General features: G+C 70.1%; 46 protein-coding genes (2 of these 46 only partly in view). 22 read left to right on the forward strand and 24 right to left on the reverse strand.

Translation table 11 applies throughout. The annotated features are described in order from the left end of the window. Positions 1–162: the end of a hypothetical protein gene (locus AB3X07_RS15110; protein WP_369939410.1), read on the forward strand. It extends 543 nt beyond the left edge of the window; only the last 162 of its 705 coding nucleotides appear in the window; the start codon falls outside the window, past its left edge; the stop codon is at positions 160–162. 153 nt (positions 163–315) lie between these two features. Here AB3X07_RS15110 and nudK read toward each other — a convergent pair whose 3' ends face one another. Continuing rightward, positions 316–915: a GDP-mannose pyrophosphatase NudK gene (nudK, locus tag AB3X07_RS15115; RefSeq protein WP_369939411.1), complete on the reverse strand. Its 600-nt coding sequence runs from the start codon at positions 913–915 to the stop codon at positions 316–318. 470 nt (positions 916–1,385) lie between these two features. Here nudK and AB3X07_RS15120 point away from each other — a divergent pair, with 470 nt between their 5' ends. Beyond that, positions 1,386–2,663 (forward strand): hypothetical protein, encoded by a 1,278-nt coding sequence (locus AB3X07_RS15120; RefSeq protein ID WP_369939412.1) that lies wholly within the window; start codon positions 1,386–1,388, stop codon positions 2,661–2,663. 40 nt (positions 2,664–2,703) lie between these two features. Here AB3X07_RS15120 and AB3X07_RS15125 read toward each other — a convergent pair whose 3' ends face one another. Further along, positions 2,704–4,158, reverse strand: coding sequence for a rhomboid family intramembrane serine protease (locus AB3X07_RS15125; protein ID WP_369939413.1), 1,455 nt, complete (start codon positions 4,156–4,158; stop codon positions 2,704–2,706). Between the two features lie 107 nt (positions 4,159–4,265). Between AB3X07_RS15125 and greB the strand changes: the two genes are divergently transcribed. From greB to AB3X07_RS15145, 4 genes are all read left to right on the forward strand, one after another. Then, positions 4,266–4,772: a transcription elongation factor GreB gene (gene greB / locus AB3X07_RS15130; RefSeq protein WP_369939414.1), complete on the forward strand. Its 507-nt coding sequence runs from the start codon at positions 4,266–4,268 to the stop codon at positions 4,770–4,772. A gap of 257 nt (positions 4,773–5,029) precedes the next feature. Further along, entirely contained in the window at positions 5,030–5,692 is a 663-nt protein-coding gene (locus AB3X07_RS15135) for a dienelactone hydrolase family protein (protein ID WP_369939415.1), read from the forward strand. Between the two features lie 9 nt (positions 5,693–5,701). Further along, the gene (locus AB3X07_RS15140) at positions 5,702–6,109 is read left to right on the forward strand and encodes an HIT domain-containing protein (protein ID WP_369939416.1); all 408 of its coding nucleotides are present in this window, start codon (positions 5,702–5,704) and stop codon (positions 6,107–6,109) included. A gap of 28 nt (positions 6,110–6,137) precedes the next feature. Beyond that, complete coding sequence (locus tag AB3X07_RS15145; RefSeq protein WP_003467495.1) at positions 6,138–6,305, forward strand: LiaI-LiaF-like domain-containing protein; 168 nt, start codon at positions 6,138–6,140, stop codon at positions 6,303–6,305. Positions 6,306–6,441: 136 nt separating this feature from the next. On the opposite strand, the gene AB3X07_RS15150 is transcribed toward AB3X07_RS15145, so the two are convergent. From AB3X07_RS15150 to apbC, 3 genes are all read right to left on the reverse strand, one after another. Next, positions 6,442–6,969, reverse strand: a complete 528-nt coding sequence (locus AB3X07_RS15150; RefSeq protein ID WP_369939417.1) for an RDD family protein — start codon at positions 6,967–6,969, stop codon at positions 6,442–6,444. 28 nt (positions 6,970–6,997) lie between these two features. After that, positions 6,998–7,570, reverse strand: a complete 573-nt coding sequence (dcd, locus tag AB3X07_RS15155) for a dCTP deaminase (RefSeq protein ID WP_369939418.1) — start codon at positions 7,568–7,570, stop codon at positions 6,998–7,000. A gap of 128 nt (positions 7,571–7,698) precedes the next feature. Next, a complete protein-coding gene (gene apbC, locus AB3X07_RS15160; RefSeq protein WP_369939419.1) occupies positions 7,699–8,550 on the reverse strand; it encodes an iron-sulfur cluster carrier protein ApbC in 852 nt (283 codons plus the stop codon). A gap of 642 nt (positions 8,551–9,192) precedes the next feature. On the opposite strand from apbC, the gene AB3X07_RS15165 reads away from it, so the two are divergent. After that, complete coding sequence (locus tag AB3X07_RS15165; protein WP_369939420.1) at positions 9,193–11,232, forward strand: alpha/beta hydrolase family protein; 2,040 nt, start codon at positions 9,193–9,195, stop codon at positions 11,230–11,232. A gap of 765 nt (positions 11,233–11,997) precedes the next feature. Next, positions 11,998–14,889, forward strand: a complete 2,892-nt coding sequence (locus AB3X07_RS15170; RefSeq protein WP_369939421.1) for a TonB-dependent receptor plug domain-containing protein — start codon at positions 11,998–12,000, stop codon at positions 14,887–14,889. A 364-nt stretch (positions 14,890–15,253) separates the two neighbouring features. Here the strand turns inward: AB3X07_RS15170 and AB3X07_RS15175 are convergent, their stop codons facing one another. Then, on the reverse strand, positions 15,254–16,846 hold the full coding sequence (locus AB3X07_RS15175) for a phytoene desaturase family protein (RefSeq protein ID WP_369939422.1): 1,593 nt from the start codon (positions 16,844–16,846) through the stop codon (positions 15,254–15,256). Positions 16,847–17,125: 279 nt separating this feature from the next. On the opposite strand from AB3X07_RS15175, the gene AB3X07_RS15180 reads away from it, so the two are divergent. Together AB3X07_RS15180 and AB3X07_RS15185 are read left to right on the forward strand one after the other, a co-directional pair. Further along, a complete protein-coding gene (locus AB3X07_RS15180) occupies positions 17,126–19,222 on the forward strand; it encodes a M13 family metallopeptidase (protein WP_369944782.1) in 2,097 nt (698 codons plus the stop codon). 284 nt (positions 19,223–19,506) lie between these two features. After that, positions 19,507–21,516 (forward strand): M13 family metallopeptidase, encoded by a 2,010-nt coding sequence (locus AB3X07_RS15185; RefSeq protein WP_369939423.1) that lies wholly within the window; start codon positions 19,507–19,509, stop codon positions 21,514–21,516. 349 nt (positions 21,517–21,865) lie between these two features. On the opposite strand, the gene AB3X07_RS15190 is transcribed toward AB3X07_RS15185, so the two are convergent. The 6 genes from AB3X07_RS15190 to AB3X07_RS15215 form a co-directional block, all read right to left on the reverse strand. Further along, positions 21,866–22,528, reverse strand: a complete 663-nt coding sequence (locus AB3X07_RS15190) for a rhomboid family intramembrane serine protease (protein ID WP_369939424.1) — start codon at positions 22,526–22,528, stop codon at positions 21,866–21,868. Positions 22,529–22,567: 39 nt separating this feature from the next. After that, complete coding sequence (locus AB3X07_RS15195) at positions 22,568–22,933, reverse strand: MGMT family protein (RefSeq protein ID WP_369939425.1); 366 nt, start codon at positions 22,931–22,933, stop codon at positions 22,568–22,570. Continuing rightward, positions 22,930–23,865: a DMT family transporter gene (locus AB3X07_RS15200; RefSeq protein WP_369939426.1), complete on the reverse strand. Its 936-nt coding sequence runs from the start codon at positions 23,863–23,865 to the stop codon at positions 22,930–22,932. Before AB3X07_RS15200 ends, AB3X07_RS15195 begins: the two co-directional genes overlap by 4 nt. 505 nt (positions 23,866–24,370) lie before the next feature. Beyond that, positions 24,371–25,729, reverse strand: a complete 1,359-nt coding sequence (gene gorA, locus AB3X07_RS15205; RefSeq protein ID WP_369939427.1) for a glutathione-disulfide reductase — start codon at positions 25,727–25,729, stop codon at positions 24,371–24,373. Positions 25,730–25,973: 244 nt separating this feature from the next. Continuing rightward, a complete protein-coding gene (locus AB3X07_RS15210) occupies positions 25,974–27,266 on the reverse strand; it encodes a DUF418 domain-containing protein (protein WP_369939428.1) in 1,293 nt (430 codons plus the stop codon). Between the two features lie 169 nt (positions 27,267–27,435). Beyond that, positions 27,436–27,915: an FKBP-type peptidyl-prolyl cis-trans isomerase gene (locus AB3X07_RS15215; RefSeq protein WP_369939429.1), complete on the reverse strand. Its 480-nt coding sequence runs from the start codon at positions 27,913–27,915 to the stop codon at positions 27,436–27,438. A 109-nt stretch (positions 27,916–28,024) separates the two neighbouring features. Between AB3X07_RS15215 and AB3X07_RS15220 the strand changes: the two genes are divergently transcribed. Together AB3X07_RS15220 and AB3X07_RS15225 are read left to right on the forward strand one after the other, a co-directional pair. Further along, entirely contained in the window at positions 28,025–28,567 is a 543-nt protein-coding gene (locus AB3X07_RS15220; RefSeq protein ID WP_369939431.1) for a C40 family peptidase, read from the forward strand. 107 nt (positions 28,568–28,674) lie between these two features. Then, on the forward strand, positions 28,675–29,481 hold the full coding sequence (locus AB3X07_RS15225; protein ID WP_369939432.1) for a C40 family peptidase: 807 nt from the start codon (positions 28,675–28,677) through the stop codon (positions 29,479–29,481). A 509-nt stretch (positions 29,482–29,990) separates the two neighbouring features. Here AB3X07_RS15225 and AB3X07_RS15230 read toward each other — a convergent pair. From AB3X07_RS15230 to AB3X07_RS15240, 3 genes are all read right to left on the reverse strand, one after another. Beyond that, positions 29,991–30,470 (reverse strand): acyl-CoA thioesterase, encoded by a 480-nt coding sequence (locus tag AB3X07_RS15230; RefSeq protein WP_369939433.1) that lies wholly within the window; start codon positions 30,468–30,470, stop codon positions 29,991–29,993. Positions 30,471–30,721: 251 nt separating this feature from the next. Next, the gene (locus tag AB3X07_RS15235) at positions 30,722–31,558 is read right to left on the reverse strand and encodes a class I SAM-dependent methyltransferase (protein WP_369939434.1); all 837 of its coding nucleotides are present in this window, start codon (positions 31,556–31,558) and stop codon (positions 30,722–30,724) included. A gap of 7 nt (positions 31,559–31,565) precedes the next feature. Continuing rightward, positions 31,566–32,906 (reverse strand): dicarboxylate/amino acid:cation symporter, encoded by a 1,341-nt coding sequence (locus tag AB3X07_RS15240; protein ID WP_369939435.1) that lies wholly within the window; start codon positions 32,904–32,906, stop codon positions 31,566–31,568. Between the two features lie 150 nt (positions 32,907–33,056). Between AB3X07_RS15240 and AB3X07_RS15245 the strand changes: the two genes are divergently transcribed. The 5 genes from AB3X07_RS15245 to AB3X07_RS15265 all read left to right on the forward strand — a co-directional run bounded on the left by AB3X07_RS15245 (position 33,057) and on the right by AB3X07_RS15265 (position 38,466). Further along, complete coding sequence (locus AB3X07_RS15245; protein WP_369939436.1) at positions 33,057–34,766, forward strand: alkaline phosphatase; 1,710 nt, start codon at positions 33,057–33,059, stop codon at positions 34,764–34,766. 26 nt (positions 34,767–34,792) lie between these two features. Then, positions 34,793–35,329: a WG repeat-containing protein gene (locus AB3X07_RS15250; protein WP_369939437.1), complete on the forward strand. Its 537-nt coding sequence runs from the start codon at positions 34,793–34,795 to the stop codon at positions 35,327–35,329. Positions 35,330–35,782: 453 nt separating this feature from the next. Further along, a complete protein-coding gene (gene tilS, locus AB3X07_RS15255; protein ID WP_369939438.1) occupies positions 35,783–37,303 on the forward strand; it encodes a tRNA lysidine(34) synthetase TilS in 1,521 nt (506 codons plus the stop codon). Positions 37,304–37,334: 31 nt separating this feature from the next. Then, complete coding sequence (locus tag AB3X07_RS15260; RefSeq protein WP_263397821.1) at positions 37,335–37,598, forward strand: exodeoxyribonuclease VII small subunit; 264 nt, start codon at positions 37,335–37,337, stop codon at positions 37,596–37,598. Beyond that, positions 37,588–38,466, forward strand: coding sequence for a polyprenyl synthetase family protein (locus tag AB3X07_RS15265; RefSeq protein WP_369939439.1), 879 nt, complete (start codon positions 37,588–37,590; stop codon positions 38,464–38,466). Before AB3X07_RS15260 ends, AB3X07_RS15265 begins: the two co-directional genes overlap by 11 nt. A 368-nt stretch (positions 38,467–38,834) precedes the next feature. Here the strand turns inward: AB3X07_RS15265 and AB3X07_RS15270 are convergent, their stop codons facing one another. Continuing rightward, positions 38,835–40,388, reverse strand: coding sequence for a GH39 family glycosyl hydrolase (locus AB3X07_RS15270; RefSeq protein ID WP_420018520.1), 1,554 nt, complete (start codon positions 40,386–40,388; stop codon positions 38,835–38,837). Between the two features lie 261 nt (positions 40,389–40,649). Here AB3X07_RS15270 and AB3X07_RS15275 point away from each other — a divergent pair, with 261 nt between their 5' ends. Further along, positions 40,650–41,741, forward strand: coding sequence for a M35 family metallo-endopeptidase (locus AB3X07_RS15275; RefSeq protein ID WP_369939441.1), 1,092 nt, complete (start codon positions 40,650–40,652; stop codon positions 41,739–41,741). Between the two features lie 204 nt (positions 41,742–41,945). Here AB3X07_RS15275 and AB3X07_RS15280 read toward each other — a convergent pair whose 3' ends face one another. The 4 genes from AB3X07_RS15280 to pmbA all read right to left on the reverse strand — a co-directional run bounded on the left by AB3X07_RS15280 (position 41,946) and on the right by pmbA (position 46,887). Then, a complete protein-coding gene (locus tag AB3X07_RS15280; RefSeq protein WP_369939442.1) occupies positions 41,946–43,085 on the reverse strand; it encodes a DUF1501 domain-containing protein in 1,140 nt (379 codons plus the stop codon). A 36-nt stretch (positions 43,086–43,121) separates the two neighbouring features. Next, positions 43,122–44,546 (reverse strand): DUF1800 domain-containing protein, encoded by a 1,425-nt coding sequence (locus AB3X07_RS15285; RefSeq protein WP_369939443.1) that lies wholly within the window; start codon positions 44,544–44,546, stop codon positions 43,122–43,124. Between the two features lie 230 nt (positions 44,547–44,776). Further along, entirely contained in the window at positions 44,777–45,154 is a 378-nt protein-coding gene (locus tag AB3X07_RS15290; RefSeq protein ID WP_369939444.1) for a DUF4870 domain-containing protein, read from the reverse strand. A gap of 368 nt (positions 45,155–45,522) precedes the next feature. Then, complete coding sequence (gene pmbA / locus AB3X07_RS15295) at positions 45,523–46,887, reverse strand: metalloprotease PmbA (protein ID WP_369939445.1); 1,365 nt, start codon at positions 46,885–46,887, stop codon at positions 45,523–45,525. Positions 46,888–46,952: 65 nt separating this feature from the next. On the opposite strand from pmbA, the gene yjgA reads away from it, so the two are divergent. After that, entirely contained in the window at positions 46,953–47,552 is a 600-nt protein-coding gene (gene yjgA / locus AB3X07_RS15300; RefSeq protein WP_369939446.1) for a ribosome biogenesis factor YjgA, read from the forward strand. A 159-nt stretch (positions 47,553–47,711) separates the two neighbouring features. Here yjgA and tldD read toward each other — a convergent pair whose 3' ends face one another. The 4 genes from tldD to AB3X07_RS15320 all read right to left on the reverse strand — a co-directional run bounded on the left by tldD (position 47,712) and on the right by AB3X07_RS15320 (position 55,344). Next, a complete protein-coding gene (gene tldD / locus AB3X07_RS15305) occupies positions 47,712–49,154 on the reverse strand; it encodes a metalloprotease TldD (RefSeq protein WP_369939447.1) in 1,443 nt (480 codons plus the stop codon). A gap of 58 nt (positions 49,155–49,212) precedes the next feature. Continuing rightward, on the reverse strand, positions 49,213–53,130 hold the full coding sequence (locus AB3X07_RS15310) for a YhdP family protein (protein ID WP_369939448.1): 3,918 nt from the start codon (positions 53,128–53,130) through the stop codon (positions 49,213–49,215). A 157-nt stretch (positions 53,131–53,287) separates the two neighbouring features. Continuing rightward, the gene (gene rng / locus AB3X07_RS15315) at positions 53,288–54,778 is read right to left on the reverse strand and encodes a ribonuclease G (RefSeq protein WP_369939449.1); all 1,491 of its coding nucleotides are present in this window, start codon (positions 54,776–54,778) and stop codon (positions 53,288–53,290) included. Continuing rightward, positions 54,778–55,344, reverse strand: coding sequence for a Maf family nucleotide pyrophosphatase (locus AB3X07_RS15320; protein ID WP_369939450.1), 567 nt, complete (start codon positions 55,342–55,344; stop codon positions 54,778–54,780). The genes rng and AB3X07_RS15320 overlap by 1 nt, the downstream gene beginning before the upstream one ends. 133 nt (positions 55,345–55,477) lie before the next feature. On the opposite strand from AB3X07_RS15320, the gene AB3X07_RS15325 reads away from it, so the two are divergent. The 3 genes from AB3X07_RS15325 to AB3X07_RS15335 form a co-directional block, all read left to right on the forward strand. Beyond that, positions 55,478–56,215, forward strand: coding sequence for an SIMPL domain-containing protein (locus tag AB3X07_RS15325; RefSeq protein ID WP_369939451.1), 738 nt, complete (start codon positions 55,478–55,480; stop codon positions 56,213–56,215). A gap of 283 nt (positions 56,216–56,498) precedes the next feature. Further along, positions 56,499–57,176, forward strand: coding sequence for an energy transducer TonB (locus tag AB3X07_RS15330; protein WP_369939452.1), 678 nt, complete (start codon positions 56,499–56,501; stop codon positions 57,174–57,176). 168 nt (positions 57,177–57,344) lie between these two features. Next, on the forward strand, positions 57,345–57,671 hold the 5' portion of the coding sequence (locus tag AB3X07_RS15335) for a TonB-dependent receptor (RefSeq protein ID WP_369939453.1). Its footprint extends 2,433 nt past the window's final position; the window shows 327 of its 2,760 coding nt (coding positions 1–327); its start codon is at positions 57,345–57,347; its stop codon lies off the right edge, out of view.

The raw sequence follows: 57,671 nt of genomic DNA on the forward strand, positions 1-57,671 counted from the left end.
CGCGGCACCGTTACCAGGGTGGACATCGAATCGGCCGAGGGCGTCGGGGCCGTGATGCGGGATCGTGCGATCGCGGCAGGCTACATGTCGTTGTTTCCGCCTGATCCATTGCGCGCCGAGGGCGCAACCTATCGCCGCGAACTGAACTTCGATCGGGACTGAAGGCAACAGGCCGCAACGAACATCGCGCGACGTTGCTTCACTCGGCGTGCGCCTCGCGACGGGCAGCCGCATGTACCGCGCGCCAACGGCCGCGGCAGACGACCTTCGATCCAGGCAAAGATGGTCGCAGACGCAAAAACCAACGGCAATCCGCTAGGCCAGCACTCCCTGCAGCTTGGCGTACTGCAGCAGCATGATCGTCTTGCCGTCGGCGATCTCGCCAGAGCCGATCATCGCCAACGCGGTGTCGAGCGGCAGTTCCAGCACCTCGATCTCCTCGCCTTCGGCGGCGACACCGCCGCCCGTGCCGACCTTGTCGCCATCGAAATACTCGCCAACGAAAAAGTACAATCGCTCAGTGACCGATCCCGGGCTCATGAACGCCTCGAACACCTTGCGCACGTTCTCGATCCGGTAGCCGGTTTCCTCTTCGGTCTCCTTGCGGATGCAGGTCTGCGGATCGTCCCGGTCCAGCAGCCCGGCACAGGCTTCGATCAGCATGCCGTCGGGATTGCCGTTGAGCAGCGTCGGCAGCCGGAACTGCCGGGTCAGCATCACCGTGCCCTTGGCACGGCTGTAGAGCAGGATGGTGGCACCGTTGCCGCGATCGTAGGCTTCGCGCGAAAGGGTTTGCCAACTGCCGTCGTTGCGCTGGAAATCGAAGGTCACCTTGCGCAACACGTACCAGTTGTCGGACAGCACGTCGATCTGGCCGAGGCGAACGCGCGGGTTGCCGGTGACGGATGAATGCAAGCGATGCTCCATGGCGTGGAAGGAACAGCCGTGGCGGCACGCACAGCGAACGCTGCAGGATGCTCACCACGGCGGAGCGAGCATTGTACGTGCGAGCGCCAAAGGGCATTGGACTACCTGGCCACGCGCAACACGCAGCGCAGCGGCGGCTCCCTCTCGGCGCGACGCCGACCACCATTGCACCACCGCGCGAATGCCGCGTCTCGGGGTGCACCAGCCGGACTGGCGGCACGCTGGCATTGGCCCGGCACCGCATAGAGCGGCGCCTCGCCCGCCGGCAGCGCGCCCTGCTCCGCTCGCCCACGTCCAAGTCCACGCCTGCCCCTGCCCCTGCCCCTGCCCCTGCCCCTGCTCCCGCTCCCGCTCCCGCTCCAGCGCAAGCGCAGGCGCAGGCGCAGGTGCAGGTGCCCCGATTGCACGCCTAGCCAACCGCCTTCACAATCGGCGCACATTGAACGCAGGGGGGCGTCATGGAAGACCGTCGTCGTGCCGGCGCAAGCCGCGCGCACCGCAACACACCCGCACCTTTCTGGACCCGCACCCGGGCCATCGCGCTGTATCCGCTGCGCGGCGGCGCGCTGTTCGCGCTGATCGCGCTGTCCCTGTGCCGCCTGCTGGGGATGCTGCCGGGCATCGGCTGGATCCTCGCCATCGTCACCGCCCTGGCAATCTACAAGTACGCCTTCGAGATCCTGCGGCATACCGCCGACGGCTACATGGACGCACCGGAGCGCGGCTTCGACATCGGCGACGGCGTGGTCCTGCGCTTGATGGCGATGATCATCGTGCTCGCCGCACTGGTGGTCGTGGTCGCCGTGCTGGCCGGCAAGCTCGCCGCCGTGCTGCTGGCCCTGGCCCTGGTCCTGCTGCAGCCCGGCATGCTGATTTCGCTGGCCATGGACGGCAGCCTGCGGCGGGCGCTCAATCCGGCGGTGTCGATAAGCCTGGCGCTGCGCATCGGCTGGCCGTATCTGGCCGCGTTCGGCCTGCTGTTCGTGATCCAGGCCAGCGCGACGGGCGCCGCCGAGCGGCTGGAACGCTATCTGCCGCCGGTGCTGAGCGACCTGGCGGTCGGCGTGGTGATGATCTGGGGGCTGTTCGCCACCTTCCATCTGATGGGCTATCTGGTCTACCAGTACCACGAGGCGCTGGGCTACGACCCCGCCAGCATCGACGACGGCCCCCACCGCCACGACCCGGACCAGCGCGTGCTCGACGAGGCCGAGCACCTGGTGCGCGACGGCCATACCACCGACGCGCTGCAACTGCTGCGTGGCGAGGTGCGCACCCGCGCGGTGAGCCTGGCGGTGCACGAGTTGTACCAGCGCCTGTTGCGCGGCAGCGGGCGCGCCGACGACCTGCGCGAGCACACCCGCCAGTACATCAACCGCCTGCTGCAGGAAAAGCAGGAACGGCGAGCGCTGGCGCTGCTGCGCGAAGCGCTCGACAGCGATCCCGACTTCGTCCCGTTGCTGCCCGAGCAGGCGACGATGCTGGCCGAGCGCGCGCAACTGTCCGGACAGTTCAAACTGTCCCTGGACACCCAGCGCGCCGCGCTGCGCGCCTGGCCCAGGGCGGACGAATTCGGCGCGTGGTCGCTCAACGCGGCACTGCTGGCGGCCGAACGCTTCAGCGACGACGCGCAGGCGCGCACGCTGCTGCAGGATGCGCTCGCGCGCTGCGAGGACGAGACCCAGCGCGGCAAGCTGCAAGCGGCGCTGAAGGCGCTGACGATCGCACCGGCATGACGCCGGCCGACGTCGGCGGCATCACGCCCGACGCGGGCGCTCAGGCATTGGCGAGCAGGAAACGCGCCTTCTCCGCTTGCGGCAGATCCGGGTAGCGCTCGATCACCGTCTGCAACAGGCGCTGGCGCTCGGCGGCGGACTGGCGCTCGCCGTGGCCCAGCGCCAGCCGGAACCAGTGCTGCGCCTGCTCGGCGCGCGGCCATGTCGCGGCATCGGCTGCGAGCAGGACTTCGGCGTCGCGCAACAGGCCCTGCGCCAGCCAGCGGTCGAACAGCAGGCTCCGCGTCGCCGCGTCCACGGCGATGCCGCCGGCAACGCAGTCGCCCAGGACCGCCGCCTGCGCCTGCGCTTCCTGCGCGGTGGCCGTCGGCAGGCGCAGCAGCTCGGTCGCGCGCGCCTGCGCCGCGCGCGTATCGCCGGCATTGCGCGCCACCCGATAGCGCGCCTGCGCCACGTCGAAGCGCCGCGGCTGCTCGGCGGCGAGCTGGTCCAGCAATGCGGCGGCCTCGCGGTTCTCCAGCCGCCCCAGATGCCGTTGCGCCCGCTCCCAGCGATCGTCCGCGGCGCCCGCGGGTTGCTCGCGCATGAAGTCCTCGTGGGTCTGCCGGGTGGCCACCAGCACCGCGCCGAGCGAGGCGCCGACCATCAGGCCGCCGGCATGCGCATCGAAGCCGATCCCGGCGTCGCCATTGGCCAGCAGGTTGTACAGCTCCCAGCCCAGCCATGCCGGCAGCAAGGTGATCGCCGGGCCGCGCACGTAGTCGAACACCACCGCGAACCAGTAGAAGAAGCGCACCGGCCGCCGCCCCCAGACCACGCAGAACGCGCCCATCAGCGCGGCGATGGCGCCGGACGCGCCCAGTCCGCCGCCGGCCTCGCCCCAGCGCCACCACAGGCTGACGGCGCTGGCGCCGAAACCGCCGAGCAGATAGACCAGCAGGAACCGCCAGCGCCCGATCGCCCCTTCCAGCAAGGTCCCGAGCACCACCAGGAACAGCATGTTGCCGAACAGATGCAGCGCGTCGCCGTGCAGGAACGTCGCCGACAGCATCCGCGCCGGCGACCATTCGGAGCTGCGCTGCAGATGGCGCAGGGTGAACACACGCTCCAGCAGCGCGTCATAGCGCGCGCGCAGCGGCGCCCAGGCTTGCTGCGCGGCCGGGTCCTCGAACGCCTCGCCGCTGCGCAGCGCGCGTGCGAAGCGCACATCGCTCACGGTGGCCGTGCCGACGAATGCCGCCTGCTGGCCCTCCGGTATCCGTTCGAACCCCGCCAGCGCCTCGCGCTGTCCGCTGCGCTGCAGGTAGTGCGCGTAGGCCGGCACCTCGACGCTGCCGAGGCCGGAATCGAGGTAGTAACGCTGCGCCTGCTGCAACGGCACGGCATCCTGGCGCTGCCAACCGAAATAGATCGCCGCGTTGAGCAACACCAGCAGCAGCGTGACCAGCGGAAAATTCTCCCGCGACAGCGGCTTGTGCAGCGGCAGGATCAACATCGCGCGACGTCCGTGTGGTGGCGGCGCCAGCTTCGGCCATCGCCCGGCGGTGCGCAAGCCGGGCGCACGCGCTAGCATCGCCACCCGTTCCGCCGCACGACACCCCGATGAGCCGCTGGCGCCCCCCTGCCGAGAAGAGCACCGCCCTGATCACCGCCGAAGGCCACGTCCGGCTCAAGGCCGAGCTGGACGACCTGTGGCGCGTGCGCCGCCCGGACGTGGTCAAGGCGCTGGCGGCGGCCGCGGCCGAGGGCGATCGCTCGGAGAACGCCGAGTACACCTACCGCAAGAAGCAGTTGGGCGAGATCGACCGCCGCGTGCGCTATCTCAGCAAGCGCCTGGAAGCGTTGCGCGTGGTCGACACCGCGCCGTCCGATCCGCAGGCCGTGTTCTTCGGCGCGCGGGTCGCGCTGGAGGACGCCGACAGCGGCGAGTTGGTGCGCTATCGCATCGTCGGCCCGGACGAGACCGATGCCGGGCGTGGCTGGATCAGCATCGATTCGCCGCTGGCGCGGGCGCTGTTGAAGAAGCGCGTCGACGACGAGGTCGAGGCGCAGCTGCCCGGCGGCCGCCACAGTTTCGTGGTGGTGTCGGTGGAGTACAGCGGCGGCTGAGCCGCGGCATCGGTGCGGCCGCCGACGGCCCGAGAGGGCGGCGAGCATGGTCGTGTCGGTGGCGTCGGCTGCATGCTGCCGGGCGGTTCCGGCATGACGCATTCCCTGCCAGGCAGCGGTCAAGCGCAGCCGCATCGTCCGCACGACATCGCCGCCCATCGCGCATGCCATGCCCGCACCTGCCGCCAGCCCGTGTTAATCGGCCTTCGCAGTCAACGTGGATAATCGGCGCCTCTCCCTCCCGCAGGAATTCCCCCATGGGCCACTGGACCACACTCGATACCGCGCACGGCCAGGTCACCGCCTGGCATGCCCTGCCCGAAGGCGCCCCGCGCGGCGGCCTGGTGATCATCCAGGAGATCTTCGGCGTCAACGCCTACGTCCGCGAGGTCGCCGACTTCTACGCCACGCAAGGCTACGAAGTGCTCGCCCCGGGCCTGTTCGACCTGGTGGAGAAGGACGTGCAACTGGAGTACGACCAGGACGGCGTGCGCAAGGGCCTGGACCTGGTCGGCGCGCTCGGCTTCGACAAGGCGCTGGACGTGGTGCAGGCCGCGGCGCGGGCGCTGGCGCCGGCCGGCAAGGTCGGCACCCTCGGCTACTGCTGGGGCGGCAGCGTGGCGCTGCTGGCGGCGCTGCGGCTGGGCCTGCCGTCGGTGAGCTATTACGGCGGGCGCAACACCCAGTTTCTCGACGAGACGCCCAAGGCGCCGGTGCTGTTCCACTTCGGCGCGCAGGACAGCAGCATTCCGCCGGAGGCGGTGCAGCAACATCGCGAGAAGCTGCCGCAGATGCAGACCTTCGTGTATCCGGCCGGCCACGGATTCGACCGCCACGTCGATCCGAACCACCACGACGCCGACAGCGCGCAGAGCGCGCGCCAGCGCAGTCTCGCCTTCCTCGCCGAACACCTGCGCTGAGCGCCGCCGATGTCCGAGTTCGTGCTCGATCCGCGGCTGCAGGCCGACAGTGCGTTCGTCGCCGACGGCCCGCTGTCGCAGGTCCGGCTGATGGACGATGCGCGCTTCCCGTGGCTGCTGCTGGTGCCGCGCGTGGCCGGCGCCAGCGAATGGATCGACCTGGACGGCGCGCAGCAGCGCCTATTGCTGGCCGAGATCAACCAGGTCTCGCAACTGCTGCGCGTCGAACCGGGCGTGCAGAAACTCAACCTCGGCGCGTTGGGCAACATCGTGCGGCAGTTGCACGTGCACCTGATCGGCCGCCACGCGGGCGATGCGGCCTGGCCCGGCCCGGTGTGGGGCAGCGGCGCGGCGCAGCGGCTGGACGCCGCCGTCCTGCAGACCCGTGTTGCGGCGTGGCGACAGCGGCTACGATAGGCGCCCTTTCAGCGGAACCCGCGCCTCCATGAAATCCAATGTGATCGCCGCCATCGTGCTGATCGTGATCGGCCTGGTGTTCCTGGCCAACAACCTCGGCTGGACCAATCTCAGCCTGGGCCGGCTGATCGCCACCTGGTGGCCGGCGATCCTGGTGGCGGTCGGCGTCGGCATGCTGTTCGGGCGCGGCAAGTAGGGGGTGCCGGGATTGGGGAGTCGGGATTCGGGATTGGATCCGGCACCCTTCGACTTCCGACCGCTTGAGCCGTGCGATCGGTCTCAAGCGTCGGGTCCGGACCTCGCCCGGGTTGGAGTCGCGCCGCGACCCGCGTTCAACGGCGGGCGTTGACCACCTGGGTGCCGGCGATGAGGTCGTGCAGGCAGCGCTTGTCCTTGCGGAAAATGAACAAGACATTGGCCAGCCCATAGATGCTGCCCAGCACCGGCACGACCGAGATCGCCTGGGTCGGCAGGTAGCGCAGCGCGATCAGGCGCCACAGCGGCGGCTGCGCCCCATCCATATCGACGATACGGATCGACATTATTTTTTTGCCCCAGGTCTGGCCGGTCTTGGCCAGCGGATAGGCCTGCAGCGCCACGAACAGCACGAAGCCCGCCGCTCCATAGCCGAGGGTGGTCAGGAACGGGACCTGCCCGCCGCTGCGCGCCGCGTCCATGACCACACTGAAGTATCCGGTGAACACGAAGATCGGCACCATGAAGACCAGCGCGATCACGCCATCGATCAACGCGGCCGCTAGGCGCTCACCGCGGCCGGCTAGGACATGGTTGCCGTCCACCGCCATCGGCGGCGGCGCCAACGGCGCTTCCGGGGCCTGGTAGGGATTGGGATGGTTCATTGCGCGCTCCTTGTGCTCTTTGGGGGGATCAGGTCTTGGGCAGGGTGACGCCGGTCTGGCCCTGGTACTTGCCGCCGCGGTCCTTGTAGCTGGTCTCGCAGACGTCGTCGGCGTCGGACTGGAAGAACAGCATCTGCGCCACGCCTTCGTTGGCGTAGATGCGCGCGGGCAGCGGCGTGGTGTTGCTGAACTCCAGGGTCACGTGGCCTTCCCACTCCGGCTCCAGCGGGGTCACGTTGACGATGATGCCGCAGCGCGCGTAGGTGCTCTTGCCCAGGCACACCACCAGGGTGTCGCGCGGGATGCGGAAGAACTCCACCGTGCGCGCCAGGGCGAAGCTGTTGGGCGGGATGATGCACTCGTCGGCCTCGATGTCGACGAAGCTCTTCGGGTCGAAGTGCTTGGGGTCGACGATGGTCGAGTTGATGTTGGTGAACACCTTGAACTCGCGCGAGCAGCGCACGTCGTAGCCGTAGCTGGAGGTGCCGTAGCTGACGATGCGCTCGCCGTTGACCTGCTTCACCTGGCCCGGTTCGTAGGGCGCGATCATGCCGTGCTGCTCGGACATGCGGCGGATCCAGCGGTCGCTCTTGATGCTCATGGGTCGTCCTGGTGCCTGTGGCGGCGGGCCGGAACGCCCGCCCGCCGGGAGCGCGACCGACGCCGGGGCGGGCCGCGATGACCGGCGATTCTAGCCGGTCGCGGCGCGTTCGCGCAGTGGCACTCCGCTCAGAGCAGCGCGGAGGAAATCGGGATCGCCGCGCGCGGCCGCTTGCGCAGTTCCTCGGCCAGGCGCTGCGCGGCCGCCAGATAGGCCTGCGCCGCGGCCGAGTCCGGGGCCGCGGCCACGATCGGGGTGCCGGCGTCGCCCTGCTCGCGGATCGCGATCGCCAGCGGCAGCGAGCCCAGCAAGGGCACCCCGTACTGCTGCGCCATGCGCTGGCCGCCACCTTCGCCGAACAGATGCTCGACGTGGCCGCACTGGCCGCAGGTGTGCACGGCCATGTTCTCGACGATGCCCAGCACCGGCACCTCGACCTTCTCGAACATCTTCAGTGCCTTCTTCGCATCCAGCGTGGCGATGTCCTGCGGGGTGGTGACGATCACCGCGCCGGCCACCGGAATCTTCTGCGCCAGGGTCAGCTGGATGTCGCCGGTGCCCGGCGGCAGGTCGATCAGCAGGTAGTCCAGGTCGTCCCACAGTGTATCGGTGAACAACTGGGTCAGCGCCGAGGTCGCCATCGGCCCACGCCAGATCATCGGCGTGTCCTGGTCCACCAGCAGCCCGATCGACATCGCCTCGATGCCGAAGGCGCGCATCGGCTCGATCGACTTGTTGTCGGGGCTGTCCGGGCGGCCGCTCAGGCCGAGCATGGCCGGCACGCTGGGGCCATAGACGTCCGCATCCAGCACCCCGACCCGCGCGCCCTGGCGCTGCAGGGCCAGCGCCAGGTTCACCGCGGTGGTGGACTTGCCCACCCCGCCCTTGCCGGAACCGACGGCGATGACATTGCGGATCCGCGGCAGCGGCGACAGAGTGGGTTGGACGGCGTGGGCGGGGATGCGGGGGCGGTCGGTCATGGGAACTCGTCAACAGGAAGGGGCAACATCCGCGCAAGGCACTGGCGTGTCGCGCGCGGGCACGGCCAGGCAAGTGCACTGCCCGCGTCGGGGGGCCACGACTATACAAGGGCGGCAGCGGCGGCCGAGCCTATCCGCGAGGCGCGGCAGCTGAGTGTGCCGTCGAAATCGGCGATCGCCGCCAGCGACGAGAAGGCGGACGGCACCATTCCGGACGCCGACCTCACCACCGAACCGATCTCGCCATCCCGCTGCATGAGCCGGCGGCGGCGACGGCGACGCGGCCGCTGCCCCATCGCACGCCACGCCGGCTCCGCGGCAAGCCGCGCGCTACCGTGCTGCGCCGCCGTAATCCAGCGCGCGTCCAGCGACGTGCAACCTTGTGCGAGATGAGCTGAAGCAAGGCCGGGATTCGGGATTCGTCAAGGCGACCACCCGCGATCCGGCAGCCGCGCAAACCCCTGCTCCTGCGAATCCCCAATCCCAAATCCCCACTCCCGGCCCCAGCAGGACAAAAGTCACTTCTTGGCGGCCGCGCTCGCGCGTAGAGTGCGCGCGTATCGTGTTCTGATATATTCACAAAACGTTCATTTTGCGCGCCTGCGCAGCGGTTCCGTTCGTTCATCACTTGGGGAATGTTGCATGAAAAGAATTCACTCGGCACGGCATTGGAGCCTCGCCACGGGGGTCGCCGCGTTGTTGGCGAGCATGGCGGCGCAAGCGGCCATCGCGCCGATTCCGATCGAGGACCTGGCGCGCCTGCCGGCGCTGCAGTCGGTCACGATGAGTCCCGACGGCAAGCACATCGTGGGCCTGATCCCGTCGCCGCAGAATCCGGACGAAACGGCGCTGGCCACCTGGGATACCTCGGCCCTGTCCAAGGGACCCACCGTGGTCACCCCGTCCGGCGACAAGATGAAGTTCATTTCCGCGTTCGCGCTGAAGTCGGACAAGATCCTGACGGTCGCGCGCCAGGAATGGACCGGGCGCCTGGGCGGGTGCGGCGAAGGCAATTCCACCGGCGCCACCCGCACCTTCGTCTCCAAGACCTACCTGACCGGCGACGACCAGAAGGACTTCAAGGAAGCGTTCGCCGACAACGCGCGCAAGCTCGGCGTCAGCGCCGATACGCAGTTGTGCCTGGAGCTGAGCGGTACCGCATCGCTGGTGGACATGCTGCCGCTGGATCCGGACCGGGTGATCATCCAGCAGCTGAGCGAGGTCAGCCTGTCGTCCAGCTACTACCTGTACAACCTCAAGACCGGGCAGACCGAACTCCTGTTCCGCGGCGACTCGCGCGCGGTGCCGGCGCTGTTCGACCACCGCACCGGCAAGGTGCTGGCCAAGCAGCAGATCGAAGGGACCGGCGGCGACTACGAACAGCAGGTCCTGCTGCTCGACCCGAAGTCGGGACAGTTCTCCGTGCATGCGCCGCTGACCACCAAGATCAAGTCGCGCAACGTGGTGGACGTGCTGGGCATCGACGATGCGACCGGCAAGTACTACGTCCTGACCGATCAGTTCTCCGACAAGGCGCAGGTGCGTCTGTACGACCCGGCGCAGCGCAAGTACGACGCCGACCCGGTGGTCGCCGATCAGAACTTCTCCATCGCCGGGCTGATCTTCGGCACGCAACCGAGCAACTTCAACAAGGTCGTCGGCTTCACCGTGGACGGGCCCTCGCGCCAGTCCGTGTACGTGGACCCGGCCCTGAAGTCGATCCAGGACAGCCTGAAAAAGGCCTTGCCGGGGCAAAGCATCACGCTGGGCTCCTATACCGACGACCTGTCCAAGGTGTTCTTCACCGCGCAGAGCGCCGACCAGCCGCCCAGCTACCACGTGCTGATCGACAAGAAGACCGTCACCCCGCTGGGAAGCTCCAGGCCGTGGATCGGCAAGGACGGCTTCGCCGTGGAAGAGCGCTGGGTCACCTACACCGCGCGCGACGGACGCAAGATCCCGGCCATCCTCGACCTGCCGGCCGGCTGGAAGCAGGGCGATCCGCCCGGCCCGGCGGTCATCAATCCGCACGGCGGTCCGTGGGCGCGCGACTACATGGGCTGGGACGTGTCCGGCTGGGTGCCGCTGCTGACCTCGCGCGGCTATGCGGTGCTGCGTCCGCAGTACCGCGGCAGCCAGGGCCTGGGGCGCGACCTGTGGGTCGCCGGCGACCGCGAGTGGGGCCAGAAGATGTCCGACGACAACGACGACGGCGCCGCCTGGCTGGTCTCCGAGGGCTATGCGTCCAAGGACCGGATCGCGATCTTCGGCTACTCCTACGGCGGCTTCGCCGCGGCCGCGGCCACCGTGCGCAAGCCATCGCCCTACCAGTGCGCCATCGCCGGCGCGCCGGTCACCAACCTGGGCCGGCTCAGCACCTCCTGGAGCGACAACCGCCTGCAACGCATCCTGCAAGGCTCGACCTTGAAGGGCATGGATCCGATGCAGAACACCGCCAACGCCACGATCCCTGTACTGCTGTTCGTCGGCGACCGCGACGTGCGCACGCCGTCGTTCCACGCCAAGGATTTCTACGAGGCGGTCAAGGGCGTCGTCCCGGCCAAGTTCGCCCTGATCCCGGACCAGCCGCACAGCCTGCCCTGGTACCCGCGCCAACAGCGGCAGACCCTGGCCCTGATCCAGGACTTCCTGAAGAACGACTGCGGCCCTGGCGGCCTGTGAAACCGGTGATCTCCGCCGTTCTCCGGAACAGCGCAGCGTAAGCCTCGCCTCCCAGCGGCACGCTGGGAGTGCCCCTCCCGGCGCATGCCAACGCATGCGCCGGGAGCATGTGCGCCACACGCAAATACGCAATGGCCAGGCGCCGATGAGGCGCTGACGACGCCCTCGGCGACCAGATCCAGCGCCGCACCGACCGCTGACCTCGCCATGAACGCCCCCCCCCTGACAGCCGCGCTCCGGTCTCGCCGATGGGCGCCTGTGCGCAGCGCCTGCCGCCGATGACGGACGGCGCCGCAACAGCACCACGCATGCCGTCGCACGCGACGCGTGCCGGGCCGCTTCCATCGGTGTTCAGACCCTGATCGCGCTTGCACTGTGCCAAGTGCGGCTGCACAACGCATCGCGATGCGAAAAAACCGTATTCACAAAGGCGCCAGTGAGCGAGACACGCCTGATCCAGCAGCAACTGGGGCACGCGCAGACCACCGGTGTTGCACCACCACATCGGCGACCGGGAAGTGCGATTCGCCGGTCACGACACACGCCAGCCGCCTCTCCGACTTCCATAGAGCGTGTACAAGCCATTGAAAATAAAAGCTTTCGAGCGGCACTCTGGATGCAGGCGTACAGCACCAATGTCACGCAGGCATGACGCGAATTTTGTTGTTCAGCGGATGTTGCATACACGGCGCATCAGCAGTACATTCGCTTAACCAGGCTGTAACAACTGCTTCACTTCTATTGAATTCGGGGAGTTAGAAAGGAATGAGCAAGTCCACCAACTACGGATTGCGGCGGCTGCCGCTGGCTATTGCCGTGATCGCCGCGCTGCAAGCGGCGCCCGCTTTTGCACAAGACAGTCTGGCGGGCGACGACGCCCAGTCCGACAACAAGGCCGCCGCCAAGTCCGAGGCGACCAAGACCAAGGAACTGGACGCCATTTCGGTGACCGGCTCGCTGCTCAAGCGCCCCGAGTACGAGACCACCTCGCCGGTCCAGGTGATCTCGATCGACAAGAGCATTTCCGCCGGCAAGTTCGACGTCGCCGACTTCCTGCAGACCTCCGCGGCCGCCGCCAGTTCCACCCAGATCAACAACCAGTTCGGCGGCTTCGTCGTCGAAGGCGGCACCGGCGTGCAGACCGTGTCGCTGCGCGGCCTCGGTTCCAACCGCACGCTGATCCTGCTCGATGGCCAGCGCCCGGGCCCGGCCGGCACGCGCGGCCAGGTCGGCTCGTTCGACCTGAACGTCATCCCCAAGGTCATCCTGCAGCGCATCGAAATCGTCAAGGACGGCTCCTCGTCCATCTACGGCTCCGACGCGGTCGCCGGCGTGGTGAACCTGATCACCCGCAAGAGCATCGACAAGCCGATCATGGACTACTCCATGAGCGTGCCGCAGCACGGCGGCGGCGAGCAGTTCTCGGCCTCGTTCGCGGCCGGCAAGGACTTCAGCAACGGCAGCATCATCGGCGCGGTCCAGTGGGATCGGCTGAACGCACTGGAATTCGGCGATCGCGACTTCCTGCGTTGCGCCGAGGATCGGGCATGGGGTACGGACGGCAAGCGCATCGATCGCGAGGACCGCTCGGTCATCGGCGGCACCAACCTGGGCGGCTGCTCCTCGGGCAACCTCTACGCCAACACCATCATCGACTACCTCAACCCGAATGTCCGCTACGTGCCGTCGCCGGACGGCAACACCGTCGGTCCGTTCCCAGGTTACCGGCCGCGCCCACGCCCTTCCAGGACCTACGCCAACTCGCCGCAGGCCTACTATGAGGACGTGCTGAATTTCCCGTTCTACAACACCACGCAAGCCATCAACCAGCGCGATCGCATCAGCCTGTACGGCGCTAGCGACTTCGGCTTCGACAGCTTCAACTGGAAGACGCAGTGGCTGTACAACCGTCGCGAGACCCGCGCGCACAGCTACCGGCAGTTCTTCCCGGTCGTTGCCAACGAGACCGACGGCAGGTTCTACCAGCCGATCATGCCGTACCGGAGCGATCAGAAGATCGACGTCGATTACTTCTATGGCAGCACCAAGTTGGACGGCGCCTTCAAGGGAAGCGATAGCTGGACCTGGGAGGTCAACGCCAGCTACTCGCGGTCCGACGGCACCTATCAGAGCAACGCGATCCAGACTTCCCGCACAGGCGATCTGGCTTACGACAACAGCGGCGACGCACCGGTGAACTACTTCGATCCGGGCTTCCTCAACGGCGAGCGCATGGGCGAGCTGGAGAATGCCATCGGGGTCAACACCAAGGGCAACACCACCTACGACCAGGCCGTGGTCAACGCGGTGGTCACCGGCAACCTGTTCGCGCTTCCCGCGGGCGACGTCGGTGCGGCATTCGGCGTCGAGTATCGCCATACCAAGATCGATGACGAACCCGATGCGCTGACCAAGGCGGGCGATGTTTGGAGTTCAACGTCGGCGGGGGACACCAAGGGCACGGACAATGTCCGCGAAGCCTTCATGGAGTTCGACGTGCCGCTGCTGAAGAACAAGCCGGGCGTCGAATCGCTGTCGGTCAACCTGTCCGGCCGAGCGTTCAAGTACAACTCGGTCGCCGATTCGGACGAGGTGTGGAAGGCCGGCCTGAACTGGCAGATCGTCCCCTCCTTGCGCGTGCGCGGCAGCATCGGCACCTCGTATCGTGCGCCGGGCCTGTACGAGCTGTATCTGGGCAACCAGACCGGCTTCCTTTCGCAGACGGCGATCGATCCGTGCATCCTGTGGGGTGAAAGCAGCAACACCTTCCTCCAGCGGAACTGTGGTGCGGCCGGCATTCCCGCGGACTATGCGGGCGGCGGCTCATCGGCAATCGTCTACAGCGGTGGCGGCAAGGGCGCGCTGGAGCCGGAAACCTCCAAGGCCAGGACGCTCGGCCTGGTGTGGACGCCCGAGTTCGCCAACCTGAGCGTGGCCCTCGATTACTTCGACTACGATATCCGCGGCGAAATCGCGCAGCTGGACGAGTCGGACATCATCAACGGCTGCTACGGCTCGGCGGTGTATCCGAACAGGTTCTGCGATCAATTCGTCCGTAACAGCCCGACCGATCCGGCCGCGCCGAACAACATCACCACCATCTACAACAAGTACATCAACATCAACCGCGAGCGCACCCGCGGCTACGACTTGCAGATGAACTACGACAACGACTTCTCCTTCGGCAAGCTGTCGCTGGAGGCGCAGGTCACGTACACGGTGGAAGACGTGCTGCAGTTGTTCGACAGCGCGGCGGAGAGCGGCCTCACCAACAGCGACCAGGTCGGCTACATCGGCCGCCCGAAGACGGTCGGTCTGCTGTCGGCGGACCTGAAGCGTGGCGACTGGACCTTCAGCTACCAGGCCAGCTACGTCAGCAGCACCCGCAATCGCGATCTGGATCCGGTCTTCACCTACCAGGGTTACCCGGATGCGACGCGCGACATCAAGGCCGGCTGGCAGGTCCTGCACAATGCGTCCGTCGCCTACGAGCAAGGCGACTGGGGCATCATGGTCGGCGTGCGCAACCTGTTCGACAAGGCGCCGGACCTGGTCTCCACCGGTGTCGGCAACCGTTACGGCAACACGCCGATCAACGCGTCGCAGTACGACTGGTACGGCCGCACGGTCTTCGCCCGCGTGCAGTACAAGTTCTAAGCAGTCGTTTTGCAGCGATCGAAGGGGCGGCCATTGGCCGCCCCTTTTTTTTGTTTGAAAGCCGCGCCAGAAATGCGTGGAAAGCGCATGCACGCGATGGCATCGCCGTGACCCGGCGAACGACGCTGAGGATTTGAAGGGATCAAGAGCGCACATGGATCGTCTCGTAAGAAAGACGACACCACGGAACGCGGCGCCGGATCAGGGCACTAGCCGGGTCGGCGCGTCGGCACGCGTGCATGCAGCGCTGGCGAACGGCAACGATCAGCCACCATCATGCCGTTGCCGTTGAAGCGCCCTGCCCCGGCCTGCGCCCGCTGCGTGCGCCTGAGGCACAGTCGCCGGCTTCCAGCGTCGAACGACCCTACCGCCCCAGCAGCGCTATCGCCGCATTGTGTCCGGGTGCGCCGGTCACGCCGCCGCCCGGGTGGGTGCCGGAGCCGCACAGGAACAACCCCGGGATCGCGCCCTTGTAATTGGCCTGCCCGAGCATCGGCCTGGCGCTGAACAACTGGTTGAGGCTCAGCGCGCCATGGAAGATGTCGCCGCCGACCAGGCCGAACGTCCGCTCCAGGTCCAGCGGGCTCAGCGCCTGCCGGCCCAGCACCGAGGCGGCGAAGCCCGGTGCGTAGCGCTCGACGGTGGCGATCATCAGATCGGCGACCTCGTCGCGGTGCGCGTCCCAACTGCGCCCATCCGGCAACTGCGGCGCCACGTGCTGGCAGAACAGGCTGGCCACGTGCTGTCCCGGCGGCGCCAACGTGGCGTCCAGGGTGCTGGGGATCAGCAGTTCGACAACCGGTTCGCGCGACCAGCCGTGCGCACGCGCATCGCGGTAGGCGCGGTCCATGTAGTCCAGGCTCGGCGCCAGGATGATGCCGGCGGTGAGGTGGTCGCCCGGGCCCGGCAGCGCGCGGAAGTCCGGCAGCCGCGACAGCGCCACGTTCATCCGGAAGGTGCCCGAGCCGCAGCGCCAGTGCGCCATGCGTTCGCGGGTCGCGGCCGGCACGTGCGCGGGGTCGAGCAGGCGTTCGTACAGCAGCTTGGGATTGACGTTGGCGACCACATGGCGCGCGTACACGCGCTCGCCCTGCTCGGTGAGCACGCCGACCGCGCGCCCGCCCTCGACCAGGATCTCGCGCACGCCGGCGTCGGTGCGGATCTGCGCGCCGGCGGCGCGCGCGGCGCCGGCCATCGCCTGGGTGATCGCGCCCATGCCGCCCAGCGCATGGCCCCAGGCGCCCTTGACCCCGTTGCTCTCGCCGAACACGTGGTGCAGCAGCACGTAGGCCGAGCCGGGCGTGTACGGACTGGCGTAGTTGCCGACGATGCCGTCGAAACCGAACAAGGCCTTGACCGGATCGCTCTCGAACCAGCGCTCCAGGTACTCGGCGGCGGAGATCGTGAACAGATCGAGCAGCTCCTGGCGCAGGCCGGCGCCGAGCGCATGCAGGCGGCGGCCCAGGCGACCGGCGCGCAGCAGTTCCGGCAGCGCCTGCATCCAGCCGCCGTCGGTGACGTTCGGCGGCGCCTGCAACGCCAGCGCGCGCAGCACGTCGGCGATCCGCTCCAGCTGCGCCTCGTAGGCCGGCAGGCGTTCGGCGTCGCGGACCGAGAACTTCGCCACCTGCGCCTGGGTCAGGCCGGCCCCGGCCAGCAGGTAGCGATCGTCCGGCAACGGCACGAAGTTGTTGCAACGGCGCGGCACGACGCGCAGGCCATGCCCGGCCAGGTCGAGATCGGCGATCACCTTGGGCTGCAGCAACGACACCGTGTAGGACGCCACCGAGTTGCGGAAGCCGGGATGGAATTCTTCGGTGACCGCGGCGCCGCCGACCACGCCGCGCCGTTCCAGCAGCGTGACCTTCCAGCCGGCACGCGCCAGGTAGGCGGCGCAGACCAGGCCGTTGTGGCCGGCGCCGACGATCACCGCATCGCAGGAGGAGTCGCGCTTCATCGTGCGGATCATAGGGCAGTCCACGGATAGCCGGATCGCGCCCGCCGACGCCACGCTGCGGGGCATCGTGCGCCGACGCCGGCGACGAGGCGCGCGACAGGCTGCATCGGGTCGCCAAGCGCCGCGGCAGGCCAGGCTCAGGCCCGGCCGACCGCCCCGGCCCATGACCTTCGACACCCCTGAAACCCGAGGCAGCGGCGTACAGTCTCGCCACGGCCTCCGGGCCATCCCGTATCCACGCTGGCTTGGAGTTTCCTTGTGACCTTTCGCAATCCCCAGATGCTGCTGTTGACCCTGGCCGTGAGCGCCGCGCTGAGCGGCTGCAACAAGCCCGACGCGGCGGCGCCCGCCACCGACACCGCCAAGACCGAGGCCGCCGCACCGGCGGCCGCGCCGTCCGAACTGAAGCTCGACGCGAGCAAGCTGCCGGCCTACAACGCGTTCAGCATCAACGACCTGGACGCCGGCAAGAACGCCTGCGACGACTTCAACGGCTACGTCAACGGCAAGTGGCTGGCCGCCAACGAGATCCCCAAGGACCGCAGCAGCTGGGGCGCGTTCTCGATCCTGGACGAGCGCTCGGTGGCCGTGCAGCACCAGCTCGCCGAGCAGGCCGCCAGCGCCGCCAATGCGCAGGGCGTGGACAAGATCGTCGGCGACTTCTGGGCCTCGGGCATGGACGAGGCCAAGGTCAATGCGCAGGGCATCGAACCGCTGAAGGCCGACCTGGCCGCGATCGACGGCCTCAAGGACGGCCCGGCGGTGGCCGAATACCTGCGCCAGAGCGCGGCCAAGGGCGAGAACGGCCTGTTCGGCTTCGGCGCCGAGGCCGACTTCAAGAACTCGTCGATGAACATGGCCTACGCGATGCAGGCCGGCCTGGGCCTGCCGGACCGCGGCTACTATTTCGATGCCGACAAGAAGGACAAGCTGCAGGCCTACCAGGCGCACGTGGCCAAGGTGCTGGAGCTGTCCGGCGTGCCGGCGGCCGACGCGGCCAAGCAGGCGCAGGACGTGGTGGCGCTGGAAACGCGCCTGGCCAAGGTCTCCAAGTCGAGCGAGGAGATGTCGCGCGACGCCGAACTGGCCTACAACCCGATCACCCCGGCCGAGGCCGACAAGCTGACCCCGAACTTCCCCTGGACCAAGTTCTTCGAGTCGCAGGGCGTGGCGGTGCCGGAGAAGTTCTCGCTGGCGATCCCGGCCTTCCACCAGGAAGTGAGCAAGGCGCTGGGCGACACCGATGCCGCGGTGTGGCGCGCCTACCTGCGCTTCCACACCGTCGATAGCGCCTCGCCGTACCTCAGCGATGCCTTCGCGCAGGAGAACTTCGCCTTCTACGGCAAAGAACTCAACGGCCAGGCCGAGATGAAGCCGCGCTGGAAGCGCGTGCTCGGCAGCATCGAGGACGGCGCCGGCGAGGCGATGGGCCAGATGTACGTCAAGGTCGCGTTCTCGCCCGATGCCAAGGCCAAGATGCAGCAGTTGGTGGACAACCTGCGCCAGGCGCTGAAGGCGCGGATCGAACACCTGACCTGGATGAGCGACGAGACCAAGGCCAAGGCGATCGCCAAGTGGGAGACCTTCACGCCCAAGATCGGCTACCCGGACAAGTGGCGCGACTACAGCGGCCTGAGCACCCAGCGCGACAGCTACCTGGACAACGTGCGCGCCGCCACCGCGTTCAACTACAAGTACAACCTGAGCAAGATCGGCAAGCCGGTGGACAAGACCGAGTGGGGCATGACCCCGCAGACGGTCAACGCCTACTACAACCCGCTGCAGAACGAGATCGTGTTCCCGGCGGCGATCCTGCAGCCGCCGTTCTTCGACCCCAACGCCGACGACGCGTTCAACTACGGCGGCATCGGCGCGGTGATCGGCCACGAGATGACCCACGGCTACGACGACCAGGGCGCGCGCTTCGGGCCGACCGGCAACTTCGAGAACTGGTGGACCCCGGCCGACGCCAAGAAGTTCTCCGCGCTCACCGGCAAGCTGGTCAAGCAGTTCGACGAGTACAAGGTGGACGGCAAGCCGGTCAACGGCAAGCTGACCCTGGGCGAGAACATCGCCGACCTGGGCGGCCTGACCACCGCCTACGACGCGATGAAGAAGGCCACCGAGGGCAAGGAGGATCCGAAGGTGGGCGGCATGAGCCGCGACCAGAACTTCTTCCTCAACTGGGCCACCGTGTGGCGTACCAAGTACACCCCGCAGAACGCGATGGTGCGCCTGACCACCGACCCGCATGCCCCGGCGCAGTTCCGCGCGATGGGCGCGCCGTCGAACCTGCCGGCGTTCGCCGCGGCGTTCGAGTGCAAGGCCGGCTCGCCGATGGTGCGCAGCGGCGACAAGCAGGTGGTGATCTGGTAACAGCGCGGCGTCGCTGCGAGGAAAGGCCCGGCATGTCCGGGCCTTTTCTTTTTTGCGTCGCGCCTGCCGGCGAGTCAGGCACCCATCCAGCACCAACCGCCGCGGCACGCAGCGCCGCACCCGAGGTCGGCGGCGCCACCGCGCGCGCCCAACGCGAAGTGGACCGCATCGCCAGGCGCCACCATCTGAACCGGTTGCCGCCGCGTCGCCACGGCGTGGTCACAGCTGCGCACCGCGGCTTGTTAAACTCCGCCGACTTCAATCCCGACCCGGATTCGCTCCCGATGCCCAATGCCCGTCCGCTTGCCCTCGCCGTCGCCCTCGGCCTGATCGCCCTCGCCTCCGCCGCCGATGCCGCGCCCAAGAAGAAGCGTGCCGCCGCCAAGGCGCCCGTGGTCAGCCCCGCCTGCGCCGATTTCTACGACTACGCCAACGCCGACTGGCTCAAGAGCAACCCGCTGCCGCAGTCCGGCGCGGTGACCGCGCTGGGGCAACTGTCCGAGCGCGCGCAGCAACAGCAGCGCGACCTGCTCGACGCGGCGATGCGCGCGCCGCAGAACGACGTGCAGAAGGCGCTGGGCGATTTCTGGGCCAGCGGCCTGGACGAAGCGGCGGTGGAGAAGGACGGCTCGACCCCGATCGCGCCGCTGCTCGGCCGCATCGACGCGATCAAGAAGGCCAAGGACGTGCCGGCCTCGATCGCGGCGCTGCACCAGATCGGCATCCCGGTCGCGTTCAACTTCGGCGCCGACGTCGATCTCAAGGCGCTGGACCGCCACATCGGCTACTTCATGCAGGGCGGCATGGGCCTGCCCGACCCGGCCTTCTACACCCGCACCGACGCCGACACGGTGGCGCTGATGGGCCGCTACCGCACCTACGTCAAGCAGATCCTGACCTTGACCGGCACCCCGGCCGACCGCCTCGAAGCCGACGCGCAGTCGGTGCTGCAGATCGAGACGGCGCTGGCGCGCAGCGCCAAGTCGCTGGCCGGCATCAACAACCCGTTCAACAACTACGCGCCGATCTCCACCAAGGACCTGAACAAGCAGTACCGCAACCTCAAGCTGGACGCGTTCCTGAAGGCGCAGGGCGTCAACGACGACCTGGTGTCGCTGGCCGATCCGGAGATGTTCCAGCAGCTCGACGGCATGATCGTCAGCATCAAGCCCGAGCAATGGAAGGCCTATCTGCGCTGGCGCGTGGGCGATGCGATGGCGCCGTACCTGTCCAAGAGCTTCCGCGACGCCAGCTTCGAGTTCCGTGGCCGCGTGCTGGGCGGCCAGGCCCAGCAACCGCAGCGCTGGACGCAGGTACTGGACGCGATCAACGTCGCCGCCGGCCCGATGCTGGGCCGCGAGTATGTCGGCCGCTATCTCACCGCCGATGCCCGCCGCCAGGCCGAGAGCATCGCCGACCAGGTGCGCGACACGCAGATCGCCGCGCTCAAGCGCAGCACCTGGCTGAGCGAGCCGGCCCGCGCCGAGGCGCAGGCCAAGCTGGCCGCGTTGAAGATCGAAGTCGGCGCGCCGCGCCGCGACCTGGACTACAGCGTGCAGCCGATGGGCCGCGGCAGCTTCGGCGGCAACATGCTGATCGCCTCCACCTGGCGCCACCGCGAGGAAATGAAGCGGATCGGCAAGGGCAATGCCGACCGTCGCTGGGACGTGCTGCCGCAGCAGCCGGCGCTGACCTACGACCTGGCGCAGAACCGCCTGATCGTCACCGCCGCGGTGCTGCAGCCGCCGGTGTTCGCCGTCGGCGGCGATGCCGCCGCGCTGTACGGCAGCTACGGCGCGCTGGTCGCGCACGAACTGATGGGCGCGATCGACAGCAAGGGCAGCCTGGTCGACGCCAAGGGCGAACTGCGCAACTGGTGGACGCCGGAGGACAAGAGCGCGTGGAACGCGCTGGGCGCGCGCGCCGCGGCCCAGTACGGCGCCTACGACTTCCCCGGCGTCAAGGGCGCCAAGGTCAACGGCCCGCTGACCCAGGAACAGGACCTGACCGACATCGGCAGCGTCGAGCTGGCCTGGCAGGCCTACGCCGCCGCGCAGCCGGCGGCCGGCGATGCCGGCAAGCAGGCGTTCTACAAGGCCTGGGCCAACCTGTGGGCGCAGCAGTTGGCGCCGAACGAGGCGGTGCAGCGCGTCACCGCCGACGTGCACGCGCCGGGCCGCTGGCGCGCCAACGGCCCGCTGGCCAACCTGCCGTCCTTCGCCGCCACCTTCACCTGCAAGGCCGGGCAGCCGATGGTGCGCAGCGACGCCGAGCAGATCCGCGTCTGGCCGTAATCGCCGTTCGCCACGCAGTGCATGCACGACGGCGCGGGCAACCGCGCCGTCGTCGCATCTGCCTGAAGGGCACCTCGAAAACCTTGCTTTGGAAATCCGCGAGTAGGAGATCACCGGCGCGTGCCGCGTTTTCCGTCGCGGCTGAAGCCGCTCCTACAGGGGCGGCTCATGCATCCTGTAGGAGCGGCTTCAGCCGCGACAGCACGATGAAGCGATCACGCTGCCAATGCGCCGCGGAACCGAGGGCATCGACACCAGCACCTTCCTCGTGCCGCAGCGGCACCAGCTACGCCCAGCGCAGACACAGCCAACCGGTCGAACCGGAAGACCAGCTCTCCGGCAGATGCGCTCAACGCACGATCCGCGGCCGCGGCGGCTTGCGCTTGCCGAACGGCGGCTGCCCGCGCCAGTAGCGGATCATCAGCCAGCCGAACAGCATGCCGCCCAGATGCGCGAAATGCGCCACGCCCGGCTGCCAGCCGGTGAAACCCATGACCAGTTCCAGCACGCCGAACACGATCACGAAGGTGCGCGCCTTCATCGGGATCGGCGGGAACAGCAGCATCACCCGCTGATTCGGGAACAGCATGCCGAACGCCAGCAGCAGGCCGAAGATGCCGCCGGAGGCGCCCAGGGTCGGATACGGCGCGCCGCCGTTGCTGAGCGTCCACCAGCCGACCAGCAACTGGCACAGGCCGGCACCGGCCACGCACACCAGGTAGTAGGTCAGGAAGCGCTTGTTGCCCCAGGTCAGCTCCAGCGGTCCGCCGAACATGTACAGCGCCAGCATGTTGAACAGCAGGTGGGAAAAACCGCCATGCAGGAAGCCGTAGGTCAGCAACTGCCAGGGCTGGAAATTCTGCGCCGGCGAGAACGCGTCGAAGGCGCCGATCGGCCACAGCATGAACGGCATGAACGCCTCATAGCCCATCAGAAAGTCCTGCTGCAGCAGGAACAGCACGACGTTGGCGATCAGCAGCGCTTTGGTGACGGGCGGAAGTCTGGGGAACATGAGCGTGTCCGTGGCAACTGTCCGCATCATAGCCGCTCGCTATTGCGGACCCCATAACGCCGCGTCGAGGTCGCGCGCCGGCGTTGGGGCGCGCTTCACCCGTCCGCCCTGCACCGCCACGCCTTCGGCGCGCAGCCGCTGGCACTGTTCGCGGAAGCCGCGCGAGCCCTCCGGGAAGGCGATGCGGCCGTCGCTGCGCAAGACCCGGTGCCAGGGCAACGCCGGGTCCTGGTTGCCGCCGAGAATGCGCGCGACCAGCCGCGCTCGCCCCGGCAGGCCGGCCAGCATCGCCACCTCGCCGTAGCCGCGCACCTGGCCGGGCGGGATCGCACGAATCGTCGCCAGGATCCTGGCCTGCGCCGCAGCGGCGGTGTCGGCCGCCGCGGTGGGACCGCGCCCGCTCATGCCGGCGCCGCCCGCGGCGCACGCGACACCATCAGCACGCCGCCCAGCACCAGCACGGTGCCGGCGATCTGCCACGGTCCCATCGCCTCGCCGAGCAGCAGCACGCTGAGCACGATGGTCGACACAGGACCGAGCATGCCGATCTGCGACGCCCGCCCCGAGCCGATCCGGCGCACCGCCAGCATCGTCGCCAGCACCGGCACCGCGGTGCACACGGTGCCGTTGAGCAGCGACAGCCAGTACACCGGGTGCGGCAACACCAGCGCCTGCAGCGGCCGCAGCAACAGGAATTGGGCGATGCACAGCACGCAGGCGACCAGGCTGGCGTAGGCGGTCAACCGCACCGCGCCGATCCGCGCCACCATCTGCCCGCTGCCGACCAGATACGCGGCATAGGCCAGCGCGCTGCCGAACACCAGCGCGCTGCCCCAGGCGGTGCGCGCGCCGCCGACCTGCAGGTCGTGGCCGAAGGCGAGCAGCACGCCGAGATAGCTCAGCGCCAGCGCCCACACCTGGCGGCGCTGCGGGCGGCGGCGATACGCCAGCACCCCGATCAGCAGCACCAGGGTCGGGGTCAGGTACAGGATCAGCCGTTCCAACGTGGCGGTGATGTAGGCCAGCCCCAGGAAGTCGAGGTAGCTGGCCAGGTAGTAGCCGAGCACGCCGAGCGCGCAGATCCGCCACAGATCGCCGCGCTGCAGCGGCGGCGCGCGGCGCGCCGCCCACAGCGCCATCGCCGCGAAGCACGGCAACGCCACCAGCATGCGCAGCGCCAGCAGCGTCACCGCGTCCACGCCGTAGCGGTAGCCGAGCTTGACGATGATCGCCTTGCCGGAAAACGCGATGGCGCCGCCAGCGGCGAGCAGCACGCCGCCCAGGTCGGCATGCGCCGTCGCCAGCGGCGCGGCGGCGGTGCGTTCGGACGCGCTCATCGCGGAACGCCACCGAGGCGAAAACGAAAATGGACATCGTGCATGCCCACCATTCTACGGCGGGTGCGCATGGCGCCCGGCGTGCGGAACGACCGCGTCAAACAACCGCTAGCCCCTCTCCCACCGGGAGAGGGGTCGGGGTGAGGGTCGGCGCGAAAGCGACTCGCGGAGCTAGGGTGCACGAGGCTTCGCCCGTACACTCATCCGCCCCTGCGGGGCACCTTCTCCCGTGGGGAGAAGGAACAGCCGCTAGCCCCTCTCCCGCCGGGAGAGGGGTTGGGGTGAGGGTGCGGCGCGAAGCGTCTCGCGGATCTGGACATACGAGGCTTGCGTCCCGCTTAACCAGTCCCCCCAAGCCACCATTCTCCGTGCAAACAACATCGCCGCGCGGCGCGCAGGAGTGGCAGGCAGGCCCGAAAACGAGCGGGCGGTTGAACCGGCCTCACCGTGCCGACGTAAGACACTTTGCATGCAGGATCGCTGCAACGCCGCGCATCCCAGCGCCTCAGCGCATCAGCACCACTTCCTCGGCCGAGGTCGGATGGATCGCCACCGTCTCCTCCAGTTGGCGCTTGGTCACGCCCAGCTTCAGCGCCACCGCGAATCCCTGCAGGATCTCGTCCGCGCCGTCGCCGAGCAGATGGAAGCCCACCACGCGTTCGTCGGCGCCGGCGCAGACCAGCTTGAACAGGCTGCGCTGCGGCGAATCGGCCAATGCGTGCAGCATCGGCCGGAAGTTGCTGCGGTACACCGTCACCGCCTCGCCGTAGCGTTCCCGCGCCTGCTCCTCGCCGAGCCCGACCCGGCCCAGCGGCGGATGCGAGAACACCACGCTGGGCACGTTCTCGTAGTCCAGCCGCGCCTGCGGCCGGTCGCCGAAGAGGCGGTCCATGAGCTTGCGTCCGGCGGCGATCGCCACCGGGGTCAGGCCGACCTTGCCGGCCACGTCGCCGATCGCGTACAGCCCCGGCACGTCGGTGTTCTGGTAGTCGTCCACCACGATCTCGTGCTTGTCGCCCAGGCGCACGCCCAGTTCCTCCAGGCCGATGCCCCGGCTGTTCGGACGCCGTCCGATCGCGAAGAACACCTGGTCCACCGCCGCGGACGGCTGGCCGTCCGCGCCGACCACCTGCACGCCGTCCTCGCCGCGGCGCAGGGCGCTGGCGCGATAGCCGAAATGCAGGCGCACGCCCTGGTGGCGCAGGTTCTCGCCGAGCTGCCGCGCCAGTTCGGCGTCGAAGCGTTCCAGCAGGCGTTCGCCCTGCACGTACAGGTCCACGCGGCTACCCAGCGCCTGCAGCAGGCCGGCCAGTTCCACCGCGATGTAGCCGCCGCCGATGATCGCCACCCGCGCCGGCGCCTCGCACAGATTGAAGAAGTCGTCCGAGACCAGGCCCAGCTCGGCGCCCTCGATGGACGGACGCAGCGGGTGCGCGCCGGTGGCGATCAGCACATGGCGCGCGCTGACCCGCACGCCGTCGCCGCATTCGACGGTGTGCGCATCCAGCAAGCGGCCGCGCTGCGGAATCAGCACCACGCCATCGGCGTCCAGGCGCCGCCGGTAGCTGCCGTGGATGTTGCCGATGTAGCCCTGGCGATGCGCCACCAGTTCCGGCCACGACAGCGCGGCCTCGGGAATCGCGAAGCCGACGCCGCGCGCCAGATCGATGCGCCCGACCAGATCGGCCGCCAGCCACATCACCTTCTTCGGCACGCAGCCGACGTTGACGCAGGTGCCGCCCAGCGCATCGGGCTCGAGGATCGCCACGCGCGCACCGAGTCCGGCGGCGCGGAACGCCGCGGCCAGGCCGCCCGAACCGCCGCCGAGCACCAGCAGGTCGTAGTCGTAGGGCGCGGCGCTCACCGGCACCGCTCCCGGCCATCTCGCGTGCGATCGATCGCGGGCGGCTGCCCGCCCATCAGCTGGGCCATCGGAATGTCCTGTCGCGTGGTGACTGCAAAGGGCGAGCATGCCATGGCCGGTGGCGCGCGCCCCGTGAGGACATCGCTGCGCGCACCGGGCTTCGGCGCCGAACGGCCACCCGCCGTCGCGGCACAGGCGGCGGCAGGCGGATGCCGGCGCCCGGCATCACCGCAGGAAGTCGCGCTCATCCCGCCGCGTCGGCGTGCGCATCGCGACGGCGCATCGGCTGCCAGCGCAGGTAGCTGGCCGAGCGCCACAACCATTCCGCCGGGCCGAAGCGGAAATACCGCAACCACAGCTGCGACAGCGCCACCTGCAGCGCGAACAGCGCGCACGCGAACGGGATCTGCCAGGCGCGCGGCAGGCGTTCGAAATAGCCCAGGCCGTACCCGTAGAAGAGCGTGGTGCACACCAGCGACTGCACCAGGTAGTTGCTCAACGCCATCCGCCCGGCCGGCGCCAGCCAGCGCAGCGCCGGGGTGAAGCGCAGCACCCACGCCGCATAGCCCAGGGCCATCATGCCGCTGGCCAGCGTGGCCAGCGCGAACGCCGCGCCCAGGCGCAGGTCCAGCCGCGCCGGATCCATCCACGGCTCCATCAGGAAACTCACCAGCATCAGCGCCGCGCCCACCGGCAGCACGCCCCAGCGCAGCGCCGCCAGCAGGCGCGGACGCCGCTGCGGCTGCTGCGCCAGGCCGCTGCGCACGCACCACGCGCCGAGCAGGAACATGCCGAAGATGGTCGGCGCGTTGAACACCAGCAAGCCCAGCGCATCGACCAGATCGCGCAGCCGCTGCGCGGTGGCCGCGGCGTAGCTGCCATGGCCGAACGCCTCGCGTTGCTGCTGCAGCGCCGCGGCCGCGCGTTGCGCCTGTGCGGCCATGTCCTGTCGCCATTGCACCGCGCCGTGCGGATCGGCCTGCGCCACCGAACCGATCGCGCCGCTCAACAGCGACAGCAGCGGCGAGCCGAGGTAGACCACCAGCGCCATCCACGGCAGCCAGCGCACCGGTGCCTCGCGGAAGGCCAGCAGCATGAACGCCAGCAGCGCGTAGCTGACCAGGATGTCGCCGGACCACAGCAGGGTCGCGTGCAGCACGCCGATCAGCAGCAGCGCCGCGCTGCGGCGCAGGAAGAAGCCGCCGAAGTCGCGCCGCACCGCGTCCGCGCGCTGCGCCATCACCGCGAAGCCCATGCCGAACAGCAAGGCGAACAAGGTGTAGAACTTGCCCTGCACCAGCAGGTAGACCGCCGCGTCGGCGAGCCGGTCGACGCCGCGCAGCGCGGGATCCAGCCCGGTCATCGCCGCGTCGAGCGGGCCGACGAAGCCCTCGATGTTCATCAGCAGGATGCCGAGCAAGGCGAAGCCGCGCAGCACATCCAGCGTGACGATGCGCTCGGCGGGCGCTACGGGCTGCAACACGGGAGCGGAGGAAGCCAAGGCGCGACACCGGTCGGGGGACCGGCGATTATCCATCGCCGTGGCGGATGCGCCAAAGCGCGGGCGGACCATGCGCCCTGCCACGGACCGCATCGGCGCGCGGCGCGGCCGCTGGCCGGCGGCGCCGTTCAAGCGGCGGGCGCGTCGGTGCCTGCGCCCGATCGGCGGCGGCCGATCCCGCCGCCGGGACCGGCACCGCAGTCACTCAGTGGTGGTGGCCGCCGTCGCCGTGCACGTGGCCGTGCTCGATCTCCTCGGCGCTGGCCTCGCGCACGTCGACGATCTCCACGTCGAAGTGCAGATCCTTGCCGGCCATCGGATGGTTCAGATCGACGTCGACCACGCTCATGCCGACCTTCTGCACGGTCACCGCGCGCGGGCCGAAGTTGGTCTGCAGCACCACCTGGCTGCCCGGCTGCAGCTTGGTCGCGCCGAAATGCTTCTTCGGCACGCGCTGGGTCAGCCCTTCGCGGTAGTCGCCGTAGGCGTCCTTGGCCGCCACGTCGACGCCGAAGCTGTCGCCGGCGGCCTTGTCCAGCATGGCGTTCTCCAGGCCCGGGATGATGTTGCCGTGGCCGATCAGGATCACCAGCGGATCGCGGTCCTTGGAGCTTTCGATCGGCGCCTGGCCGGCTTCGGAAACGGTGTAGTGGAAGCGGACGACGCGGTCTTTTTCGATCTTCATATGCAACTCTGCGCTATGGCTGCCGTGGCAGACGGGGTGGACGGCTTGTCGGCCGACGGGAGCGCCGCCATGATGGCGGCCATCTGAGGTCGCGCATTATCCGGGCTCCATGCACAACACGCCAGTTTCACCCCGCGCGCGCCGGCTCCGGTCCTGGGCCGCCCTGACGCTCTGCGCGGCGGTGCTGGCCGCCTGCGGCCGCCAGGAAGTGCGCCCGTCGCGACCGCCGCCTGTGGCGGCGCGCAGTTGGCCGCAGGTGGCGCCGGCCGACCCGGCCGCGGCCAACGCGGTGCTGATGCGCGCGCTGGGCCTGGTCGGCACCCCCTACCGCTATGGCGGCAACACCCCGGAGTCCGGCTTCGACTGCAGCGGCCTGGTCGCCTACGTCTACCGCGACATGCTCGACCTGCGGCTGCCGCGCACCTCGCGCGAGTTGGCCGCGGTGCAGGGCCCACGGATCGAACCGGAGCGCCTAAGCGCCGGCGATCTGGTGTTTTTCGGCAGCGCCGGCAACGTCAGTCACGTCGGCATCTACGTCGGCGAAGGCCGCTTCGTGCACGCCCCGAGCACCGGCGGCACGGTCCGCCTGGACTACCTGGACGGGGCGTACTGGCGCGACCACTACACCGGCGCAAAGCGGGTCTTGCACTGAAATGTGGTTGCGCTCACATTCATAATTACGAAATATTAACGTTATTTGAACTTCCTCTTGCCGTCTACAAGGCATGATCGCCCATCGTTTGAATTTGTGATCGAAGCGTGACGACCGAAGCCAAGACCTCTCCAGGCAAGACCACCGTCCCCCGCCGGACCGCCTTCCGCCTCATCTGCACCGCCTCGCTCTGCCTCTCGGCCGTTCCGGCCTTCGCCCAGTCGGCCCCCACCGACGCCGTGGTTCCCGAGGCCATCGCCGCCGCTCCGGCGCCGGCAAGCAGCATTCCCACCCCGGCTGCCGCGCAGCCCGCGACCGCCAAGCCGGCCACCGCCGCCGCGCAGGCCCCGGCCCGCAGCAAGGCCGACGCCGCCGCGACCGCCACCCTCGCCGCCCTGCTGCCGCACCTGGCCGCGAACGACACCATTCCGCTGATGGACCGCTCGGCGATGTTCGCCGGCGACATCAGCCGCCTGCTGGCCAACTACGACGTCTCCCAGCCGGTGCCGCGCGAGGGCGTGGTGCCGGGCGGCGACAAGGTCCAGTCGGTGCTCAAGCGCGCCATGGCGCTGCTCGGCACGCCCTACCGCTGGGGCGGCGAGGACACCGAAGGCTTCGACTGCAGCGGCTTGGTCGGCTACGTGTTCCGCACCGCGCTGGGCATCGAGCTGCCGCGCGTGTCACGCGAGATGGCGCGCGAGGCCAATGCCGAACTGATCAAGGACCGCGACGCGCTGGCCCCGGGCGACCTGGTGTTCTTCGGCCGCAAGGGCCGGGTCGACCACGTCGGCCTGTACGTCGGCGAAGGCCGCTTCCTGCACGCGCCGAGCCGCGGCAAGGACGTGCGCGTGGACACCCTGGCGACCGGCTACTGGAGCGCCAAGTTCCTGCAGGCGCGGCGCGTGGCGATGTAAGCCGCGCGCGCCTGCCGGCAACGAAAAAGGCCGCTGGGAACAGCGGCCTTTTTCGTTGCGGCTTCCCGCGAACGCCCGAACGCCGAATCAAGCCGAGCCGCGAAGCGGCTTCGTCTGGAATGAACTGTCAGGCGGCACCGGGAGCGCCACCACCTGCCGGCTCTCCGTGGGGGATACGCTTGGCGCATGATGTCCTTGAACGTGAGGTCATGCAGCTCCTTACGGCAAGAACTCAAATCGGCCTGTCCACCAAGGACCTTGTCAAGGACTGGCTGGTCAGGAATCGGCTTGGTCGCGAGGCAGCCTTTGGGCGAGAGAACGATCAACTCCGCCAAGGTGAATCGCATCCGGTCTTGGGGAGAGAGTGCTGCCATGACGGCCTCATGACTGCGCTGGAACGCCGCATGAGAACTGCCATCGATCCTTGGGGAAGAACCGCAAGAAGCGAGCCCCAGCAGGGTTAGCACGGTGCATCCAAGAAAGCCCCGTGCGTTCATGTGCTGCCCAACTCAGGCCTGGTAGTGGGAAATGGTGTCCTCGATCCCCTTGCTCAGTTCCATCACCTTCAGCGCGTACTCGGCCATGCGGTGATCCTCCGGCGCGTCCGGCTGCCACGACGGCACCGGCGTCGGCTTGCCTTCGACCCCGTCCAGGGCCACGAACACGATGATGCAGTGGGTGCACAGGCGCGACTCCCCGCCCATCGGGTCGCGCGCACGCACGTCGATGGCGAAATGCATGCTGGTGCTGCCGGTATAGACGAGCTTGGCGCCGACGGTGACCATGTCGCTGATGCGGATCGGCGAGACGAAGCGGATGCCGCCGACCGCCACGGTCACGCTGTAGTGTCCGCTCCAGCCCACCGCGGCGGCGTAGCCGACCTGGTCGATCCACTTCATCACCACCCCGCCGTGGACCTTGCCGCCGTAGTTGACGTCGATGGGTTCGGCCAGGAAGCGGAAGGTCAGTTCGCGTTGCGTGCCGGGCATCGGCTGGACTCCAGGAAGGGGAAGACGGGCAAGTCTGCCACGCGCCGATGCCGCGGTCGCCGGCGCAGAGGGTGCAACGGCGCGCACGCGAACCGACGGTTCAGCGCAGCGACGCATGCCGCGACGGAAAGGCCAGCCCTGCTACAGCCTCACGTGGATGCGCGCCGTCGCCTTTTGCAGCGGCCCCACCGCCGCAAAAGGCCTAGGGCGCGTGACCAATCCCCGAGCATGCCGGGGATTGGTCACGCACCCTAGGCGGCGCCCAGCCCGGGATTGTCGCGCTTGCGGATGCGCAGCCACGGGAAATGCGGCTGCGCCAGGCCCAGCGCGCGGCCGAGGCGGGCACGCAGGCTGCGCGGATCGAACAGCCTGTGCAGCGCGATGCCGTCGAGCGCGGCATCGGTGTGCTGGTGGTATTGGCTGGCCAGCTCCGCGCAGCCCAACCCGCTGAAGTAGCGCAGGCTGCGCGCGGCGCTGGCCTGTGCCTGTGCCGCATCGGCGTAGAACGGACTGTCGATCACGTGCAGTTCGCCGTCGTCCTGCAGCAGGCCGAGCAGGTGCGCGATCAGCGCGCGCGGATCGGCGAAGTACTGGAGGCAGGCCGGCAGCACGATCGCGTCGAAACGCTGCGCCGGCAGCGGCAGCGTGCGGATGTCGCCGGCCACGAAACTCAGCAAGGGATTGGCCGCGAACAGGCGCGCGGCCTGCGCCAGCTCGGTGCGGTTGACGTCCACTCCGCAGACCTCGCGCCGCAGGCCCTCGGCCAGCCGCCGCGACAGCCAGCCGTTGCCGCAGCCCAGTTCCAGCAATGGCCCGCTGCCGCCGCGTGCCCGCAGGTAGCGCAACAGGCGCCGGCACGATTCGGCGCGCACCCGCCACTCGTGACTGCTGGCAAGCTCCCCGCCGGGGTGCGGCAACGCGCGTACCTGCGCGTCGCTGTAGACGCGGCCTTCCTGCTGCCGCACCGCCAGGTACTGCCGCTCGAACGGATCGGCGGCCAATGTCTGCTGCACCAACACCCCGTCGACCGGCATCAGCCCGGGCAGTTGCCGCAGTTGCTCGCGCAAGCGCGTCGCGGTCGTGCGCACCGGCCGATCAGCGCAGTTGGCCGGAGCCGTCGGCCGGCGGATCTTCCAGGCCGACGTTGCTCGACGCAGCCTCGTACACGCCGCGGTCAAGCAGGCCGGTCTCCTTGGCCACCAGCACCGGCACCAGCATCTGCCCGGTCACGTTGGTCATGGTGCGCATCATGTCCAGCACGCGGTCGATCGCGTACAGGTAGCCGATCACCTCCAGCGGCAGGTTGGCCGCGCTCAGCACCACGGTCGCCATCACCACCGCGGTCCCCGGCACGCCGGCGGTGCCGAAGCTGCCCAGCACCGAGGCGATCAGCACCACGAAGTACTGGTTGGCGGTCAGCGGCACGCCGGTGTACTGGGCGATGAACACCGCGCACAGCGCCGGGAAGATCGCGCCGCAGCCGTCCATCTTGATGCTGGCGCCCAGCGGCACCGCGAACGCGGCGTAGTCCTTGTTGACGCCGAGGTTATGGGTGATCGAGCGCAGCGCCACCGGCATCGCCGCGAAGCTGGACGAGCTGACGAAGGCCACCTGCATGCCCGGCGCGGCGCCGCGGAAGAACTTCCATGGGTTCAGCCCGTGCGCCAGCAGCAAGCCGCTGTAGACCACCAGGATGTGGATTGCGCAGGCCAGGTACAGCGCCAGCACGAAGTTGCCGAACGGCAGCAGCTTCTCGAAGCCGTAGCTGCCGACCAGCCCGGCGATCAGGCCGAAGGTGCCCAGCGGGGTCATCTCCAGCACGAAGCGGGTGACCTGGATCATGATGTCGCTCATCTGCGCGGTGAGCTTGCGCGCCTCGGCCACGCGCTCGCCGAGCTTGACCATCGCAAAGCCGAGCAGGCCGGCGAAGAAGATCACCGGCAGGATCGAGCCGCGCCCGGCCGCCAGCACGGTCTCGCCGGCGGCATTGGTCTTGGTGCCGATGCCGGTGAGCGCATAGAACGGATTGGACGGCACCACGTCCAGCAACACCTGGATCGGGCTGGGCACGTCGCGCGGCTTCCAGGCGCTGTCCACGCTCAGGCCGAAATGGCCGGCGCCCGGCTGCAGCAGCGTGCCCACGCTCAGGCCGACGCCGACCGCCAGCGCGGCGGTGAGGACGAACCACAGGAAGGTGCGCCCGCCCAGCTTGGCCACCGACTGCTGGCCGTGCAGCGAGGAGATCGCGTTGATCACCGCGAAGAACACCAGCGGCACCGCGATCATCTTGATCAGGGTCACGTACAGGTCGCCGAGCGGCCCGAACCAGGTCTCCGCCGCCGGCCCCATCGCCCAGCCCGCCAGCGCGCCGAGCGCGAAGCCGGCGACCACGCGCTGCCAGAACGGAATGCGTAACCAGGCCGTCACCAGTTTCATCGACGCTGTCCAGAAAGATCGGGGGTTCCGCACGATAGCGCACCCCGGCAGCAGCGACGACGCCATGGCTGGAAAGGCGCGGTGTCATCGGCGTGCCTTGTCGCAGCCGGCATAATGCCAGGGACTTCGTGCCCAGGGCCCGCTCCTCGTATGCGCCATCTCGTTCCCGTCTTCGCCGCCGCCTCCACCCTGCTGCTGGCCGCCTGCGCCAGCGCGCCGCGCGCCCCGTCCGCGGCCAGCGTCGCCCCGATCCAGGTGCCGGCCGTGGCCCATCCCGGCGGCGAGACCCCGGACTGGTGGTACCGCAGCGGCGCCGCCAAGGCGGCCAACAACGGCGCGATGCGCGGCAAGGCCAAGAACGTGATCCTGTTCCTGGGCGACGGCATGAGCCTGACCACGGTCGCCGCCGCGCGCATCCTCGACGGCCAGCGCAAGGGCGCCTCCGGCGAGGAGAACCAGCTGTCGTGGGAGGCGTTCCCGGCCACCGCACTGAGCAAGACCTACAACACCGATTCGCAGACCCCGGACTCGGCCGGCACCATGACCTCGATCACCACCGGGGTGAAGACCCACATGGGCGCGATCGGCGTGTCCGCCGGCAAGCGCGAGGCCTGCGCCGACAGCCTCGGCAAGCGCTTGCTGAGCTGGCTGGAACTGGCCGACAGCGCCGGCCTGAACACCGGCATCGTCACCACCACCCGGCTGACCCATGCCACCCCGGCGGCGACCTACGCGCACACCCCCGAACGCAACTGGGAAAGCGACACCGACCTGCCGGAGAAGGCCGTGGCCGAGGGCTGCCGCGACATCGCCCAGCAGATGGTGAGCGCGCGCTACGGCCGCGGCCCGCAGGTGATGCTGGCCGGCGGCCGCAGCCAGTTCACCACGGTCGAGCAGCGCGATCCGGAATACGACGACAAGGTCGGCCTGCGCCTGGACGGCCGCGACCTGGTCGGCGAATGGCGCCAGCGCCACCCGCAGGGCGCCTACGTGTGGAACCGCGGGCAACTGGAGGCGGCGCAGAACGCGCCGGCGCTGCTCGGCCTGTTCGAGCCGGACCACATGCAGTTCGACCACGACCGCGACACCAGCGCGGCCGGCGACCCGAGCCTGGCCGAAATGACCCGCGCCGCGATCGCCAACCTGTCGCGCGGCAAGCAGGGCTATGTGCTGATGGTCGAAGGCGGCCGCATCGACCACGCCCACCACGCCGGCAACGCCTACCGCGCGCTGGACGAGACCATCGCGCTGTCGCAGGCGGTGCAGGCGGCGGTGGACGCGACCTCGGCCGAGGACACGTTGATCATCGTCACCGCCGATCATTCGCACACGCTGAACTTCGTCGGCTACCCGCAGCGCGGCAACCCGATCCTGGGCAAGGTGCGCGGCACCAGCGGCGAAGACGCCAACACCGGCGAGCTGGCGCTGGACGGCAACGGCCAGCCCTACGCCACGCTCAGCTACGCCAACGGCCCCGGCTACACCGGCGCCAGCAACCAGCAGCCGGCCGGGATCAAGACCTTCCCGCACGCGCCGAGCAGCTTCGAGCCGGTCAAGGGCCGCCCGGACCTGACCCATGTCGATACCGAGCAGCCGGACTTCATGCAGGAAGCGCTGGTGCCGACCAAGGCCGAGACCCATGGCGGCGACGACGTCGGCATCTGGGCGCGCGGCCCGGGCAGCGACGCGTTCCGCGGCAGTCTGGAAGAGAACGTGATCTACCACGTGATCGTGCAGGCCACCCCCGCCCTGCGCGCACGCTTGTGCCAGGCCGGCACCTGCAATGGCGACGGCGTGCCGGTGCAGGTGCCGACGCCGGACGCGTTCGTGGCCGAGGCGGCGCGCGCCACCGCCAAATGAGGAGGGTGCGGCAGCGACGCACGGTGATGGCGAGGCGGCGGGCCGCGGCGCTGGTCGCGCTGGCGGCGCTCGTGGCGGCGCCGGCGGCTTGGGCGCAGGCCGACACCGCATGCCGGATCGCCGATCCGGACTCCGACCGCGCGGTCGTGCCCGGCTGCAGCGTCGGTGCCGACGGCCGTCTGCGGCTGTCGGCACAGACCGCGCGACGCCTGCGATTCGACGCCGACGGCTTGTCGGTGCTGAGCGTCGGCCAGCAGTTCTACTACGTGCGCGCCGACGGCAGCAGCCTGCCGGTGATCACCTGGGACAACGGCCCGGACTATTTCACCGAAGGCCTCACCCGCGGCATCTTCCACGGCCGCATCGGCTTCTACGACCGGCAACTGCGCGAGGCGATCGCGCCGGTCCACGATTTCGCCTGGCCATTCGAGCACGGCGTGGCGCAGGTCTGCGATGGCTGCCGTCGCGGCACCCCCGACGGCGACGGGCACACACCGATGGAAGGCGGACGCTGGTACTACATCGACCGCGGCAATCGCGAGGTGGCCGCACCGCGGCGCTGATCGCCACGCGGTGCGTGGCATTGCCGACCGGCCTGCCCGAGCTTGCCGGCCACGCTCACGTGCGCAAGGGCGACGGGCACACGCCAATGGAAAGGCGGAACCTGGGACCGCATCGATCGCGGCAATCACGAAGTGGCAGCAGCGCAGCGCCGATCGCCGCGCGGTGCGTGGCATTGCGACCGGCCTACCCGCGCTGCGCCGGCCACGCTCTCGCGGTGCGTGGCGGTCCATCGCACAGGCGGTGCACGACTGCCGTCCGCAGCGTCCCGCCCTACTGTTTTGATCCAGGCATGCGCCGCCATGCCACGCATCGCGTCGCTGGCGGCGAATACCCGGCGCGTCCCGTCCAGTCCGCTGCGGCACCACCACGCGCACGACACGCTTCGCTGCCGCGTCGACAGCCTCTAAAGTGACGCGATGAGCCGCTGTTCCGATCCCCCCCCGCCTTGTGCCGTGACCGCCGCCCTGCCCGATCCGGCACCGGCCGCGGTGCTGGTCGGCCTCAGCGGCGGCCTGGATTCCAGCGTGCTGCTGCATGCGCTGGCGCACCAGCCGCGCTATCGGCACGCCGGGCTGCGCGCGGTGCACGTGCACCACGGCCTGCATGCCGACGCCGATACCTGGGCCGACCAGTGCGCGACGGTCTGCGCGGCGCTGGCCATTCCGTTACAGGTGCTGCGCGTGCGGGTACCGCTCGATGCCGGCCACGGCCTGGAGGCGGCGGCGCGGCAAGCGCGGCGCGCGGCCTTCGCCGAGGCGCTGGCGACCGGCGAATGGCTGGCGCTGGCGCAGCACCGCGACGACCAGGCCGAGACCTTCCTGCTGCGCGCGCTGCGCGCCTCCGGCGCGGACGGGCTGGCGGCGATGCAGCCGCTGCGCGACTTCGCCCACGGCAAGCTGTGGCGGCCGTTGTTGGCGTTGCCGCGGGGCGAATTGCAGGCGTACGCGCAGCGGCATGCGCTGCAGTGGATCGAAGATCCCAGCAATGCCGATCCCGGCTTCGACCGCAACTTCCTGCGCCTGCGCGTGCTGCCGCTGCTGCGTCAGCGCTGGCCGCATGCCGATGCCGCCCTGGCGCGCAGCGCGCAGCTGTGCGGCGAGGCCGCCGCGCTGCTGGAGCAGGACGACCAAGCCGCACTAGAGGCGCTGCTCGGCCCCCCGGACGCCGCAATGCCGCGGCCACGCGGCGATGCGCGGCCGCACGACGATGCCGCCGCGCTGGCGGATCGGAATGGCCGGCCCGCATGTGAGGCGCTACGCGACAGCGCCGATGAGCCAACGCAACGGCCGCGCCGCGCGCCGGCGTGCGGCGATGTCGCTGCGCCGCCAGCCCAGGCCGACCAAGCCGCGCTCGACGCGCCAGGCGACGACGCGCCACCGCTGCCGCTGCCCCGCCTGCGCGCGCTGCCGGCGCCACGCCGCGCGCGCGTGCTGCGCCGCTGGGTCGCGCAAGCGGGGCTGCCGCCGTTGCCGGCCGCCGGCCTGGCGGCGATCGAACACAGCCTGCTGCATGCCCGCGCCGACGCGTCCGCGCAGTTCGCCTGGCATGGCGCGACACTGCGCTGCTGGCGCGATGCGCTGTACGCCGAACGCGATCCACTGCCGCTGCCGAGCGCGTGGCAGGCGCACTGGGACGGACGCGCGCCGCTGCCGCTGCCGGACGGCCGCCGCCTGCGGCTGTTCGCCGAGGCGCCGCTGGCATTCGACGCGCCGCTGCTGGTGCGCTGGCGCCAGGGCGGCGAACGCATCCTGTTGCCGGGCCGCGCGCATTCGCAGGCGCTCAAGCACGTGTTGCAGGAGCGCGCGGTCCCGCCGTGGCGGCGCGCGCGGCTGCCGCTGCTGTTCGACGCCGAACGCTTGCAGGCCGCCGGCGCGGGCATCGTTGCCGCGCCGCTGCACGCCTGGCTGCAGGCGCGGCGTGCACGCCTGGCGCTGGACGCGGCTGACACGCCATCGTCACCCGCCTCGCATTGACCCTGCCGCCGACGCCGCGCACACTTCCGCGATGCCCAAGAAGTCCCTAGACGATGCCTCCCCGGTCGCCCGCTTCGAGCAATCGCTCGAGGAACTGGAAGTGCTGGTGGAGAAGATGGAAACCGGCGACCTGAGCCTGGAACAGTCGCTGAGCGCCTACGAGCGCGGCGTCGGCCTGTACCGGCAGTGCCAGCAGGCGCTGGAACAAGCCGAATTGCGCGTGCGCCTACTCAGCGACCCGGAGCAGCCGGACGCCGCCGAACCCTTCGATCCCGCCCCGCTCCATGGCGGCTGACGCCGCGTTCGCGCGCTGGCGCCAGCGCGTGGAAACCGGCCTGGACGCGCGCTTGCCTGCCGCCACGGTGGCGCCGCAGCGGCTGCACGCGGCGATGCGTCACGCCACCCTCGGCGGCGGCAAGCGCATGCGCCCGTTGCTGGTCTACGCCAGTGGCGCGCTGTTCGGGATCGACGAGGCGCAACTGGACGCACCGGCCCTGGCGGTGGAACTGATCCACGCCTACTCGCTGGTCCACGACGACCTGCCGGCGATGGACGACGACGCCTTGCGCCGCGGCCGCCCGACCGTGCACATCGCCTTCAACGAAGCCACCGCGATCCTGGCCGGCGATGCCCTGCAGTCCCTGGCGTTCGGCCTGTTGGCCGAGGCCGACGCCGCTCCGGTCTTGCGCGTGCGCTGGCTGCAGACCCTGGCCGAGGCCGCCGGCGCCGCCGGCATGTGCGGCGGCCAGGCCCTGGACATCGATGCCACCGGCAGGGTGCAACCGCTGGCCGACCTGCAACGCATGCATGCCTTGAAGACCGGCGCGCTGATCCGCGCCAGCGTGCGCCTGGGTGCCCTGGCCGGTGGCGCCGACGCCGCCGCGCTGGCGCAACTGGACGCCTTCGCCACCGCGCTGGGCCTGGCATTTCAGGTGCGCGACGACATCCTCGACGTCGAGGCCAGTTCCGAACAACTCGGCAAGACCGCCGGCAAGGACGTCGCCCAGGCCAAGTCCACCTATCCGGCGCTGCTCGGCATGGACGGCGCCAAGGCCAAGCTGGCCGAACTGGCGGCGACGATGCGCGACAGTCTGCACCAGCACGACACGCGCGCCGACGCGCTGGCGGCGCTGGCGCGCCTGGCGGTCGACCGCTCGCACTGAAGCGATCAGGCGCGACACCCGCCCCCCTGTAGGAGCGGCTTCAGCCGCGACAGGCTTTACCGAGAACGCCGACCAGAACCGATCCAGGGCAGACGCCGCGAACCTCTGTGGGAGCGACTTCAGGGCACCTCTAACAACCTGCTTTCGCCACAATCGAGTCAGATGCAGTTGGTCCTGTAGGAGCGGCTTTAGCCGCGACAGGCTCTACCGGGAACGCCTCGTCGCGGCTAAAGCCGCTCCTACAGGACACTTTCCGAAGTTATTGGAGGTGTCTTTCCGTCAGGACGGGCCTTACCGGAAAAACCCGTCGCGACTGAAGTCGCTCCCACAACAGCTCGCCCCCTGTAGCGCGCTTGTCAGCGCCCCGCTCAGCGCGGGCGTAGCTCCAGCAGCACCACATCGTTGGCGCGCATCGCCACATCCACCTGCGCGCGCCCGTCCTTGCCCACGCGCACCCGCCGCAGTTCCGGCGCATCGACGGTCGTGCCCTGCAGCGCACGCAATTGCTGATCGCTCAGCGTCTTCGGCGCGCCCATGCGCAGATACGCGCTGTACGCATCGTTGGCATCGAAGCCGGTGCGACGGATCGCCACCGCATACGCACCCGGCGCCAGTCCACGCAGTTGCAGACAAAGCGGCGCACGCGCGGCCGGCGGCAGCAGTTGGGTGAAGTACGGTCGATTGCTCTTGTCCTGCCGCGGCGTAACGAAGTCCCACGCCAGCAGCTTCAGCACACCATCGTCGTAGGTCGCATAACTCTGCGCATCGGCGTTGCGCAGCTGGCGCGCGCCCAGCGCATGCAGGTACTTGTAGGCGAAGTACGCCGGCTTGCGGATGCCCTGCGGATTGAGCAGGCCGAAACCGCCCTGGAACGGGGCGGTCGGCGGCCCCGGCTCCTCGAACAGGTCGCTGTAGGTCCAGTAGCTCATGCCCTGCGCCTGGCCTTCCACCGCCTTGAGCTTGCTCAGGATGTAGGCGGCGCTGAGATAGGCGTCGTGCACCGGATCACGCGGCGTGTAGCTGGTGCTCCACTCGGTGAAATACAACGGCAGATCCGGCATCGCCGAGGCCTGGATCTGCGCGCGCACGCGGCGCACGTCGCCGACGATCGCGTCGGGCGATGGCGACAGCTTGGTATCGCTTTCGCCCTTCTCGTCGAGGAAGCCGCCGTCCACGCCATAGGTGTGGGTGGTGATGAAATCCACTGGCGTGCCGGCGGCGTGCGCATGGGCGATGAATTCCGGCACCCAGGCCGCACCCGCGGTCGACGGCCCGCCGACCTTGAGCCGCGGATCGATGCGCTTGATCGTTTTTGCCGTCGCCGCGTACAGCGCGAAGTACGCCGGCTGGTCCGCGCCCTCCCAGAAGCCGGCCAGGTTCGGCTCGTTCCACACCTCGAAATACCAGCGCCGCACTTCGTCCTCGCCATAGCGCTGCCGCACATGGCGCACGAACGCGTCCACCAGCGCGGTCCACTTGTCCAACTTCGGATGCGAGGTATTGCCCTGCCAATAGAAGATCCGCTGCTCGGACGTCTTCATCGCCTCCGGGGTGAAACCCAGTTCGACGAAAGGACGGATGCCCATGCCGAGCATACGGTCGTACAACTGGTCGATCTTGCTCCAGTCGTAGTGCGGGCGCCCATCCACTTCGCGGTAGGTGCCGAGCACGTCGTGGAAGATCGCGTGGAAGCGCAGGTAGCGGAAGCCCAGTTCGTCGCGGGCGGTGCGCAGTTGCGCCAGGCTGTCCTCGCGCAGCAGCGTGCCCGGATAGTCCGACCCCACCGACAGGTCGTAGAAGCGGTCGCGCGCCGTGGTCGGCCCCTGCACGTCCAGCGCGATCGTGCGCGGCGCCGGCTGCGCCACGGCGGTGGCGGCCAATCCAAGCCATACGATCGCAATCAACCGGCGCAGCACTCGCACGTCCGCCCTCTCCCACGGCGCGATGAGCGCCCGACTCTAGCATCGTGGCGCGCGTCGGCAACCCCGCAGCGCATCGGCGCCTGCGTGCCTCGCCGCGCAGCCGTCGCGATGCGTCGTCGCAGCGAACCGGTTTGTGGGATCGAACGCCCGCTTCGCTGGACGAAATCGCAGACAAACGCGCAATCCGCCACCAGCCGCGAAGCGGCGGGCTAGTTTGCATACGCCCACGCATGGGCACCCATTTTCAACGGAGACGTCTGCATGAAACGCACATCCCTGATCTCGGCGGCAATCGGCTTCAGTCTGGTCGGCATCATCTCGGCGGCCACTGCGCAATCGCAGTTGGTGCGGGCGCCCGCGCCGCTGCAGGTCGACCTGACGCCGGTAGCCGATGCCGACGGGCAGCAGCGCGGCCAGTTCGCGGTCACCGTGCGCAATACCGGCACGCGCGCCGCGCGCGTGCCCAAATGGGAACTGCCACTGGGCGAGCTGGACGGCAGCCTGTTCGAGATACAGCGCGATGGCCGTGCGGTCGATTACGTCGGACGCCTGGTCAAGCGCGCCGCGCCGCGCGCCGAGGATTTCGTGACCCTGCAGCCGGGCGAGGCGCGGCAGGCGCAGATCGATCTGGCCGACGCCTACGACCTGTCGCGCAGCGGCAACTACACGATCCACCTGAATGCCTCGCTGCAGTACGCCGCCTTCGCCGACGGCGAGCGGATCCAGCGCGCCGTCGGCCAGCCGCAGACGGTGTCCAGCGCGCCGCTGACGGTGTGGCTGGACGGCCGCGGCCGCGCGGTGCGCAACGACCTGATGGTCGGCCCGCAGGCGGTGGTCAACGGCATCAACTACGCGTCCTGCAGCAGCAGCCAGATCAGCACCATCGGCAGCGCGGTGAACGCGGCGCGCACCTATTCGCAGAACGCCAAGACCTACCTCAACGGCGGCAGCACCGGCGCGCGCTACACCACCTGGTTCGGCGCCTACAACGCCAGCCGCTACAGCACCGCCACCTCCAATTTCGTCAACATCGATGCGGCGATCGACCAGAACAACGGCCAGGTCACCATCAACTGCGGGTGCAGCGACAGTTCCTATGCCTACGTCTACGCCAACCAGCCGTACCAGATCTACGTGTGCAACGCGTTCTGGAGCGCGCCGCTGACCGGCACCGATTCCAAGGCCGGCACGCTGATCCACGAGATGAGCCACTTCACCGTGGTCGCCGGCACCTCCGACTACGCCTATGGCCAGAGCGCGGCCAAGAACCTGGCCACCAGCAACCCGGCGCGCGCAGTGAAGAACGCCGACAGCCACGAATACTTCGCCGAGAACAACCCGGCGCAGAACTAGGCCACCGGCTGCGGACGGCGCGGTGCCGGCAGCGCTTGCCGGCACCGCGCCCCTGTTGGCCGACGACACGCCGGCGGTGGCCGGCGCTGTTCATCACCGTGCCTGAAGTGGCGATGCCCGCGTCGCCATGCCGAAAACCTTGCGCTGCCACCAGCGCCTGCGACCACGCATCGCAAGCGGCGGCCATCCGCGGCATGCACGTCCTCAGCGCGACGCCAGCAACCCCTCCATTGCCCGCACCGCCGCGCTGCCGGGGAACACCTGCGTTTCCAGCGCCGCTTCCGGCACGCCCAGGTGCGCGCCCAGCAGATGCTTGAACACGCTGCGCAGGTCGGTGGTCGCGCGCAGGTCGCGGCCCTCGTTCAAGGCATGCGGCGCCAGCCCGGGCCAGTCGCCGGCGATGCGCCCGCCGCGCACCGCGCCGCCGGCCAGGAACGCGACGCCGCCGGTGCCATGGTCGGTGCCGCCGGTGCCGTTGACCGCCGCGGTCCGGCCGAACTCGGTCACCACCGCGACCACGCTGCGCTCCCAACTGGCACCGGCGCCGTCATGGAACGCGCGCAATCCGGCATCGAGTTCGGCCAATTTGCGCTGCAGCACCGCGGCCTGGTTGCCGTGCGTGTCCCAACCCGAATCCTCGACGAAACCGATACGCGGGCCATCGTCCTTGGCCATGAAGCTGGCGGCGGCGCGCATCGCCTGCGGCAGTTGCCCGCCCTTGCCGCTCTCCACCAGCGTGTCCTGGCTGCGCAGCGCGCGGGCGAAGCCAGCGGCCAATTGCGCATCGGCGGCATACAGCGGTTGCAGCCGCTGCAGCAGGATCGGATTGACCTCGCTCGGCAATGGCGGCGACCAACCAGCGACCGCGGCCGGGCCGCGCATGATCAGCGGCGTCACCGCGCTCACCGACAGCGCCTCGACCCCATGCAACGCCGCCGCGCAGCGGTTGAGCCAGCCGCTGGACGCGCCGCTGGGGCGCGCGGTGCCGTTCTCCAGGCAGTCCTGCGCTTCGAAATGCGAGCGCTGCCGGTACGGCGGCGCCACCGCCACCACCGGCAGCCACTGCTGGCGCGCGTACAGCTCATGGGCGAAGCCCAGCGCCGGATGCAAGGCGAAGCTGCCATCCAGGGCCAGGGTCTGCTGCGGCGCCAGCGCGCCGCGCAGCCGCGCATAGTCCGCATCGCCCTGCGGCACCAGCGCGTGCAGGCCGTCCAGCGCGCCGCGCAGCAGCACCACCAGCAGCCGCGTGTGCGCGGACGGCGCGGCCAGGCTGGGACCGGACCACAGGCTCAGCAGCGTGGCCGCGCCACTGGCGGCGAGGAAACGGCGGCGTGTCAGAGGCATGGACGTTCTCCGCTTGGGTGAGGCACGACGCGCCGCTCAGGCGCGCCATTGGAAGGCCGGGCTGGCCAGCAGCAAGGCCACGCCATCGCGCGGCGATTCGGCGCGCCGCAACGCGCTGCTCGTGTCCGGGTCCAGGCTGCCGGCGAACACGGTCGCGGCCAGTGCCAGCGGGTCGGCCTGCGCGGACAGGCCGGACAGGGCCTCGGCCGCCTGCACCCGTTTCCACAGCGCGTCCGGCCCGTTCCATTCCGCCGCCACGTCGGCATAGCCGGCCGGCGAGCGCGGCATGAACGGCGGTTGCCCCATCCGCGCCAGCATGTCCAGCAGGGTGCGCTGCTGCGCCGGCGCCTGCGGCCAGTCGCCGCCGGCGCGCAGCGCCGACAGCACGAAGTCCTGCGGCGCCTTGAACTTGCGCGCGTCCGCGCTCCACGCCTCGTCGCTGTCGATCAGCGCGCGGTACACGCTGGGCAGATCGCCGTCGCTGCGCAACCAGGCCTCGGCCATGCGTTGCACCAGCGCCGGCGGCGGATCGTCGCGGACGAAATGCCGCGCCAGCTTCAGCGACAGATGCCGGGCGGTGGCCGGATGCCGCGCCAGCGCGGTCAGGATCGCCTCGCCTTGCGCCAACCCGGCCTCGGCGTAGCGTCGGCCCAGCACCTGGCGGCTACCGGCGGCATGCGCCGCGGCGCGGAACACGAAGGCGCCGGCCGGCGCGACATCGTGCTCGAACTCGCGCGGCGCGGGCACGCCCCAGCCGGTGATCGCGCGCGCCAGTTCGGTCACGTCGGCCTGGGTGTAGCCGCCATCCACGCCTAGCGTGTGCAGTTCCAGGATCTCGCGCGCCAGGTTCTCGTTGAGTCCCGGCCGCCGCGGCGGCGTCGCCGGGTCCTGCCGCGCCGCGCGGCGTTGCGCGCGCTGCGCCGCCATCGAGTCCGGACCGATCGACGCGGTGTTGTCCAGGTAGCGCAGCATCGCCGGGTGCCGCTCCACCGCCAGCAGCAGGTCGGCGAAGCGGCCCATGCAATGCGGGCGGATCGCCTCGCGCTCCATCGGCGCGGCGTACAGCGTGGCGGCGCGCTTGTCGACCGAGACCGCGAAATGGTTGGACCAGAACTGCACCAGGCGTTCGGCGAAACCGTCGGCGCTGGCGACCGCCACGGCGTAGCGCGCCGCCAGTTCCTGCGCCTGTGCCTGCCGGTACAGGCTGCGCGCCGCCTGCTGCGCGGGCTTGGCATCCGCCGGCGCCTGCATCCGCGCCTGGCGCCGTTCGCGCTGGTAGGCGGCTTCGCGGCGCAGGTAATCCAGGCTGTCGGGCAAGCCCTGCAGCGCCGGGAGGGCGGCGGGCCGCGGGCGCAGCTGCGCGGCCAGCCAGGCGCGCGGGTCGTCGATGGCCGCCAGTTCGCCGGGACGTGCGCCCAGGCCGAAGCGATTCGCGGCGCTCAGGGTGTGGCGACGGATCATGCGGCGCTCCCGTTCGGCAGTCGCATGGCTAACGCGCCAGGGCCGGGCCCGGTTGACGCGGCCCGCAACGCGGCCACGGGCTGGCCCGGATTGCATGGCGAGCCGGCAACGGCAGGGGCCGCGGCGAGGCGGAGCGCACGGCGGCCGCGGCCCAGTGCGCGACGCCGGCCAGCGCAACGAAAAAGGCCCGGCGGTGGCCGGGCCTTTTTGCGCGACGCGTGTGCTGCGGCTTACTTGATCAGGCGCAGCGCGAACGGGTAGCGGTAGGCCACGCCTTCGTTGGCCTTGATCCCGGCCAGGATGCAGAACACCAGGTTCACCACCCACACCACCGGCATCAGCAGGCCGCCAATCACGATGATGCTGAGCACCATGCAGATCACGTAGGCGATGGCGACCGTGATCTGGAAGTTCAGCGCTTCCTTGGCCTGGTCGTTGAGGAACGACTTGGCCGGGTTGTCCTTGTTCACCAGCCAGATGATCAGCGGCACGATGAAGCCGGCGATGATGCCCGACAGATGGGTGATCAGTGCGACCGTGCGGTCCTCCTGCGGGCCAGCGGCGGCCGGCGGCGGCGGCGGGGCGGTCACATTGTCGAATTCGCTCATCGGTATTCCCTTCCTATGGTGGTGAGTGGCAAGGCGCCTGGCGCGCCACTCTCGGCGTAGCGCGCAACGCTGTCAAGGCATGCGGCCTTCCGCGGCGCGGGTTTCGGCCACCGCCGGCCCCGGCGCGCGGCGTGCGCAGGCCGATCTGGATGCCGGCCAGCCGCGGATCGGCGGCCCCGGCGCTTGCGAGCCGCCATCCGCGAACGGACGGCCAGCGGCGCCGCCGAGCCGGAACAGGGTGCCGCGGGGAGCGCCTTGCAAGGCCGGCATGCGACGCGCAGCGCAAACCCGGGCGGCGCGGCCATGTCGTCGGTGACCGCCCTTCCTACCAGGGGCATGGCCATCCGCCGGCGAGCGCCACGGGCTGCTCAGTCGTTGCCGGCCACCGTCATCCTGCCGACCAGCACCGCGCCGATATGCAGGTGCGAACGCACGTCGATGTCGCGGCCGACCGCCTCGATGCACTGGAACATCTCGCGCAGGTTGCCGGCGATGGTCACCTCGTCCACCGGATAGGCGATTTCCCCGTTCTCGATCCAGAAGCCGCCGGCGCCGCGCGAATAGTCGCCGGTGACCGGGTTGACGCCATTGCCCATCAGCTCGGTGACCAGCAGTCCGCGCGGGATGCCGGCGGCGATCGACGCCAGATCCTCGGCGTTGGCGGCCACCTGCAGGTTGTGCACGCCGCCGGCGTTGGCGGTGGTCTGCAGGCCGAGCTTGCGCGCCGAATAGCTGCCCAGCACGTAACGCTGCAGCACCCCGTCGCGCACCAGCGGCGCATCGCGGGTGGCCACGCCCTCGCCGTCGAAGGCGGCCGAGCGCAGCCCGCGGCGCAGGTGCGGCCGTTCGTCGATGGCGAACCAGTCCGGGAACAGGCGACTGCCGACGCTGTCGAGCAGGAAGCTGGCGCGGCGATACAGCGCGCCGCCGGAGACCGCGCCGAGCAGGTGCCCGATCAGCGAGCGCGCCATCTCCGGGGCGAACAGCACCGGCAGCTCGCCGGTCGGCAACGAGCGCGGCTGCAGCCGCGCCACGGTGCGCTCGGCGGCGCGGCGGCCGATCGCCGCCGGCAGTTCGAGGTCCTCGCGCGCCAGCGCGCTGCTGTACCAGCCGTCGCGCTGCATGCCGTCGCCGTGGCCGGCGATCAGCGCGCAGCCGATCGAATGGTGGGTGCTGCGCTCGCGGCCGACGAAGCCGTGCGAGTTGGCGTACACCGACAGGCTCTCGCTGCTGCCGACCGAGGCGCCATCGGAATTGGCCACGCGCGGATCGGCCTCGCGCCCGGCGGCCTCGCAGGCCAGGGCCAGCTCGATCGCCTCTTCGGCCTCCAGCGACCACGGATGCCAGCGGTCCAGCTCGGGCAGCTCGCGCGCCATCAGCGCCGCGTCGGCCAAGCCGGCGGCGACGTCGTCCTCGGTGTAGCGGGCGATCGCGCAGGCCTGGGCCACGGTCGCCTCCAGGCTGGACTCGTGCAGGTCGGCGGTGCTGGCGCTGCCCTTGCGCTGGCCGAAGTAGACGGTGACGCCGATGCCGCGATCGCGGGTAGCCTCCACCGTTTCCACCGCGCCCAGGCGCACGTTGACGTCCAGCCCGCGGTCTTCGCTGCAGCTGACCTCGGCCTGGCTGGCGCCGAGGTCGCGCGCGCGCGCCAGCAGGCGCTGGGCGGTTTCGGACAGGCGCTCCAGGCGTTCCAGGCTGTCGTCGCGGCGCAGGTCGGGGGTGATCGCGTTCAATGCTTTATCCTGTGAAGGTCACGGCTCCGCGCAACGCGGAGCGGAAATTTCGAATTGGAAAGACGATGCGCGGACGCGACGAAGACACCGGTGAATTCCGCGGCGAAAGCCGCAGCCAGCAGCGCCGCGAGGCGTTGGAGGTACTGAGCCTGGGCGAGAAGCTGGTGGCCCTGACGCCGGCGCAGCTGGCCAGGCTGCCGGTGCCCGAGTCGCTGCTGCCGCATATCGCCGAGACCAAGCGCATCACCTCGCACATCGCGCACAAGCGGCAACTGGCGTTCCTGGCCAAGCAGATGCGCCGCGAGGACGATGCCACGCTGGAGGCGATCCGCGAGGCGCTGGACGTCAACAGCGACGGCGCGCGCCGCGAAGTGGCGGCGCTGCACCGGGTCGAGGACTGGCGCGAACGGCTGCTCGCCGACGGCGACAGCGCGCTGTCCGAGCTGCTGAGCGACCACCCCGAGGCCGACCGCCAGCGGCTTCGCCAACTGGTCCGCAACGCCAAGGAAGAACGGCTGAAGAACAAGCCGCCGCATGCCTATCGGGAGTTGTTCCGGGAACTGCGCGACCTGATGCTCGGCGGGGCGTCGGGAATCGGGAATGGAGAATCGGGAATCGACGACGCGGACGAGGACGCGGCGCGCGAGGACGACACCCGCGACTGAGGCGCGGCGTCGGCGGCCACTGCGCACGGCCGCCGACGCCATCCCAGCCCGGCGGCGGGCGCGTCGCCCGATGGGTCGATCCGCCAGGCAGGCAAAGCGGCAGCGCACCGCGGCGCCCGCCTTCCCGATTCCCGTTTCCCGATTCCCCACTCCCGGCCCCTACGCCGTCCCGCCCACGGTCAAGCCGTCGATCAGCAACGACGGCTGGCCGACGCCGACCGGCACGCTCTGCCCGTCCTTGCCGCACACGCCCACGCCTTCATCCAGCGCCAGGTCGTGGCCGATCATGCGCACCTTCTGCATCGTCTCCGGGCCATTGCCGATCAGGGTGGCGCCCTTCACCGGCGCGGTGACCTTGCCATCCTCGATCAGGTAGGCCTCGGTGGCCGAGAACACGTACTTGCCGCTGGTGATGTCGACCTGGCCGCCGCCGAAGTTGACCGCGTACAGGCCCTTCTTCACCGAGCGGATCATCTCCTGCGGGTCGTGCTGGCCGGCCAGCATGTAGGTGTTGGTCATGCGCGGCATCGGCAGGTGCGCGAACGATTCGCGGCGGCCGTTGCCGGTCGGCGCCACGCCCATCAGCCGCGCGTTCAGCGCATCCTGCATGTAACCGACCAGCACGCCGTCCTCGATCAGCGTCGTGCAGTTGCTCGGGGTCCCTTCGTCGTCCACGTTGAGCGAGCCGCGGCGGCCGTCGAGGGTGCCGTCGTCGACGATGGTCACGCCCGGCGAGGCCACGCGCTGGCCGATGCGCCCGGCATAGACGCTGGTGCCCTTGCGCGCGAAGTCGCCTTCCAGGCCATGCCCGACCGCCTCGTGCAGCAGCACGCCGGGCCAGCCTGGCCCCAGCACCACCGGCATCACCCCGGCCGGGGCCGGCACCGCCTCCAGGTTGACCAGCGCCTGGCGCAGGGCTTCCCTGGCGAAGGCCTCGGGCCGCCCGCCGGCGAACAGCTCCTCGTAGCCGTAGCGCCCGCCGCCGCCGGCATAGCCGGATTCGCGGCGCCCGTTGTGCTCGACGATCACCTGCACGTTCAAGCGCACCAGCGGGCGCACGTCGGCGGCGAGCACGCCGTCGCTGCGCGCCACCAGCACCGTGTCCACGCCGCCGGACAGGCTCACCATCACCTGCTGCACGCGCGGGTCGGCGGCGCGCAGGAACTGGTCCAGGCGCCGCAGCACCTCGACCTTGTGGTCGTTGCCCATGCCGTCGACCGGGTCCAGCGCCGGGTACAGCGCGCGCCCGTTGCCGCGCAGCAGCGCCTGCGCCGGCTGCGCGCCGCCGTCGCGGGAGATCGCCCGCGCCGACTGCGCCGCGGCCAGCAGCGCGTCGCGATGGATGTCGTCGGAATAGGCGAAGCCGGTCTTCTCGCCGGAAATGGCGCGCACGCCCACGCCCTGCTCGATGGAATGCGCACCGTCCTTGACGATGCCGTCCTCCACGCTCCAGCTCTCGCGCCGCGCGTGCTGGAAATACAGGTCGCCGAAGTCGATGCCGGGGCCGAGCAGCGTGCCGAAGGCGCGCTCCAGGCTGGTGGCGTCGAGGCCGGCGGGAAGCAACAGGCGGGTTTCGGCGAGGCTGAGGGCGTTTTCGGTCATGGACTCAACATGGGGGACGGGGGCGCCCAGTGCAAGCGCCGGCGGCGCGGGCGCCGATTCAGGGACGGCCGGACGCGGCCGGCGGCGGTGCGGGGGCAGGTTCCGGTGCTGGCGCCGGCGCGGACTCGCGCTCGATCACCTCCACCTTGGGATCCTTCCACGGGCCGGTGACGCGGTAGGTGCGCGCACCGATCGTGCCCAGCGGCTTGCCCAGCACCGCGTTGGCGGCCGCGCCGACCGCCGCGCCGACCGGGCCGCCGGCGACCGCGCCGACCACGGTCAACAGGTTGCCGGACTTGGGATTGACGTCGATGGTCTGGTCGAACTGCTGCGCGCGCAGGTCGGCCTGCCCGCGCACCTTGATCTCCGCGGCGGGGCCGTCGATCAGCATCGACTCGCTGCGCGCCACGCCGTCGCCGAACCGCACCTGGCCGTCGATGCGGTTGAAGGCGAAGCCCTTGGAGAAGAAATCGCGGAAATCGAACATCAGCCGGCGCGGCAACTGCGCCACGCTGAGCAGGCCCAGCACGCGGCCGGCGCCGGGGTTGAGTTCGAGTAGCTGGCCGTTGCGCGCGGCCACGTCGAGCTGGCCCTGCAGCGTGGCCAACTGGAACCCGGCCGGGTCGCCCGGCCAGGCCGCACGCAGGGTCAGCGTGCCTTGGCCGCCGCGCAACTGGCCGCCGAAATCCAGGTTCTGCATCAGCTCGCCCAGGTCCTGGCTGTCCACGTTGGCGTTGAGCTGGGTGCGGGCGCTGGCGCCCTTGCCGCGCCAGTCGCCGCTGATGTCGATCTTCTGCTTGTCCGAACGCAGGTGCAGTTGGTCCACCTGCATGCCGTCGCTCAGCTTGCGGGTGCGCAACGAGGCCGCGCCGAGGGTGATCGCACCGAAGCGCAGGTCGTCCACGTCCAGCGCCAGCGCCGGGATCGCGGCCGGGTCGATCGTGCTGGTCAGCGGCCGCACCGCCGCGGCGGCGGTGGCGGCGGCCGGGGCGGACCCGGCATCCGCGCCGTCCGCCGGCACCGCGGCGGCGGCCGCCGCCGTCGTCGGCGCCGCGCGCCAATGGACCCGCGCCAGGCGGCCGCCGAGCACCCCGTCCGGCTTGCTCGGCACGCTGAGTTCGCCGGCCAGCGCCGGTCCGTCCAGGTGCACCGCCACGCTGTCGGCCTGCGGCTGCAGGCGCAGGCGGGTCGCGTCGAACACGCCGCCGAGCAGCAGCAGATGGTCGGCGAGCACGTCGATCTGGCGCAGCGGCATCGGATCCTCGGCGCCCGGCGCAGTCGCCGCGTTCGCGTCCGGGCGGCTGACCAGGCCGATCCAGTCGATCGCGTTCAGCGAGGCGGTACGCCCGCTCACGGTGAGGCCGCTGCTGGGCGGATCGCCGACCACATGGTCACTGCCCATCACCACCTTCACCCCGGTCTTGCCGTTCTGGCTGCGCGCGGCCAGCGCCATCAGCTTGCCGAAGGCGACCTCGATGCGCCCGCTGCCCACCGGCAGCGGCACGTTGACCGAGGTCGCCAGCGGCGCCGCAGCGCCCTTGTCCATCGGCGCCGGCAACAGCAGTTGCGTGCCGACCAGATCAGAACGCAGCTGCAGACGGGTCGGCGGCTGGGTTCCGCCGTCGGCGGTCTTGGGCAGGGCCACGCCGACGTTCCAGCGCGAGCGGCCCTCCACGTACGGCTTGAGCCAGGCCATTTCCGGCGCGCGGTCGAGCAGATCGTCCGCGTCCGCCAAGACGCTCAGCTCGGCCTCGAAGGCCTGCTGCGGGTCGCTCACGCCATCGCCGGCGCGCAGCGCCAGCACGCCCGGCTCGCCCTCGTGCAGCACCGCCAGTTGCGGCGCCTCGAAGCCGGTGTCGCGATAGTTGGCGCTGCCGCGCATGGCGTCGAAGGCCACGTCCCAGCGGCGGTCGGCGATGCGCGCGCCGAGCAGGTCGACCGTACCGCGCAGGTGGTGCTCGCCCACGTCGCGGCGCAGGGGCTGCAACAGGTCGAAGCTGACGTCGGCCGGCCCGGACGCGCTGAGCGCGTCCAGGGTCTCGCCGTAGCGGTGGCGCAGCGGACTCTGCCGCAGCATCGCCAGCAGCTTGCCGGTCTCGGCGCGGCTGCTGGCCTGGACGCTGAGCTGGCCCTGCGCGTAGTCCGGCAGCACCGCCGACAGCCGGTCCACCGCCACCCCACCCATCTCGCCGCGGCCGTGGACCTCGAAGCCGTTGCCGATGAAGGCCACCGCGGCGTCGACCTTCTCCACCGCCGGCCATTCCTGTTGGAAGCGGATCCTGGCGTCGTCCAGCCGCGCGGTCGCCTCGAAGCGGCCGTTGTGGTTGACGAACGGCCAGTCGTCCAGGTCGCCGGACACCAGCGCGCGGCCATCGCGCAGGTGCCCGCCCTGCAGCGCGGCGTCCAGCCAGTCGGTGGCCGCCTTGCTCATCTTCGAATGCACCCAGAACTTCTTGGCCGCCACCATCGGCGCGTCCTGCAGGTCGGCGGCCAGGTCCAGCCACGGCCGCGAGCCGTCGGCCTGGAAGCGCACGCCGCCGCGGACGTCGGCGCCGTAGTCGCTGCCCTGCACGCGCAGCGCCGGCGTCGCCACGCGCAGGTCGGCGCCGTCGCGGAACGCCACGATGCGTCCGGCCAGGCGCACCTCGTGGACCACGCCGAAGCCGCTGGGCCAGTCGAAGCGCACCGGGCTGGCGGCGTCCAGCACCAGCTCCCCGCCCTGCGCATCGCCGTCGAAGCGGCCGCGCAGGCCACTGACGCCTGGGGCCTGCCCGACCGGCGCGAACGCCAGTTCGGTCAGCCGTCCCTGCCCGTACAGCGGACCGTCGGGGCGGCCGCTCAGCGCCACCTGGGTCAGTTGCAGGCGCGGCCGGGCCGCGTGCATCCAGGCGCGCAGGTTCGGCGACAGGGCGTCGCTGAGCGCGGCCACCGCCAGCAGCGGGGCCAGGTCCAGGTGGTCGCCGAGCAGCGCCACACGGCGCCCGCCGGCGACGGTCAGCCCGTCCAGGCGCTGCGTCGGTTGCCCGGCCTGGCCGATCTGCAGGCGCGGCGCATCCAGCCGCCAGCCGCCGTCGATCTGCCGCCAGCGCGCCAGGGCGCGCAGCGTGGTGAACGCGGTCTGCGGCCGCGCACCGCCGGCGGCCAGCGGCGCGCCGCTCAGGCGCAGGTCGCGCAAGGTGGCGTCGACGCTGACCCCGACCACGCGGTGCCGCCGCAGCTGCGCCCAGCCCTGCACGGTGCCGGTGCCGCCTTCGACGCGGATCCCGGCGGCATGCATCAGGCCCGCCCAGCCCTCCAGTTGCGCCGGGCGCGCGGCCACGTAGGCCTCGCCGTCGCCGCGGCGGCGGTCCATGTCCAGCACCGCGGTCAGCGGCGCCTGCTTCAGGTCGATCCAGCTCTGCGCCCCCACGCGCAGGCGATCGCCGTCCACGCGCAGGCGCAGATCGATCTTCGGCAACCGCGCATCCAGGCCCAGGTCCGGCGCATGCACCGCCAGGCGGCCGTCGATGACCTGCAACTCGCCCAGGCCCTGCAAGGCGTCCAGCGGATCGCCGCCCTGGGTCGTGGTCGGCAGGCCCTGCACCGACCAGATGCCATCGGCGCCGCGCAGCAGGGTCAGCGCCAGGCCGCGCAGGCGCAGTTCGGTGAACGAGCGGCCAGGCAGCAGGCCGGCGTACATCGACACCAGCACCTCGGCCTGGCCGATGCGCACGCCGTCGCCGGCGCCGATGCGCAACCCGTCCAGACGCAGCAACGGGCCGCGCCGGGTCCAGGCGGTCTCGACCCGGTCGAAGTGGATCGGCCGCCCGGCACGCTCGCTGAGCCAGGCCTGGACCCGCTCCGGGTGCCGCTCGACCAGCGGCAACGCCTGGCTCAGCGCCCCCACCAGCAACGCCACGCACACCAGCCCGATCGCCACCGCGTAGAACGCGAAACGGCGGGCCAGGCGCAGGCGGCGGCGCAGGGGCGTATGCATCAGGGATGGGGATTGGGGAATCGGGAATGGGGAATCGCAGAAGCAGATCGCGCGCGGCTCACCGCCGCGTGAAATCCGGCAAAGGAATCTGGAGATGCGTCAGCGCCGACAACACGCTCTTCCCCCATTCCCCATTCCCGATTCCCCTCTCCCGGCATCACAACAACACCACGTCGAACTGCTCCTGCAGGTATTGTTCGTCGGCCTGGAAGCGGATGGTCTTGCCGAGGAATTCCTCCAGTTCGGCCACCGCCGCCGATTCCTCGTCGGTGATGCGCGCCACCACCTTGGTCGAGGCGATCACCAGCAGCCGCGCCGCGTCGAACTGGCGCACCGCGCGGGTGATCTCGCGGAAGATCTCGTAGGTCACGGTCTCGGCGGTCTTGATCGAGCCGCGCCCGCTGCATTCCGGGCACGGTTCGGACAGCTGCCGCTCCAGGCTCTCCACGGTGCGCTTGCGGGTCATCTCCACCAGGCCCAGCGGCGAGAACTCGTACACCGTGGTCTTGGCGTGGTCGCGCGAGAGCGCCTTCTCCAGCGTGCGCAGCACCTGGCGGCGGTGCTCGGCATCGTCCATGTCGATGAAGTCGATGATGATGATGCCGCCGAGGTTGCGCAGCCGCAGTTGCCGCGCCACCGCCTGCGCCGCCTCCAGGTTGGTGCGGAACACCGTCTCCTCGAGGTTGCGCTGGCCCAGGAACGAGCCGGTGTTGACGTCGATGGTGGTCATCGCCTCGGTCTGGTCGATGACCAGGTAGCCGCCGGACTTCAGCGGCACCTGCTTGTCCAGCGCGCGCGCGATCTCGTCCTCGACCCCGTACAGGTCGAAGATCGGGCGGTCGCCGGTGTACAGCTCCAGGCGCTCGGCCAGCACCGGCATGTACTTGGCGACGAAGGCCTGCAAGCGCTCGAAGGTCTCGTGCGAATCGACCTTGACCTTCTCCACGTCCTTGCGGATCAGGTCGCGCACCGCGCGCAGCGGCAGGCTCAGGTCCTCGTAGATGATGCTGGCCGGGGCGCCGTCGCGGCCGCGCCGCTCGACCACGTTCCAGACCCGCGACAGGTAGGCGATGTCCTCGGCTAGGGCCTCGGCCGGCTGGCCCTCGGCATTGGTGCGGATGATGTAGCCGTAGCCGCCGTGGCTGGCGGCCAGGTCGGCGACCAGGGTCTTCAGGCGCAGCCGTTCGGCCTCGTCCTCGATCCGCGCCGACACCCCGATCACCCGCGACTGCGGCAGCAGCACCAGGTAGCGCGAGGGAATGCTGATCTGCGTGGTCAGCCGCGCGCCCTTGCTGCCGATCGGGTCCTTGACCACCTGCACCACGATGTCCTGGCCGTCGCGCAGCAACTCCACGATCGGCACGCCCGCGGACACGGGCAGCGGCGGCGCCTCGTCGGTATCGGCATGCGCCACCGGCGCCGGCCGCACCACGTCGTTGGCGTGCAGGAACGCGGCGCGTTCCAGCCCGACCTCGACGAACGCCGCCTGCATGCCGGGCATGACCCGTTGCACCCGGCCCTTGTAGATGTTGCCCACCACCCCGCGCCGCCAGCCGCGCTCGATGTGCAGTTCCTGCAGCATGCCGTTCTCGATGACGGCCACCCGGGTCTCGCGCGGCGTGACGTTGACCAGGATCTCTTGCGACATCACAGCACTCCGAAGGCGCGCAGCAGGTTGGAAGTTTGGTGCAGAGGCAGGCCCATCACCCCCGAATAGCTGCCGTCCAGGCGGCTGACGAAACGCTCGGCGCCGCCCTGGATCGCATAGGCGCCGGCGCGCCCCATCGGCTCGCCGCTGGCGACGTAATCGGCGATGTCGCGCGCGGACAACGCGGCGAAGGTCACCGCGGTGGACACCAGCAGCAGTTCCTCGCGGCCGGCGCCGACCACCGCCACCGCGGTCATCGCCTGGTGGGTGCGTCCGGACAGGGCCGCCAGCATCGCCGTGGCATCGGCGGCATCGGCCGGCTTGCCGAACACGCGCTCGTCCAGCACCACTTCGGTGTCGGCGCCGAGGACCAGCGCATCCGCCGCGCCGTCGAGCTGCGCCAGCCCGGCGCGCGCCTTGTCCAGCGCCACGCGGCGCACATAGGCTTGCGCCGACTCGTCGGCCGCGCGCACTTCCGGCACCTCCAGGTCGAGGATCCGGAACGGTACGCCCAGACGCGTCAGCAGTTCGTTTCTGCGGGGGGAACGGGAAGCGAGATACAGCATGGCGGAAGGATAACCCGGCGCGCCTGACTGAACGATCGCTAATTCCGGCACCATGCACGCGACCCCGGCACGCATCACGACGCGTTCATCGTCGCGACAACACCCTCGCCCCACTTCGTCCAGGAGAACATCGATGCGCCCACTGTCCGTCCGACCGCTGCTGCTGGCCCTGACCCTCGCCCTAGGAGGCACGATGACCGCCCATGCCCAGACCGCCGCGCCCGGCTATGCCGTGCCCGCCGACGGCACCTTGCTCAACATCGCCGCGCAGGCCGAGGCCAAGCACGCCCCGGACGTGGCCACGCTGTCCGCCGGCGTGGTCACCCAGGCCGCCGACAGCGCCGCGGCGATGCGCCAGAACGCCGAGCAGATGACCAAGGTGCTGGCCGCGGTTCGCGCCGCCGGCATCGCCGAGAAGGACGTGCAGACCAGCGGCATCAACCTCAATCCGCAATACAAGTACGTCGACAACCAGGCGCCGCAGGTCGTCGGCTACCAGGCCAGCAACTCGGTCAACCTGAAGGTGCGCGACATCGCCAAGCTCGGCAAGGTGCTCGACGCGCTGGCCGCGCAGGGCGCCAACCAGATCAACGGCCCGACCTTCGAGATCGACGATCCGGAACCGCTGTACGACCAGGCCCGGGTCGATGCGCTGAAGAAGGCCCAGGCGCGCGCGCAGAGCTACGCCAAGGCGCTGGGCCTGCGCGTGCGCCGCATCGTCAGCATCTCCGAAGGTAGCGGCGGCGGCGTGCGCCCGATGCCGATGATGCGCACCATGGCGATGAAGGCGGAGATGGACAGCACCCCGGTGGCGACCGGCGAGAGCAGCGTCTCGGTCAACCTGGACGTGGTGTTCGAGCTGGGCAAGTAATCGCCCCACCCGCGTTCCGACGACGGCGCCTGCGGGCGCCGTCGTCGTTCGTGGCGCACAGCAACCGGGGCCCCACCGCGCGCATCGTGCTGCGCGCCAGAGCCGCCGTCGCCGTGCGCGGCGCCCCGAATCGCCCCCCGTCCGTCGCCGGCGCTTGCCAAGCCGAGGGGGACAGGCTCAATGTCGGAGGTGCGGACGGGCGGCGCATCGACCCCGTCCGCCGCGCTGGCGCGTTTGGTCGTACCGCAAGTCCACAAGACGCACATCATCATGGAGGTGGATCATGGTTCGCACGCAACTCCCCGCTCCCTCGTTCGGCATCGACCTGTCGCGGATCCTAGCGCTCAGCGCCGCGATCGGTCTGCACCTGCTCGCCTTGCTGCTGTTGTTGATCCCGCTCTCGCACGTGGCACCGCCGCAGGAGCCGGCGAAGGCGCAACCGCGCTGGCAGGAACCGATCGTGGTGCCGGTCACCCCGCCCCCGCCCGTGCCGGTGCCGGTGACGCAGGAGGAGAAGCGGATCGTGACCCCGCCGCAGACCCCGACCGCTGCACCGACTCCGTTGCCGGTGCAGGCGCCGCTGGCCGATGCCAGCCCGATGCCGCTGCCCGCGGCGGCGGCCGATCCGGCGCCGGCCGTGGCCGAACCCAGCGTGCCGCCCACCAGCGTGAGCGCACCGGTGGAAGGCATGCAGCTGCAGTACCTGCGCGCGCCGGCCCCGCCCTACCCGCGCGAGGCGTTGCGCGACGGCTTGCAGGGCAGCGTGCTGCTGCGCGTACTGGTCGGGGTGGATGGCCAGCCGCTGGAGGTCAGCATCGCCAAGAGCAGCGGCCACAAGATCCTCGACCAGGCCGCGCGCGAGCAGGTGCTGCGGCGCTGGAAATTCCATGCTGCACTGCAGCAAGGAACCCCGGTTCAAGCCTATGGGCTGGTGCCCATCGATTTTTCGTTGAGCCGTTGAAGGCTGGCGCAGCCCCGGCGGCGGAAGCGCCCGCCGGGGCTGCTTAATTCAAAATTCACAATTCATTCACGATAAATACACCTAGATGGCGGTCAGCCGGCGCTCATGTGCCGGCCTTTTTGGCAATATTAGAAATCAAAACTTGCGCTTCCAGTTAGGAGAGAGACTGTGAACACCCCGATTCAACGGCGTGCAACCCGCCGCCATGTGCTTTGCGCGTCCGTCGCCGGCGTCCTCGCCGCCACCGCCGCCGTCCCCGCCGCGTTCGCGCAGGAAGCGGCGACCAACCTCGACCGCATCACCGTCACCGGCTCCAACATTCCGCGCACCAACACCGAGACCCCGTCCCCGGTCCAGGTGGTCACCCGCCAGGAAATCGACCGCACCGGCAAGACCACGGTCGCCGAGTACCTGCAGACCCTGACCTCCGACGGCGCCGGCTCGATCCCCAAGAGCTTCGGCAACGGCTTCGCCGGCGGCGGCGCCGGCATCTCG

The organism is Xanthomonas sp. DAR 35659 (assembly GCF_041242975.1).
Lineage (GTDB): Bacteria > Pseudomonadota > Gammaproteobacteria > Xanthomonadales > Xanthomonadaceae > Xanthomonas_A > Xanthomonas_A medicagonis.

Bases quoted from the DNA above. Each gene is read 5' to 3' on its own strand.
- AB3X07_RS15120 (WP_369939412.1), top strand. From the start codon at position 1,386: ATGGAAGACCGTCGTCGTGCCGGCGCAAGCCGCGCGCACCGCAACACA.
- AB3X07_RS15125 (WP_369939413.1), bottom strand. From the start codon at position 4,158: ATGTTGATCCTGCCGCTGCACAAGCCGCTGTCGCGGGAGAATTTTCCG.
- greB (WP_369939414.1), top strand. From the start codon at position 4,266: ATGAGCCGCTGGCGCCCCCCTGCCGAGAAGAGCACCGCCCTGATCACC.
- AB3X07_RS15135 (WP_369939415.1), top strand. From the start codon at position 5,030: ATGGGCCACTGGACCACACTCGATACCGCGCACGGCCAGGTCACCGCC.
- AB3X07_RS15140 (WP_369939416.1), top strand. From the start codon at position 5,702: ATGTCCGAGTTCGTGCTCGATCCGCGGCTGCAGGCCGACAGTGCGTTC.
- AB3X07_RS15145 (WP_003467495.1), top strand. From the start codon at position 6,138: ATGAAATCCAATGTGATCGCCGCCATCGTGCTGATCGTGATCGGCCTG.
- AB3X07_RS15150 (WP_369939417.1), bottom strand. From the start codon at position 6,969: ATGAACCATCCCAATCCCTACCAGGCCCCGGAAGCGCCGTTGGCGCCG.
- dcd (WP_369939418.1), bottom strand. From the start codon at position 7,570: ATGAGCATCAAGAGCGACCGCTGGATCCGCCGCATGTCCGAGCAGCAC.
- apbC (WP_369939419.1), bottom strand. From the start codon at position 8,550: ATGACCGACCGCCCCCGCATCCCCGCCCACGCCGTCCAACCCACTCTG.
- AB3X07_RS15165 (WP_369939420.1), top strand. From the start codon at position 9,193: ATGAAAAGAATTCACTCGGCACGGCATTGGAGCCTCGCCACGGGGGTC.
- AB3X07_RS15170 (WP_369939421.1), top strand. From the start codon at position 11,998: ATGAGCAAGTCCACCAACTACGGATTGCGGCGGCTGCCGCTGGCTATT.
- AB3X07_RS15175 (WP_369939422.1), bottom strand. From the start codon at position 16,846: ATGAAGCGCGACTCCTCCTGCGATGCGGTGATCGTCGGCGCCGGCCAC.
- AB3X07_RS15180 (WP_369944782.1), top strand. From the start codon at position 17,126: ATGCTGCTGTTGACCCTGGCCGTGAGCGCCGCGCTGAGCGGCTGCAAC.
- AB3X07_RS15185 (WP_369939423.1), top strand. From the start codon at position 19,507: ATGCCCAATGCCCGTCCGCTTGCCCTCGCCGTCGCCCTCGGCCTGATC.
- AB3X07_RS15190 (WP_369939424.1), bottom strand. From the start codon at position 22,528: ATGTTCCCCAGACTTCCGCCCGTCACCAAAGCGCTGCTGATCGCCAAC.
- AB3X07_RS15195 (WP_369939425.1), bottom strand. From the start codon at position 22,933: ATGAGCGGGCGCGGTCCCACCGCGGCGGCCGACACCGCCGCTGCGGCG.
- AB3X07_RS15200 (WP_369939426.1), bottom strand. From the start codon at position 23,865: ATGAGCGCGTCCGAACGCACCGCCGCCGCGCCGCTGGCGACGGCGCAT.
- AB3X07_RS15210 (WP_369939428.1), bottom strand. From the start codon at position 27,266: ATGGATAATCGCCGGTCCCCCGACCGGTGTCGCGCCTTGGCTTCCTCC.
- AB3X07_RS15215 (WP_369939429.1), bottom strand. From the start codon at position 27,915: ATGAAGATCGAAAAAGACCGCGTCGTCCGCTTCCACTACACCGTTTCC.
- AB3X07_RS15220 (WP_369939431.1), top strand. From the start codon at position 28,025: ATGCACAACACGCCAGTTTCACCCCGCGCGCGCCGGCTCCGGTCCTGG.
- AB3X07_RS15230 (WP_369939433.1), bottom strand. From the start codon at position 30,470: ATGCCCGGCACGCAACGCGAACTGACCTTCCGCTTCCTGGCCGAACCC.
- AB3X07_RS15240 (WP_369939435.1), bottom strand. From the start codon at position 32,906: ATGAAACTGGTGACGGCCTGGTTACGCATTCCGTTCTGGCAGCGCGTG.
- AB3X07_RS15245 (WP_369939436.1), top strand. From the start codon at position 33,057: ATGCGCCATCTCGTTCCCGTCTTCGCCGCCGCCTCCACCCTGCTGCTG.
- AB3X07_RS15250 (WP_369939437.1), top strand. From the start codon at position 34,793: ATGGCGAGGCGGCGGGCCGCGGCGCTGGTCGCGCTGGCGGCGCTCGTG.
- AB3X07_RS15260 (WP_263397821.1), top strand. From the start codon at position 37,335: ATGCCCAAGAAGTCCCTAGACGATGCCTCCCCGGTCGCCCGCTTCGAG.
- AB3X07_RS15265 (WP_369939439.1), top strand. From the start codon at position 37,588: ATGGCGGCTGACGCCGCGTTCGCGCGCTGGCGCCAGCGCGTGGAAACC.
- AB3X07_RS15275 (WP_369939441.1), top strand. From the start codon at position 40,650: ATGAAACGCACATCCCTGATCTCGGCGGCAATCGGCTTCAGTCTGGTC.
- AB3X07_RS15280 (WP_369939442.1), bottom strand. From the start codon at position 43,085: ATGCCTCTGACACGCCGCCGTTTCCTCGCCGCCAGTGGCGCGGCCACG.
- AB3X07_RS15285 (WP_369939443.1), bottom strand. From the start codon at position 44,546: ATGATCCGTCGCCACACCCTGAGCGCCGCGAATCGCTTCGGCCTGGGC.
- AB3X07_RS15290 (WP_369939444.1), bottom strand. From the start codon at position 45,154: ATGAGCGAATTCGACAATGTGACCGCCCCGCCGCCGCCGCCGGCCGCC.
- yjgA (WP_369939446.1), top strand. From the start codon at position 46,953: ATGCGCGGACGCGACGAAGACACCGGTGAATTCCGCGGCGAAAGCCGC.
- tldD (WP_369939447.1), bottom strand. From the start codon at position 49,154: ATGACCGAAAACGCCCTCAGCCTCGCCGAAACCCGCCTGTTGCTTCCC.
- AB3X07_RS15310 (WP_369939448.1), bottom strand. From the start codon at position 53,130: ATGCATACGCCCCTGCGCCGCCGCCTGCGCCTGGCCCGCCGTTTCGCG.
- rng (WP_369939449.1), bottom strand. From the start codon at position 54,778: ATGTCGCAAGAGATCCTGGTCAACGTCACGCCGCGCGAGACCCGGGTG.
- AB3X07_RS15320 (WP_369939450.1), bottom strand. From the start codon at position 55,344: ATGCTGTATCTCGCTTCCCGTTCCCCCCGCAGAAACGAACTGCTGACG.
- AB3X07_RS15325 (WP_369939451.1), top strand. From the start codon at position 55,478: ATGCGCCCACTGTCCGTCCGACCGCTGCTGCTGGCCCTGACCCTCGCC.
- AB3X07_RS15330 (WP_369939452.1), top strand. From the start codon at position 56,499: ATGGTTCGCACGCAACTCCCCGCTCCCTCGTTCGGCATCGACCTGTCG.